The 43,724-nt window shown below is 39.6% G+C and carries 37 protein-coding genes and 1 tRNA gene; 13 read left to right on the forward strand and 25 right to left on the reverse strand.

All coding sequences use genetic code 11. From position 1 onward, the window contains the following. Positions 1-263 precede the first annotated feature (263 nt). From O9316_RS01525 to mraZ, 16 genes are all read right to left on the reverse strand, one after another. A tRNA-Arg gene (locus tag O9316_RS01525) sits at positions 264-337 on the reverse strand. A gap of 1 nt (position 338) precedes the next feature. After that, positions 339-587: a GIY-YIG nuclease family protein gene (locus O9316_RS01530; protein WP_298205198.1), complete on the reverse strand. Its 249-nt coding sequence runs from the start codon at positions 585-587 to the stop codon at positions 339-341. A 96-nt stretch (positions 588-683) separates the two neighbouring features. Continuing rightward, positions 684-1,136, reverse strand: a complete 453-nt coding sequence (locus tag O9316_RS01535; RefSeq protein WP_298205199.1) for a GatB/YqeY domain-containing protein — start codon at positions 1,134-1,136, stop codon at positions 684-686. A gap of 125 nt (positions 1,137-1,261) precedes the next feature. Next, complete coding sequence (gene ftsZ, locus O9316_RS01540; protein ID WP_298205197.1) at positions 1,262-3,229, reverse strand: cell division protein FtsZ; 1,968 nt, start codon at positions 3,227-3,229, stop codon at positions 1,262-1,264. A 34-nt stretch (positions 3,230-3,263) separates the two neighbouring features. Continuing rightward, complete coding sequence (ftsA, locus tag O9316_RS01545; RefSeq protein WP_298346910.1) at positions 3,264-4,658, reverse strand: cell division protein FtsA; 1,395 nt, start codon at positions 4,656-4,658, stop codon at positions 3,264-3,266. Between the two features lie 28 nt (positions 4,659-4,686). Beyond that, on the reverse strand, positions 4,687-5,415 hold the full coding sequence (locus O9316_RS01550) for a cell division protein FtsQ (RefSeq protein WP_298205195.1): 729 nt from the start codon (positions 5,413-5,415) through the stop codon (positions 4,687-4,689). Next, positions 5,406-6,746 (reverse strand): UDP-N-acetylmuramate--L-alanine ligase, encoded by a 1,341-nt coding sequence (murC, locus tag O9316_RS01555; protein ID WP_298205194.1) that lies wholly within the window; start codon positions 6,744-6,746, stop codon positions 5,406-5,408. Before murC ends, O9316_RS01550 begins: the two co-directional genes overlap by 10 nt. 315 nt (positions 6,747-7,061) lie before the next feature. After that, positions 7,062-8,153 carry an undecaprenyldiphospho-muramoylpentapeptide beta-N-acetylglucosaminyltransferase gene (gene murG, locus O9316_RS01560; RefSeq protein ID WP_298205193.1) on the reverse strand — a complete coding sequence of 364 codons (1,092 nt, stop codon included), beginning with the start codon at positions 8,151-8,153 and terminating at the stop codon, positions 7,062-7,064. A 2-nt stretch (positions 8,154-8,155) separates the two neighbouring features. Continuing rightward, positions 8,156-9,445 (reverse strand): FtsW/RodA/SpoVE family cell cycle protein, encoded by a 1,290-nt coding sequence (locus O9316_RS01565; protein ID WP_298205192.1) that lies wholly within the window; start codon positions 9,443-9,445, stop codon positions 8,156-8,158. A 179-nt stretch (positions 9,446-9,624) separates the two neighbouring features. Beyond that, the gene (gene murD / locus O9316_RS01570) at positions 9,625-10,959 is read right to left on the reverse strand and encodes a UDP-N-acetylmuramoyl-L-alanine--D-glutamate ligase (protein ID WP_298205191.1); all 1,335 of its coding nucleotides are present in this window, start codon (positions 10,957-10,959) and stop codon (positions 9,625-9,627) included. 1 nt (position 10,960) lies between these two features. Then, positions 10,961-12,187 (reverse strand): phospho-N-acetylmuramoyl-pentapeptide-transferase, encoded by a 1,227-nt coding sequence (mraY, locus tag O9316_RS01575; protein ID WP_298205190.1) that lies wholly within the window; start codon positions 12,185-12,187, stop codon positions 10,961-10,963. Between the two features lie 3 nt (positions 12,188-12,190). Then, entirely contained in the window at positions 12,191-13,651 is a 1,461-nt protein-coding gene (locus tag O9316_RS01580) for a UDP-N-acetylmuramoyl-L-alanyl-D-glutamate--2,6-diaminopimelate ligase (protein WP_298205189.1), read from the reverse strand. Beyond that, positions 13,651-15,663: a penicillin-binding protein gene (locus O9316_RS01585; RefSeq protein ID WP_298205188.1), complete on the reverse strand. Its 2,013-nt coding sequence runs from the start codon at positions 15,661-15,663 to the stop codon at positions 13,651-13,653. Before O9316_RS01585 ends, O9316_RS01580 begins: the two co-directional genes overlap by 1 nt. After that, on the reverse strand, positions 15,651-16,001 hold the full coding sequence (locus tag O9316_RS01590) for an FtsL-like putative cell division protein (protein ID WP_287781968.1): 351 nt from the start codon (positions 15,999-16,001) through the stop codon (positions 15,651-15,653). Before O9316_RS01590 ends, O9316_RS01585 begins: the two co-directional genes overlap by 13 nt. Further along, positions 15,998-16,897, reverse strand: coding sequence for a 16S rRNA (cytosine(1402)-N(4))-methyltransferase RsmH (gene rsmH, locus O9316_RS01595; protein ID WP_298205187.1), 900 nt, complete (start codon positions 16,895-16,897; stop codon positions 15,998-16,000). The genes O9316_RS01590 and rsmH overlap by 4 nt, the downstream gene beginning before the upstream one ends. Further along, the gene (gene mraZ, locus O9316_RS01600) at positions 16,884-17,357 is read right to left on the reverse strand and encodes a division/cell wall cluster transcriptional repressor MraZ (protein WP_298205186.1); all 474 of its coding nucleotides are present in this window, start codon (positions 17,355-17,357) and stop codon (positions 16,884-16,886) included. Before mraZ ends, rsmH begins: the two co-directional genes overlap by 14 nt. A gap of 392 nt (positions 17,358-17,749) precedes the next feature. Here mraZ and O9316_RS01605 point away from each other — a divergent pair, with 392 nt between their 5' ends. Genes O9316_RS01605 through O9316_RS01615 form a run of 3 tightly spaced genes read left to right on the forward strand, consistent with a single transcriptional unit; the run spans position 17,750 to position 19,768 of the window. Beyond that, positions 17,750-18,514 carry an alpha/beta hydrolase gene (locus O9316_RS01605; protein ID WP_298205185.1) on the forward strand — a complete coding sequence of 255 codons (765 nt, stop codon included), beginning with the start codon at positions 17,750-17,752 and terminating at the stop codon, positions 18,512-18,514. A gap of 3 nt (positions 18,515-18,517) precedes the next feature. Continuing rightward, positions 18,518-19,135: a ribosome biogenesis GTP-binding protein YihA/YsxC gene (gene yihA / locus O9316_RS01610; RefSeq protein WP_073363064.1), complete on the forward strand. Its 618-nt coding sequence runs from the start codon at positions 18,518-18,520 to the stop codon at positions 19,133-19,135. A gap of 9 nt (positions 19,136-19,144) precedes the next feature. Further along, complete coding sequence (locus tag O9316_RS01615; protein ID WP_298205184.1) at positions 19,145-19,768, forward strand: hypothetical protein; 624 nt, start codon at positions 19,145-19,147, stop codon at positions 19,766-19,768. 2 nt (positions 19,769-19,770) lie between these two features. On the opposite strand, the gene gldC is transcribed toward O9316_RS01615, so the two are convergent. Together gldC and gldB are read right to left on the reverse strand one after the other, a co-directional pair. Next, positions 19,771-20,109 (reverse strand): gliding motility protein GldC, encoded by a 339-nt coding sequence (gldC, locus tag O9316_RS01620; RefSeq protein ID WP_298205183.1) that lies wholly within the window; start codon positions 20,107-20,109, stop codon positions 19,771-19,773. Then, positions 20,102-21,070 carry a gliding motility lipoprotein GldB gene (gldB, locus tag O9316_RS01625; protein ID WP_298205182.1) on the reverse strand — a complete coding sequence of 323 codons (969 nt, stop codon included), beginning with the start codon at positions 21,068-21,070 and terminating at the stop codon, positions 20,102-20,104. Before gldB ends, gldC begins: the two co-directional genes overlap by 8 nt. Before the next feature lie 187 nt (positions 21,071-21,257). Between gldB and nadE the strand changes: the two genes are divergently transcribed. Both nadE and O9316_RS01635 read left to right on the forward strand, forming a co-directional pair. Continuing rightward, positions 21,258-22,064, forward strand: a complete 807-nt coding sequence (nadE, locus tag O9316_RS01630) for an NAD(+) synthase (RefSeq protein WP_298205181.1) — start codon at positions 21,258-21,260, stop codon at positions 22,062-22,064. A 76-nt stretch (positions 22,065-22,140) separates the two neighbouring features. Beyond that, positions 22,141-22,770 (forward strand): response regulator transcription factor, encoded by a 630-nt coding sequence (locus O9316_RS01635; protein WP_073363056.1) that lies wholly within the window; start codon positions 22,141-22,143, stop codon positions 22,768-22,770. On the opposite strand, the gene dnaG is transcribed toward O9316_RS01635, so the two are convergent. The 5 genes from dnaG to O9316_RS01660 form a co-directional block, all read right to left on the reverse strand. Beyond that, positions 22,767-24,752: a DNA primase gene (gene dnaG, locus O9316_RS01640; RefSeq protein WP_298205180.1), complete on the reverse strand. Its 1,986-nt coding sequence runs from the start codon at positions 24,750-24,752 to the stop codon at positions 22,767-22,769. The genes O9316_RS01635 and dnaG overlap by 4 nt on opposite strands. Positions 24,753-24,839: 87 nt before the next feature. Continuing rightward, positions 24,840-25,889 (reverse strand): hypothetical protein, encoded by a 1,050-nt coding sequence (locus O9316_RS01645; protein WP_298205179.1) that lies wholly within the window; start codon positions 25,887-25,889, stop codon positions 24,840-24,842. Between the two features lie 34 nt (positions 25,890-25,923). Next, the gene (locus O9316_RS01650; RefSeq protein WP_298205178.1) at positions 25,924-26,637 is read right to left on the reverse strand and encodes a hypothetical protein; all 714 of its coding nucleotides are present in this window, start codon (positions 26,635-26,637) and stop codon (positions 25,924-25,926) included. Then, the gene (locus O9316_RS01655; RefSeq protein WP_298205177.1) at positions 26,624-27,184 is read right to left on the reverse strand and encodes an RNA polymerase sigma factor; all 561 of its coding nucleotides are present in this window, start codon (positions 27,182-27,184) and stop codon (positions 26,624-26,626) included. Before O9316_RS01655 ends, O9316_RS01650 begins: the two co-directional genes overlap by 14 nt. A gap of 132 nt (positions 27,185-27,316) precedes the next feature. After that, on the reverse strand, positions 27,317-28,294 hold the full coding sequence (locus O9316_RS01660) for a polyprenyl synthetase family protein (protein WP_298205176.1): 978 nt from the start codon (positions 28,292-28,294) through the stop codon (positions 27,317-27,319). Positions 28,295-28,401: 107 nt separating this feature from the next. Here O9316_RS01660 and O9316_RS01665 point away from each other — a divergent pair, with 107 nt between their 5' ends. Next, positions 28,402-29,277, forward strand: a complete 876-nt coding sequence (locus O9316_RS01665; RefSeq protein WP_298205175.1) for a hypothetical protein — start codon at positions 28,402-28,404, stop codon at positions 29,275-29,277. Between the two features lie 48 nt (positions 29,278-29,325). On the opposite strand, the gene rlmN is transcribed toward O9316_RS01665, so the two are convergent. Continuing rightward, a complete protein-coding gene (gene rlmN / locus O9316_RS01670; protein WP_298205174.1) occupies positions 29,326-30,363 on the reverse strand; it encodes a 23S rRNA (adenine(2503)-C(2))-methyltransferase RlmN in 1,038 nt (345 codons plus the stop codon). A gap of 1,161 nt (positions 30,364-31,524) precedes the next feature. Next, complete coding sequence (locus O9316_RS01675; RefSeq protein WP_298205173.1) at positions 31,525-32,061, reverse strand: CIA30 family protein; 537 nt, start codon at positions 32,059-32,061, stop codon at positions 31,525-31,527. Positions 32,062-32,075: 14 nt separating this feature from the next. Here O9316_RS01675 and O9316_RS01680 point away from each other — a divergent pair, with 14 nt between their 5' ends. The 7 genes from O9316_RS01680 to O9316_RS01710 all read left to right on the forward strand — a co-directional run bounded on the left by O9316_RS01680 (position 32,076) and on the right by O9316_RS01710 (position 43,586). Continuing rightward, positions 32,076-32,246, forward strand: coding sequence for a hypothetical protein (locus tag O9316_RS01680; protein WP_298346914.1), 171 nt, complete (start codon positions 32,076-32,078; stop codon positions 32,244-32,246). Positions 32,247-32,977: 731 nt separating this feature from the next. After that, positions 32,978-33,193 carry a helix-turn-helix transcriptional regulator gene (locus O9316_RS01685; protein ID WP_298205172.1) on the forward strand — a complete coding sequence of 72 codons (216 nt, stop codon included), beginning with the start codon at positions 32,978-32,980 and terminating at the stop codon, positions 33,191-33,193. Positions 33,194-33,195: 2 nt separating this feature from the next. Then, the gene (locus O9316_RS01690) at positions 33,196-35,469 is read left to right on the forward strand and encodes an N-6 DNA methylase (protein WP_298205170.1); all 2,274 of its coding nucleotides are present in this window, start codon (positions 33,196-33,198) and stop codon (positions 35,467-35,469) included. Then, positions 35,469-36,827 (forward strand): restriction endonuclease subunit S, encoded by a 1,359-nt coding sequence (locus O9316_RS01695; RefSeq protein ID WP_298205169.1) that lies wholly within the window; start codon positions 35,469-35,471, stop codon positions 36,825-36,827. Before O9316_RS01690 ends, O9316_RS01695 begins: the two co-directional genes overlap by 1 nt. A gap of 3 nt (positions 36,828-36,830) precedes the next feature. Further along, positions 36,831-38,315, forward strand: coding sequence for an AAA family ATPase (locus O9316_RS01700; RefSeq protein ID WP_298205168.1), 1,485 nt, complete (start codon positions 36,831-36,833; stop codon positions 38,313-38,315). Then, on the forward strand, positions 38,312-38,914 hold the full coding sequence (locus O9316_RS01705; protein WP_298205167.1) for a hypothetical protein: 603 nt from the start codon (positions 38,312-38,314) through the stop codon (positions 38,912-38,914). The genes O9316_RS01700 and O9316_RS01705 overlap by 4 nt, the downstream gene beginning before the upstream one ends. A gap of 352 nt (positions 38,915-39,266) precedes the next feature. Beyond that, the gene (locus tag O9316_RS01710) at positions 39,267-43,586 is read left to right on the forward strand and encodes a T9SS type A sorting domain-containing protein (RefSeq protein ID WP_298346918.1); all 4,320 of its coding nucleotides are present in this window, start codon (positions 39,267-39,269) and stop codon (positions 43,584-43,586) included. Positions 43,587-43,724 lie beyond the last annotated feature (138 nt).

Here is a 43,724-nt window from a genome sequence, read left to right on the forward strand (position 1 = left end):
ACTTCATTATCAAACAAAAAGCCTTCAATAACTTTGTATAATCGGGATTTATCTTCCTGATTTAATTCCGATATTTGGGATAAAATACTGTCTTTCATAAAGCAAATATAATAAATATATTATTTAGACTAAAGCCAATAAATACAATATCACGAAAGGGATTCAACTCCGTTGATCCCTCAAAGCTCCGCTTTGAAAATAACTAGGGCGAAAAGAAATTTTAAAATAAATTTTAATTTCTTTTCGCCCTAGTTATTTATTCGTGACCGCGGAGGGATTCGAACCCCCAACCCTCAGAGCCGAAATCTGATATTCTATCCAGTTGAACTACGCAGCCATTATTTTTTGTCTAATATAGACTTTATATATTCTCTTCCAAAACCCGATTTAAAAAACTTTTCACGAGCTATGGCTTTCGCCTTCGTTTCAAATTCTTCATAATAAACCAATTCCCAAGGTATATACCCTTTTGTTGATCGAGTCTTTCCTGAGTTATGCTCTTTTAATCTTACTTCTAAATCACTTGCGTGGCCTTTGTACAACCTACCATCAACTTTACTACGTAATATGTATGCATAATAAACCATAGAAATCTGATATTCCCTGCCTGCCGGCAGGCAGGTATCCAGTTGAACTACGCAGCCATTATTTACTATTCTAAATTTTAAATTATGAATTATGAATTATGAATTTAAAAGTTTTTTTACTATGGTTGAGATTGTTTTGCCATCGGTTTTACCCGCTAAAGCTTTTGTTGCTAATCCCATCAATTGTCCCATGGAAGCCATGCCCGAAAAACCATTTTCAGCGATAATTTTTATTACCACAGCTTCAACTTCAGCTTCGCTCAATTGTGCAGGCAAAAACTTTTCAATTACAGCCACTTGTGCCAATTCAGGTTCAGCCAAATCCGTTCGCCCTTGCTCCGTGAAAATGGCAGCACTATCCTTACGTTGCTTCACCAATTTCTGCAACAACTTGATTTCATCGTCGACAGAAAGGGTATCTGAAGCCCCAGCTTCTGTTTTAGCCAATATAATCCCAGATTTAATGGCACGCAATGCTTCAAGGGCTACCGTGTCCTTGGCACGCATCGCGTTTTTCATTTCTTCCATAATTTGACTTTCCAAACTCATTGCTTTGTCTTTTAAGGGATTAGAACTAAGCGATTCTTCCATCGCCTATTTTCGGTGGCAAAGGTAAAAAAATAACCCGAAAGAAACAATTCCTCCGGGTTACCCATCTTTAATTAACTTATGATTTAATCTACATTATCGTGCAGGAATGAATTGTTGGAACGCAATTGAACATCGTCATTACTATCGGTTCCTATAGACATTCTTGACGTATTGGAGGTGGGCTGATTTGCTGACAAATCAACACCCATGCGCTTGTACGCTGGTTCATTTTCTAACTCATCCACACGTGATGGATTGTTGTGAAATTTATAATTAAACTCCTTCAACTTGCGACGACGTTCTTCGGCGCGCATTTTTAAAGTTTCCTCTATAGTCAACTCCACTGGCGACAACTCATCAGCAGCATATTTAGGCATCACAGGCTCAGCAGCCACTTTGGTGGTAAATTGAAGAGTTTCATCCACTTTCTCTTCCACTTTTGCAACTGGCTCAGTGGGTTTTGAAGTACCCAAAAGCTCATTTTCAATTTCCATATATTCTTCCAAAGAGTATCGAATGACACCTTGATCGACTTCCGTCATGGGAACAAACTCAATAGGTTCATTCACTTGAATATTTTTGGTTTCATCGGTCAAATCAAAAACTAATTTCGACGTTTCCGCTACAGGAGTTTCTGCAACTTGCAATGGCAAATCAAACGTCAACGTCGCTTGTGTTTCTTCAGCAAAAGAAATGGTTTGTGATTCATTTACTTTGATTTCTTGAACCGGCGTCACAGGTGCTGTAAAACCAAAATCCAAATCCTTAATAGGAGAAACAATTTCAAAAGTAACGTCCAAATTACGGATGAACTCATTCATCGGAATCAATGCATCAGCATCAACTGCTGGCGTGAACACGGGAGCAACCACCTCTTCTTCCAACAATTCAAAAACCACTTTTTCCGCTACTGGAGCCGAAGTTTCAAAAACAGGAGTAATTGGCGTTTCAACAGGACTTTCAAAAACGGGTACCGAAGGCTGAATTAAGTCACGCACTAAACGCTGCTCGTCTTCCAAAGAATGAATAATCTTTTTAGGCTCTGTATTCACAATCTCTGCTTGCTGATCGGTGGTAAATCCTGTTGCGATAATAGTTACCGCAATAGCTTCTCCCAAGGTTTCATCTTCACCAACCCCCATAATGATGTTGGCATTGAACCCTGCTTCTGCTTGAATATGATCATTAATTTCACCTATTTCATCGATGGTAATTTCACTAGTCCCTGAAACGATAAGCAACAATACGTTTTTGGCACCATTAATTTTGTTATCATTCAACAACGGCGAATCTAAAGCGGCAATGATGGCATCCTTCGCACGGTTATCTCCTGTCGCAGTAGCCGAACCCATAATGGCCGTTCCACTGTTGGATAATACCGTTTTGGCATCTTTCAAGTCGATATTTTGCGTATAATGGTGTGTAATTACTTCGGCGATTCCACGTGAGGCGGTAGACAAAACCTCATCCGCTTTGGAGAACCCCGCTTTGAAACCAAGATTTCCATAAACCTCGCGTAATTTATTGTTATTGATAACGATGAGCGAATCAACTTGTTTGCGTAAACGTTCAACACCAGCCATAGCTTGTTCCGAACGAACTTTTCCCTCAAACTGGAAAGGAATTGTCACAATACCGACCGTAAGAATATCACGTTCTTTGGCCAATTGAGCAATCACAGGAGCAGCACCCGTTCCTGTTCCACCTCCCATACCGGCAGTGATGAAAACCATTTTGGTGTTGCTGTCCAACATTTTTTCAATTTCGGCAATACTTTCAATCGCAGACTGCTGACCTACTTCAGGATTGGCTCCTGCGCCCAGCCCTTCGGTCAACCCAACACCCAATTGGATTTTGTTGGGAACAGGACTGTTTTGCAAAGCCTGCGCATCCGTGTTACATACCACGAAGTCTACCCCTTTGATTCCTTGTTTGAACATGTGGTTGATGGCATTGCTTCCGCCGCCGCCAACACCGATTACCTTAATAACATTTGATTGGTTTTTAGGCAAATCAAATGAGATGCTTCCAAATTCTGAGTTGCTCATCATACGATTTTGGTTTTGTTTGTATTTTGCTGTCTACTTATTCTGCGTTATCTAAAAAATCTTTAATCTTATCGACATAGCGATCAAAAAACGATCGTCGTATCGTACTTTCGGTACTGGGTGCCTGAGGCGTTGTTGCTACGGGCTCTTCTACTTCTTGAGTCGTGGGAGCCATTGGCTGTACTTCATTGACAGGGGTAATTGGTGCAACAGGTACTGCAACAGGCTGCGGCGCTTGTTGTAATTCAATACGGTAAGCACTTTGGGTATTGTTGGCGACACTGTTCATCACCAACCCCACGGCTGTAGCGTACAATGGACTTGAAATTTCCTCGCTAGAATTTCCCGCCAAATGTTCGTTGGGATACCCAATACGCGTATCCATTCCCGTGATGTATTCTACCAATTGCTTGACATGCTTCAACTGTGACCCCCCTCCGGTCAATACAATCCCCGCAATCAATTTCTTACGCGGATTTTCATGGCCATATGCCTTAATTTCGGCAAAAACTTGCTCGATAATTTCAACCACGCGGGCATGGATGATTTTGGACAAGTTTTTTAATGATATCTCTTTCGGATCACGTCCACGAACCCCGGGAATCGATACGATTTCATTGTCTTTATTTTCGCCAGGCCATGCTGATCCGAATTTTACTTTCAATAATTCGGCTTGCTTTTCGATGATGGAACAGCCTTCCTTAATATCCTCTGTAATCACATTACCACCAAAAGGGATCACCGCAGTGTGACGAATAATTCCATCTTTGAAAATGGCCAAATCGGTTGTTCCCCCTCCGATATCAATCAAAGCAACCCCTGCTTCTTTTTCCTCCTGACTCAATACGGCATCTGCTGATGCTAAGGGCTCTAAGGTAAGACCCGACAATTCAATGCCCGAACTTTGTACACATCGCCCAATATTTCGAATAGAAGACGCTTGTCCTACCACTACATGAAAGCTCGCTTCCAAACGACCCCCATACATTCCGATGGGTTCTTTGATATCGGATTGCCCGTCAATTTTGAATTCTTGCGGTAAAACATGGATGATTTCTTCACCGGGCAACATAGCCAAACGACTTACTTGATCGACCAACAATTGAATGTCCTTTTCGCTAATCACCTCTTCTGGATTACTGCGAATCAAATAATCGGTATGCTGGATGCTACGAATGTGTTGCCCAGCAATCCCAACCACAACATCATTGATTTTGTAACCGGAATTCTCCTCGGCTTCCAATACCGCTTGTTGGATCGATTGAATGGTTTGGGTAATGTTGTTCACCACCCCACGGGAAACGCCCAAACTTTTGGCTTTTCCAATGCCCAAAATTTCCAATTTCCCATACTCGTTTTTCTTTCCGATCATGGTCACAATCTTGGTTGTTCCAATATCTAATCCTACGGCAATGCTTTCTTTCGGGTTCATAGTTCAAAAATGGTCACTTACTGTTTGTTTATCGGGTGCATACAACTTGATGGATAAACCGTAAATTGATGCGTTTATATTTTTCTAATGTACTGTCTTTAACCGCTTTTTGGAAGAAGGCTTTGTAATTCAAAAACTTTCGTTCCGGGTGCACCAATTGCCCAAATTCAATGACAAATGGGTGATTGCGCGAAGCCATTTCCAGACTTTTATCGTTTAACACGCGTACACTAATGATATTTTTTTTCAAAAATGGATCCTTCTGCATCATCGCCATCACTGCGGTAAGCTTTGGCATCACTTCATTTGTGATTGAACCTGTCAATAATGGTACTCGAGCAGTGTAATGGCTGGATAAAGGCATTTGTTCTCCATTTTTATCCAAATAATACGACGTTTCGCCTACCAATACGCGCGCTACAGGCGTTCGTTGCACGACTTCAGCCCGCAATACTCCATCAACACTTACGTAAACCTCTGATTTCTCAACCATTGGATTTTTATTGACAGAAGACTCCAATTTATCCAAATTTAATTGCTCTTTAGTAATGCTTCGCAGGTCACTTTTATTTTCTATTAACAATTTATTAACCGTTTCCTGGCGCATAAAACTGTTGCTTTCTCCTACAAAAACAACCTCTGTTTTTTGCAGCGATCGACGGCCATTTCGCAGGGAGGAAAAAGCATACAAAAACCCCGCCAATCCTAGGATAAGCACCAATCGTATGGTGGACCAAGTGTTGCTATTTATTCCCATAATTTTTTAATTTCTGGCACCATTTCTCCGATATCGCCGGCTCCTATTGTTACCAACACGGGGGCGTTTATTTGTGGGATTTGTAACCTCAGTGCTTCTTTGGTTAAAAGTCTTACCTCAGAAAGCGTCATTTTGCTCATTAACCACGCCGATGTTACCCCTTCGATAGGCAATTCTCGAGCGGGATATATGTCCAATAAAATGACTTCATCAAACTGGGACAAACTGGTTGCAAAACCCTCAATAAAATCCTGTGTTCGGCTGAACAAATGAGGTTGAAAAATAGCCGTCACCTTTTTCCCGGGATACAATTCACGAACCGCTTGATGTACTGCATTAATCTCTGTCGGATGATGCGCATAATCGTCTATATATACCTTCGCTGGGGTTTTAATTTGATACGAAAAACGACGTTGCACGCCTTGAAATGAAGCCAAAGCTTTAGCAATGGCATCGGTTGGGGTGCCGTAGGTATAGGCCATTGCTAAAGCAGTTAAGGCATTCATTAAATTGTGATGTCCGGGTAACCCAAAGGCAATATTTTGAAGATTCCCAGTGGGTGTTTTAACATCAAAAACATAGGCGCTGTTTTCCACCCGAATGTTATATGCTGTAAAATCGGCTTTTTCATTAATCCCCAACGTTGTTCCCTCCAACGGCAATCCTTTGGGCACAAACAAATGCTTTGGATTGGAAACTTTAGCCGCAAATTCTCGAAAGGATTCTTCTATAGCCGAAGCATCACCATAAATATCCAAATGGTCGGCATCCATTGACGTTACACAAGCCAAATCAGGATGTAAATGCAAAAAGGAACGATCAAATTCATCGGCTTCAACCACCGAAATTGTTTTACCTTGACCAATCAAATTGGAATGGTAATTCTCTACAATTCCACCTAAAAAAGCAGTTACATCAGCTCCGCTTTCATAAAGAATATGACCCAAAATACTTGACGTAGTCGTTTTTCCGTGCGTTCCTGCTACCGCAAAACAATAGGTTCCTTGGGTGATTAAGCCTAAAACTTCTGCCCGCTTTTTGATGACATAGCCTTTTTCTAATAAATAGTTCCATTCCGTGTGGTTTTTGGGAATGGCGGGCGTGATGACCACCAAGGTAGTGTCTTTGGTGAAGGACGTTGGAATCGCTGCAATAGCATCTTCAAAATGAATAGGCATCCCCCCTTCAACCAACTCATCCGTGAGCCGCGTTGGTGTTTTGTCGTAACCCGCTACTTTTTTTCCAATGAATTGAAAATAACGCGCTAGGGCACTCATCCCGATGCCACCGATCCCGATAAAATAGACGTTATGGATTTGGTTTAGATTCATGTTACTGTTAAAATTCAATGTCAATTTCAAAAATCAATGTCAATTTCAAAGTTCAATGTCAATTTCAAAAATCAATGTCAATTTCAAAAATCAATGTCAATTTCAAAAATCAATGTCAATGATATTCATTGCTATTCAATGCTATGACCCTTTTCATTGCCATTGCTATTGTTATTTTTAATTGTCAATGCTATTGTCATTGCTATTGCTATTGCTATTCAATGCTATGACCCTTTTCATTGTCATTGCTATTGTCATTGCTATTGCCATTTCTATTGTTATTTTTAATTGCCATTGCTATTGTCATTGCTATTGCTATTGCACCAGTTTTATTATTTCTTCAACGATATCCCGTGTTGCATTTGGCTTTCCAAGTTGTTTCATGGCAGCGCTCAATTGCTGTTGTAGCGTTTCATTTTTCAACAAATCGGCAAAAGTGGCTTCAAACTTCTCTTCCAATTCCATTTCTTTCAACAATAATGCACCGCCTTTATCGACAATGGCCTTTGCGTTTTTGGTTTGATGGTCTTCTGCTACATTGGGTGACGGAATAAAAACGGTTGGTTTTCCTACCAAACATAACTCCGAAACCGATGACGCACCAGCTCTAGAAATCACAACATCAGCAGCGGCATAAATCAGGTCCATACGGTCAATAAACGCAGTGACTTGAACATTTGGTTTTTCATTCCAATGCTTGTATGCTTCAAAATAGAGTTTCCCACATTGCCAATACACTTGAACCCCTTGTGCCAAGAGAAAATCCAGTTCTTTGGCTATCAATTGGTTTATGCGACGGGCACCCAAACTTCCACCAAGCACCAGTAGTGTTTTCTTGTTTGGGTCGAGTTTAAAATACATTTGCCCTTCTTCCCGTTTATTCGATAATTCAAGTAAATCTTGACGCACGGGATTCCCTGTTAAAACAATTTTCTCTTTGGGAAAAAAACGTTCCAAATTTTCATAGGCCACACAAATCGCATTCGCTTTTTTACTTAACAACTTATTGGTAATCCCAGGATAGGAATTTTGCTCTTGAATCAAAGTAGGAATCCCTTTGCTGTTGGCCATTTGTAATAAAGGGCCGCTGGCAAATCCTCCCGTACCGATGACTACATCGGGTTGAAAGCGCTTCAAAATACGTCGGGATTTCCATAAACTGCTTACCAATTTAAGTGGAAACATCATGTTTTGCAATGTGAGTTTTCGTTGTAATCCTGCAATCCACAATCCCTCGATAGGATACCCTGCTTGTGGCACTTTTTGCATTTCCATTTTATCCTTAGCCCCTACAAAAAGAAACTCAGCATCAGGAAAGCGTTGTTTTAAAGCATTCGCAATGGCAATGGCCGGATAAATATGTCCGCCCGTTCCCCCACCGCTTAAAATGAATTTATACTTTTTCATGGCTAACGATTTAAAACAGCATTCATGGGATTATCGTCTTCATTTTGGCCTTGGGCACCTGCGCGCTCGGCCTCCGCTTCTTCCAACAATTGCTTATCAATCAAACGTTGCAAAGCTTCCTCTCGACGTTGTTTCTCGGCTTCCTCTTGCGCAATTTCCTCTTCTTTTTTGGTTACACTCAATATAATCCCCAAAGCAATACAGGTCATCCATACCGAGCTCCCTCCCGAACTGATTAAGGGAAGGGTTTGCCCAGTTACGGGGAGCAATTCAACCGCTACCGCCATATTGATTAAGGCTTGAAAAACAATAGGAAAACCAAGACCGATAACCACCAATTTGCCAAAGAGCGAATTGGCTTTGTGTGAAGCTATCACAAATCGGAAAAGCAAGAGCATATAAAAAAACAGTATGGTCAATCCGCCCATCAACCCGTATTCTTCAACGATAATAGCATAAATAAAATCGGAAGACGATTGCGGCAGAAAGTTTTTTTGGACACTTTTCCCGGGGCCCAATCCATACACATTCCCCGAAGCAATCGCTATTTTGGCCTTTTCAATTTGATAATCGTCCTCGCCGGGTTTGTCGGAGGTGAAGTTTTCAATACGACTCTTCCAGGTATCGACGCGGTTGGGGAAAGCTTTGGGAAAAGCTATGACTAGGAGTACAAAAAACGAAGCTGCTGCCACCGCTAACGCCAATATAAGTCCGATATACTGCAACGGATACTTCCCAATAAAGGCAATCATGAGTACCATAGCAAACAACAAGGCTGCCGTGGAGAAATTGGCTGGAAAAATCAATCCTAAGGTAATGAAGACCGGAAGCCAAAGATCAACCAATGAATTTTTAAACGTGAGTGGTGTTTCCCGATTTTTGGAGAGGTAACGTGCCACATACACATACAACACTATTGCTGCAAAGGTTGACGTTTGGAACGAAATGCCAAGAAACGGAATTTGAATCCAACGACTTGCATTAGCCCCATCGATTACGGTTCCTTTGACAAGTGTATATCCCAAAAGCACCCAAACAAAGGGCAATGCTATTCGAGATACCCCTCTGAAATAATGGTAAGGTACTTTATGTATTTTATAGATAATAAAAAACCCAATGATGATATGCACTGCATGCTTAATCAGGTAGGTAAGTGTGTTTCCGGTGCCATGGCGCATGTAGGCCAAATTACTACTGGCGCTAAATACGGGCATAAAGGAAAACACCGCCAAGAAAGCGACTAGCGCCCAAATGACTTTATCTCCGTGCAAGCTGTTAATTAGGTTTTTCATGGGTTATTTTAATTTCTATCTTAAATACGAACCGAGCAATTGATTATCTGCTTGCATTGAAACGACAGCAATGCAGCATGGCATGTACCCTTTTTATCTCAGTCCCTTCAGCAACCTCTTGTAAAAATTGATTTTTGAGTCAAAAACCTCAAGTTAGCTTTTACAATAAGAGTGCATTTCTATAAATTCCGAACGGCATCTTTAAACTGACGCCCGCGGTCTTCGTAGTTTTCAAATAAGTCAAAACTTGCACAGGCGGGTGATAACAAAACGGTATCCCCTTTTTCAGCAATATGCTTGGCTGTATTCACTGCATCACGCATGTTGTCTACTTCCACCATCATGTCAACGATGTTGCCAAAAGCATCGATAATTTTTTTATTGTCAACTCCAAGACAGATAATTGCTTTTACTTTCTCGTTCACCAAAGCCATCAACTCGGTGTAATCGTTGCCTTTATCCACACCCCCAACAATCCATACCGTAGGTGTTGTCATGCTTTCCAAGGCAAAATAGGTCGCATTAACGTTGGTCGCCTTACTGTCGTTGATATATTGCACATTTTGGATTTTCAACACTTTTTCCAAACGGTGTTCTACCCCTTGAAAATTGGACAAACTTTCCCGAATGGTTTGTTTGCGAATACGCATCAGTTGAGCCACGGAAGTCGCTGCCATGGCGTTTTTTAGATTGTGTTTTCCTTCCAATGAAATTTGAGCAGTTTCCATCATGAACTCCTCTTGGTTGATGTTGATTTCCATAATTTTGTCGTTTAAATAAGCTCCGTTTTTTAGCACTCGCGTTACCGAAAACGGAATGGGTTTTGCATTGATTTTATTATTTTGAAGCCACTGGCTAATGGCTTCGTCATCGTTGTCATAAATGAGGTAATCGTCCTCCGTTTGATTCATTGTAATCCGAAATTTGGAAGCGATGTAGTTTTCATACTTGTACTCATAGCGGTCCAAATGATCGGGGCTGATGTTGGTAATGATTGCAATATGGGGTTTGTAATGCACGATGCCATCCAATTGAAAACTACTTAACTCCAACACGTAGCAATCGTAATTTTCCTCGGCCACTTGCCATGCAAAACTTTTCCCGATATTTCCGCCCAAGCCCACATTCAATCCGCCTTCTTTTAGCAAATGATAGGTAAGCATTGTGGTGGTCGTTTTGCCATTGCTTCCTGTGATTCCAATGGTAATCGCATCGGTATAGGGATACGCAAACTCGATTTCTGAAATGACAGGAATGCCTTTTTCTACTAACTTCCTCACGATGGGCGCTTTATCAGGAATCCCCGGACTTTTCATGACCACATCGGCGTTAAGAATCAAATCTTCCGTGTGTTGGTTGTCTTCCCACGAAATTTGGTATTGGGTAAGAACGTCTTTATAATTTTGCTTGATGGCTCCAAAATCGGATACAAACACATCGTATCCTTTTTTCTGACCCAATATGGCAGTTCCAACGCCACTTTCGCCCCCACCAAGCACAACCAATCGTTTCATTCTAGCGTAATTTTAAGGTGACAATAGCAACAATAGCGAGCATAATCGTAACAATCCAAAAGCGGGTTACGATTTTACTTTCATGGTAGCCTTTTTTCTGATAATGATGGTGCAAAGGCGACATCAGAAAAACGCGTCGTCCCTCGCCAAATCGTTTCTTGGTGTACTTGAAATAGGAAACCTGAATGATCACCGAGGCGCTTTCAGCAAAGAAAATGGCACACAAAACGGGCAATAGCATTTCTTTTCGTACAGAAATTGCAAGTACAGCAATGATTCCGCCGATGGTAAGACTGCCCGTATCGCCCATAAACACAGATGCGGGATACGAATTGTACCAAAGGAAACCGACCAAGGCACCCACAAAAGCTGCAATAAATACTGTCATTTCTCCCGAATTAGGGATGTACATTACATTCAAATAGCTTGACAAAATGATATTCCCAGAAATGAAGGCAAATATCCCGAGTGCGAGTACCGATATCGCCGAAGTTCCTGCCGCGAGACCGTCAATCCCGTCGGTAAGATTGGCGCCATTGGAAACCGCCGTGATGATAAAAATCACAATCGGAATAAACACCAACCAAGCCCATTGGTGGTAATCGTCGGTGAATGGCTTTAAAATTTGTGCGTATTCCAATTCATTATTTTTCATGAACGGAATGGTCGTTGTGGTTGATTTGATTTCTTTGGCTGCGGGTGCAATCGAGTTTTGCGTTTGATTGAATGTGACAGGGGCGGTCGATTTTTCACGTACCGTTACACCCGGATGAAAATACAGGACTGAGCCAACTATCAATCCCAAACCGACTTGACCGATTACTTTAAAAATTCCTTTTAAGCCTTGTTTGTCCTTTTTGAAAATCTTAATATAATCGTCTATAAAGCCAATGGTTCCCATCCAAAGGGTGGTTACCACCAAAAGAATAACATAGATGTTATTTAATTTGGTCAACAACAAAACGGGGATAAGTGTTGCGATAATGATAATTAACCCTCCCATTGTTGGCGTTCCTGCCTTTTGTGTTTGCCCTTCCAAACCCAGCTCTCGAATGGTTTCACCCACTTGTTGGTTACGTAAAAAAGTGATGATTTTCTTGCCGTAAATGGTAGAAATCATTAACGAAAGAATGAGCGCTAAAGCCGAGCGAAAGGTGATGTATTGAAACACCCCTGCGCCAGGCACATCCAATTGTTTATCGAGGTAATCAAATAAATAGTAAAGCATGGGTTAGGAATTTAAGCGTTGGAGGAATTCGGTAACAATCTTTAAATCATCAAAATCGTGGCGCACCCCGTTTATTTCCTGATAGGTTTCGTGACCTTTACCAGCAATCAAAATAATATCCTGGGGTTGAGCCATTTGACATGCGGTTTTTATGGCTTGTTTTCGATCTAAAATCGAAAGGGTTTTTTTGAAATATTGGGGTTCCACACCCACTTCCATCTCGTTTACGATTTGTTGTGGGTCTTCCGTGCGTGGATTATCGGAGGTGAAAATGACTTTGTCGCTATATTCTGCAGCAATATTGGCCATTATCGGACGTTTGGTTTTGTCGCGATCGCCCCCGCAACCGACTACGGTAATCAATTGCTCATTGCGGGCACGAATGTCGCCAATCGTTTTAAGCACATTGGCTAAAGCATCGGGTGTATGAGCATAATCAACGATCGCCGTGATATGATTGGGTGAAACCACAAACTGAAAGCGTCCTGAAACACTTTCTAATTCGGATAAAAGTCGTAAAGCTTCTGATTTTTCAAGTCCCAACTCGATAGCAACCCCATAAATGGCCAACACGTTGTAGGCATTAAAAGAACCGATTAATTTGACCCAAACTTCTTGCTCATTAATTTTTAGAAGCAAACCCGACAACTGATTTTCCAACACTTGCGCTTTGTAATCGGCCATTGATTTTAAGGCATACGTAAGGGTTCGAGCCCCCGTATTTTGTACCATTACAGCCCCATTTTTATCATCAATATTGACAAGCGCAAAAGCCGATTTGGGCAAGTGATCAAAAAATGATTTTTTCACATCACGGTATGCTGCGAAAGTGTTGTGGTAATCTAAATGATCATGGGTTAGGTTGGTAAAAACGCCTCCTTTGAACACCAATCCTTCGGTACGCTTTTGGTGTACACCATGGGAACTCACTTCCATAAAACAATATTCACAACCCACTTCGGCCATTTCAGCCAAATACCGGTTAATCGTCAGGGAATCGGGCGTGGTATGTGTGGCGGGATACTCGTGGGTATCGACCATAACTTTTACGGTGGAAAGTAAACCAACTTTAAATCCTGCCTTTTTAAACAACTGATACAACAATGTTGCGATGGTAGTCTTGCCGTTAGTCCCCGTTACGCCTACCAGTTGTAATTTGGCAGAAGGATTATCATAAAAGTTGTTGGCCATCCATGCCAAAGCCGTATTGGTGTCGGCTACTTGGATGTAAGTGATTTGTGGTAGAAGGGTTTCGGGCAGTGTATCACACACTACGGCTAGAGTACCCAAAGTGATCGCTTTTTCAATAAAATCATGTCCATTGGCCAGCGTCCCGCGTAGAGCTACGAACACATCCCCATGAGTAACTTTTCGGGAATCAAATTCAATTTTAGCCACAGGAATATCGGTCGGTCCTTTAACCGATTCTAAAGCTACGCGGTAGAGTAAATCTTTGAGTTGCATTATGATAATTCTAGAGTGATGGGTGTATTTTTTCGAAGGATTTCTCCAGGTCGCAACGATTGGGACTTCACTTTTCCTATCCCTTTAACTTTAACTTTCATGCCCATATTTTCTAGCAAAGCAATCGCATCCATCCCTGGCATGCCTTTTAGATTGGGCATGGTGTTATTCGCTTTTTGCAATTTTTGATAGTAGGCATTGTATTGCTGTTCTTGACGGGCAATCTTGGCATCCACATTGTGCACTTTATTCATAGCGGGGGCATCGGTAAAAATCTTTTGTGCAATGCGTTTAAACACCGGACCCGCCACATCGGCACCATAGTAATTGTTGTTGGACGTATTGGGCTTGTGCACCACAACGATACACGAATACTTTGGCTTATCAGCAGGGAAAAAGCCCACAAATGAGGAAATGTAATGCTTTTCATTGCCTCCATTTTTACCGTAATTGGCTTGCGCGGTTCCCGTTTTTCCGGCCATAGAAAAATCTTTGGAATACAACTTTGAGCCTGTACCGCGTTTGACTACATTTTCCATAATCGCTTTCAACTTTTGGATGGTTTCTGGCGAACAAATGCGTCGGTTAAGCACTTCTTTGTTGTATTTTTTAATGGTATTATTCCATTCTTTAATCTCTGATACGAATAAGGGTTTCACCATTTCTCCGTTATTGGCGATCGCATTATACAAGGTTAATGTTTGCAGTGGCGTCACCGAAACCCCGTAGCCAAAAGCCATCCAGGGCAATGCAATCGCACTCCACCCTTTTTCCCCAGGCTGAGGAATATAGGGTTTCCCCTCACCTTTAAAGGGAAGTTCCAAGGGCTTGTTCAATCCCATGCGGTCGATGCGGTCAACGAACTGTTTGGGATTGTTTTTGTAATTTTCATACACCGCTTGTACCAAAACCGTATTGGAAGAAACCTCAAATCCACGAGCCAAAGAGATGCTTCCATAGCCCCCTTCATGAGAGTCGCGTACTTTTTTACCGCGGTACGTTATCACCCCACCGTTGGTATTATACACCCTACTGGTATCTACTTTTTTATCCTCCAACAAGGCGATCATATCTACCAATTTGAAGGTAGAACCCGGTTCGTGCGACTCTGCCACCGCATAGTTGATGGTTTCGTAGTAGTTGCCTGTTTTTTCATCGCGACCCAAATTGGAAATCGCACGTACATAGCCCGTTTTGGTTTCCATAACCACCACACAGCCGTGCTCCGCACCGTATTCTTCCAATTGCTTTAACAAGGCGTGGTGGGCGATATCTTGAATAAAAACATCAATGGTTGAAATTACATCGTAGCCATCGCGGGGTTCCTTTTCATTTTCATCACGAATGGGTTTCCATTGTCCTTTGGCAATTTTTTGTTTCAAAATTTTACCGTCTTCTCCCCGTAAATACTTGCTAAACGCCCCTTCAATCCCGATGCGTTTTACTGTACCATCGTCCAAAACACGTTCGTAACCAATAGTCCGTTCGGCCACTTTCCCAATAGGATGCTCCCGAACCGTGTGTTGTTCGACAATCATACCGCCTTTGTAAGCGCCTTTGTTGAACAAGGGCATTGCTTTGAAATCCATGTACTGGGTGTAGGTCAAATCATCGGCGATAAACAAGTACCGATTTTTATTGGCGCGTGCTTTGCGCAACATATCTTGGTAGTGCGAAGCAGGTTTACCCAACCTCTTGGACAGGGCTTGTGCTAGATCGGGAACATTTGCTTCAAAATCCTCCAATTTGGGTGCCATAGCATCAAAGCGAATGGTGTAATTGGGAATAGAAGTCGCCAACAAACTTCCGTCGGCGGAATAAATATTGCCTTTATTAGCGGGAATAACGAAGGTTTTTACCGACCGTTCTTTGGCTAATTTTCGGTAATAGGGCCCTTCTACCCATTGGATATTGGTCAATTTTACCACGATAGCAATCGCCATGAGGAAAAAGACCAACGCGGTGAGGTAGGTGCGGTAAGAAAGTGCTTTATCGTTGTTTACTCCTGCCATAGGGAACTCCAAAATCCTTTCGATTCTTTTTTGGTTACGGTTATCTTCTGCGGAGGCACGGGAGAGGGTTTGATTCCACGCGCTTCCATTTTTTGTGAAATGGTCGACTCCATTCGGAGTTTCATCAATTGTGAACGGCGATCGACAAATCGAGAGCGCAATTCTTTCACTTCATTGTTCAATTCGGCGATACGAAACACCTTTTGTTCATACCGATGGGTATTGGCAATCATGATAATGGCCAATAAAATCAGAAAAAGGATAAACCGCCAGTTCTGTGATGCGGATTCATCCACTAGAAATCGGGCTTTTAACAAGCTGTAAATTCCTCGTTTCATCCTAATTTTTCTGCTATTCTTAGTTTCGCACTTCGCGCACGATTGTTTGTACTTATTTCTGCGGCACTGGGCACAATGAGTTTTCCTATAGTTTTGAAAGGCACCGAATAATTCCCAAAGAAATCGCGTTCGGGTTCGCCTTCAAACATTCCATTTTTGACATAGCGTTTGACCAAACGATCTTCCAAAGAATGGTAGGAAATTACACTCAATCGCCCGCCAGGACGCAACACTTCTAGGGATTGTGTCAAAAAATCTTTGAGCACTTCCATCTCTTGATTCACTTCAATACGAATAGCTTGATAGATTTGTGCCAAAATTTTATTACTCAAATGAGCTGGTAAATATTTGGCCAAAACCAGTTTCAAATCGGCAGTGGTTTCAATTGGTTTTTGACTGCGTGCTTCGATAATCGTTCGTGCAAAAGCGGGAGCCTGCTTGAGTTCGCCATACAGCAAAAACATACTGCGCAATGCACTCTCGTCATAGGTGTTGATGACTTGATAGGCGTCTAATTCATTTTGCTGACTCATCCGCATGTCCAATTTGGCCTCAAAACGAGTGGAAAATCCTCGCTCAGGCACATCAAACTGATGCGAAGAAACTCCTAAATCAGCCAATATCCCATCGACAGCACGAACGCCATGAAATCGAAGAAATCGCTTAAGGTATCGGAAGTTTTCGGGAATTAAGGTAAAACGAGCATCATCCAACGCATTGGCCCATGCATCTTCGTCTTGATCAAAAGCAAAAAGCTTTCCCTCCGGACCCAAGCGTCGTAAAATTTCACGCGAATGCCCCCCGCCCCCAAAGGTCACGTCAACATAGACGCCATCGGGACGAATTGCCAAACCCTCAACGGTTTCCTGCAACAATACGGGGTTATGATAGTCCATGATCATCGTCGTTTACATTTCCCATTACATCTTCGGCCAAATCTGCAAAGTCAACGACAGAATCATCAATTGCTTTTTCATACAAGTCTTTATCCCAGATCTCGACGATATGAACCGCCGATGATAAGACTACATCTTTGGAGATTTGGGCAAAAGCGGTTAAGTCTTTGGAGACTAATAATCGACCCAAGTTGTCAATTTCCACCACTTTAACCCCTGCCGTAAAGCGTCGGATAAAGTCGTTGTTCTTCTTGACAAACTTGTTGAGCTTGTTGATTTTTTGCATCATCAGATTCCATTCCGCCATAGGATACAATTCCAAACAAGGTTGAAATACCGAGCGCTTCAGCACAAAACCGTCCTGAAGTACAGCCGTAAGTTGCTTCTTCAAAGGCGCAGGCACTAAAAGCCTTCCTTTGGCATCAACTTTACACTCGTATGTCCCTATTAATGCGTTCATTATGCGAAATCGGATGTATGGGAACAAAAATAGGAAAGATTTTACCACATTTTACCACTTTACTCCACTTTGTTGATAAGTTTTACCACTTTGTATCAAAATCCTAGAGGAACACGGAAAAGGGTGTTTTACAAAAAGTTTAACAATTGTGGATAAGGAGTAAAAAAATCGCATATTGCAAAGTCATTGGCCGATACTGAGCAAAAAAACTAAGGCTGATTTAACAAGTTTGAAGTGCTTAGAAAAAATGGAGTTCTGATTGCAAGCCCGTTAGCCATTTGACACTACAAATCAAAACACAACAGTAAGATAACCGCAAATAATGGGTATCACACTGGGATATTAGGTTAAAAAAACTATATTTGTAACCAAGCAAAATCGTAGGATTCAATATGGATGTAAGCGCAAAAAAAGAGGGTAAATACCAATATTATGAAGCTGGAGAAGGCACGCCAATTGTGGTGTTGCATGGATTAATGGGCGGTTTGAGTAATTTTAAAGCTGTTGCTGATCACTTTTCGACCCGCGGCTATAAAGTGGTGATTCCTGAATTGCCGCTATACACTCAAAACATCCTCAAAACCAACGTGAAAGCCTTTGCGAAATACGTCAAGGATTTTATTACCTACAAAGGGTTTCCGCGGGTAATCCTTTTGGGTAATTCGTTGGGAGGACACATCTCTTTATACCACACCAAAATGTATCCCGAAAAAGTAGCGGGTTTGGTGATTACCGGAAGCTCCGGTTTGTATGAGAGTGCTATGGGGGACAGTTACCCCAAACGCGGCGATTATGAGTACATCAAAAAGAAAACCGAAGACGTGTTTTACGACCCCAAAATGGCTACTCCAGAATTGGTGGACGAAGTATTTTCGATTGTCAATGACCGTATTAAAGTTTTAAAAACACTCACGATTGCCAAAAGTGCGATTCGTCATAATATGGGGAAAGATTTGCCTAAAATGCATGTAAAAACCTGTATAATTTGGGGAAAAAATGACCGCGTTACTCCCCCTGAAGTCGCTGAAGAATTTCACAAGCTGATGCCTAATTCAGACCTGTACTGGATTGATCAATGTGGCCATGCTGCGATGATGGAACAACCAGAAGCATTCAATCAGCATTTGGAAACGTGGCTGAAAAAAGAAGGTTTATAAGGCATGAAAATCAATAGCGCCGAATTTATCATCAGCAATTCTGTGGTGAGTAAATGCCCACAGGAACCCCTACCCGAGTATGCTTTTATTGGGCGCTCCAATGTGGGGAAATCCTCGTTGATTAATATGTTGACCAACCATAAAAATTTGGCTAAAACCTCGGGGCGCCCCGGGAAAACGCAGCTAATCAATCATTTTAAAATCAATCAAAATTGGTTTTTGGTCGATTTGCCCGGATACGGCTATGCACGAGTATCCAAATCTACAAAAGCGACATTTCAAAAATTCATCACCGATTATTTCGAAAAAAGAACCCAATTAGTGTGTGCGTTTGTCTTAATTGACGTGCGTTTGGAAGCCCAGAAAATCGATTTGGAATTTATCAATTACTTGGGGGAAAATGGCATCCCTTTTTGCTTGGTTTTTACCAAAATGGATAAAATTACCCGAGTGAAAGCCGAATCCAATGTGGCAGCTTACCGAAAAAAACTGTTGGCCGAGAATTGGGAAGAAATGCCCCCTTACTTTATTACTTCTTCCGAAACCAAAGTGGGGCGTGAAGAGTTATTGACCTACATCGAATCGATCAATGAAACCATTCGCAAATCGCCATTCCCTTAAACTATTGCCATGAAAAAATCTATTTTACAAGCCATTCCATACACTATTTGCACCCTTTTCCTTATCCTTTTATCGGGTTGTAATCTCCCCAAATACTCCGTGCTTTCGCAGGGACCTGCGGGCGGGGTGGACTTCCGTACGGGCAATTGGTTGTTGCTAGAAATTGATTGTCCGCCTGAAGTATATGGTGCACTCAATACGGCAATACAAACCGACTTCAAAGCCATTTTGGGCGATCGCATTTATTTTCCCCATCAAATACAAAGCGCGATCATTCCGAAAGACGCCAAAATACAAATGAAATTACCCACATTGAAGCAATTGGCCTTGGGGGTTCCTTCTTGTGATTATGTGATTCTATGCAAAGCCGTCATTGCCAAAGATGAAATGGGACTCGTCAATTATAATTCCCGTTTTCAGCAAACGCAGAAACAGAATATGGCGCATGTTACCTTGGAATGTTACGACCTCAAAAAACAAACCCTGTTGTACTCCAAACGATTTACAGGAAGTACTACTAGCACTGTAATTCATGGCGGTGAACGATGGGAGCTAAGTGTCGATGCGCGCAAATTATTACTGAAAGCCTATGCGAAAGGGATGAAGGATTTACAGCGCACATCAGTACGCTAATGTTACCCCTTCAAATTTAATTTTTCGGCAAAGAAATCCGAGAAGTCCCGCATCGAATCGGCCATTTTATCGTCTTGGGTAGCCCGTTGATAGGTATCGGCCATGGCGACAAGGGTTTGATGAAAAAAGATTTTCATCTCATCCACCGGCATGTCTTTCGTCCACAAATCAATACGTAGCGTTTCTTTTTGCTGACTGTCCCACAACGACAACAGCACCGCTTTGGCTCCGGCATTTTCCACGCCACCATCAATGGCGGTCCAACTCAAGGCCTCGGGAATTCGATTTTCATCGAGGGTAACATTGACTTTTATTTCCGAGGTAAAGGTTTGCTTACTCATTCTTTTTGGGTTTGTATTTGGATTGTTCAAAGATACGATGTGCCTCCATAGCGAGCAAATCTTTGGGGGTTACCTCTTCATTATTTTCAACAAACGACCGTATAATTTGCCATCCTACCCATTGGCCAATGCGCCCTGGCGTTTCGTTGTCAATTTCTAGATAAAATTTGGAAAAAGGAGCCATGTTGATAAACCGGTTGGGCAACTTACTATCGGTACTGTAGAGGTATTTGTTTTGTACAAAATTCTCCCAAATGTATGCTTCATTTTCTTGGCAAAATTGAAGTTGCTTAGGCGTATACCCGATTTTCTCCGCATCGGTGTAATCAGGAATCAAAAGATCTTTGAGATACAATTCTTTTCCGGCATCAATCATCAAACTCAAAAAATCGGCCTTACGCGACTTGGGAATCACCCGAAAACCTATGGCCGCAACCACATCGGGAATCATTTGACGCGGCTCAAAGTTGTCGCGAATGTACTGCGGAATGCCTGCATAAAAGGGGTGGTTTTTCCCGAGATACATTTCTAATGAAACAATCAATTTATCTTGCGTATAAATGGCTTTGTTTAGATAATCCATTTCCCCAATAGCGGTATAAATACGGGGTTCTTTGACTTTAGGGAAATAATATTTGACATGCTTAAATACATCGTCAATTTCCGTTTGCTCGGCACTAAAGTCTTTATAGCGTTTGGACACCTCTCGGTAAAGTGCCTGCCAATCTTTATTTTGAAGGCGATTAACCCATACGGAATCGGGTACGCCGTCAGGGAAGAACTCAGGATACTGTTGCTTCACCTTTGCCAAATCAGCAGGACTTGATTCATAAAAAGCCTGCTCAAATCGATGGAGTTGGGTTACTACAGGTATGGCTTCCACCTCTTTTTCCACCTTTGCTTTCGGATCACAGGCCACCACGACAAGTCCTACACAAAACAATCCTATCAATTTTTTCATTCCTACAAAAATTTATTTTTCATTCGTAAATAAAACCTTACCTTCGCCTTTTACGTAAATAAAAAAATACGTTCTAAAATGGTTAATTTCTTTGTCAATTAATTCAAAACGAACAAGTATTGTAATTCGTATAAATTAATATTTTTGCAAATATACGTGAGTTATCCTACTTTTCATTTGAATGAACATGACAAATACCAACTCGTTTAATCCCGCCCGTGTCAACGATTATATCGTGCAATGGTTGTTGGATTACGCCACCCAAGCCAAAGTAAATGGATTTGTGGTTGGCATTTCTGGTGGTGTAGACTCGGCCGTAACATCGACCTTGTGTGCACAAACAGGCTTACCCACTTTGTGTGTGGAAATGCCAATCCATCAGGCAGCGAGTCAGGTGAATCGCGCGCAAGAACATATCGCTCAATTGCAAGAGCGGTTTCCATGGGTCACAGGAATGCGTGTTGATTTAACCCCGGTTTTTGAAAGTTTTAAAAATGAAGTTCCCACGAGTCCCGATGAGAAAGCCTACTTCTTATCGTTGGCCAATAGTAGAGCGCGATTGCGAATGACTACTTTATATTATTTGGCAGGTATACACGGCCGTTTGGTCGCTGGAACCGGCAATAAAGTAGAAGATTTTGGCGTCGGATTCTACACCAAATACGGGGATGGCGGTGTCGACTTAAGTCCGATTGCCGATTTGATGAAAAGTGAGGTTTACGCACTTGGAAAGTTTTTACACATTCCTGAATCAATTCAGCACGCCGCTCCAACGGATGGATTATTTGGGGACAACCGAACCGATGAAGATCAGTTGGGCGCCAGTTATGACGAACTGGAATGGGCGATGCGCGAACAGGAAAAAGGCAAACAAGCCGATGCTTTTACAGGCCGTGAGCTAGAAGTCTTTACCATTTATCAGCGACTCAACCGCGCCAACCGACATAAAATGGAACCGATTCCAGTTTGTGTCCTTCCGGAAGCTTTGCGCTAATCCTGAAGATCTTCAACGTTTTGGAACAACATCAAGAAAAATTAAGTTACCCTAACACACTCTAAAACGTTAAATTATGATTACAGTTTGTCTAGCCGACAATTTACCCGTGGTTCATTACGGGGTCAAATCGTATTTCAGGGATCACCCCGAAATTGCGGTGGTATCCAATGTAGGTAGCTTCTACATGGTGCCCGATGCCCTTCGGAACCGTGAGATCAACGTACTGGTTATCGACTTAGAATTGGATGGCCTCAAAAGTATTTACGAACTTAAAGCGATTATTAAAAACTTTCCTAACACGAAAGTCCTAGTTTTCTCCAGCCTTAACGAACAAATTTATGCTCCTAATGCCATTAAAGCAGGCGCTGCGGGTTATGTGCACAAAAGCTCTAAATTGGAAACGCTTGGTACCACCATCATCCGTGTTCACCAAGGATTGGTGATGATGAGTGAAAACATCAAAAAGAACTTGGCCCTTATCGCCAAACAAAACAAAACTGAACGGGTATACCGCAAATTATCCAACCGCGAAATTGAGGTGTTGCGTTACTTATCCGACGGTAAGAAAAACAATGAAATTTCTAAGATTTTAAATCTTAACGAAAAAACGATCAGTACCTACAAATTGCGTTTGTTGCAAAAACTAAACGTAACGAACTTGGTCGACTTGGTCAACAAAGCGAAAACGCTAGATATCGTTTAATGAAGACTGTGACGCGAAATAACGCGGCCGAGCTTCTTTGAAAAGACACTGGTCAAACCCAAGTAGTCAACGATCATCTCCAATGTACTTGAATTATCTGAATCAGCCTCCGGGCTGATTTCTTTTTTAAGCTCATCGATGATTTTATTCACCCAATACCATCGCAACGTGAGAATAGTTTCGGTGACATATTGCGCAATTCCCTGCATTTTATCTTTCACCAAAATATTCTTGGACTCCCAATTGTGCAAAAACTCACGCTCTTCTTGCATTAATATGCCCGTAACCGTCGCGGAAAGCTCGGGAGGCAATTGCGCCACATACTGATCCAAATCAAACTGTTCATTCTGATGCAAATACGTAATTACATCGTCGTAAATTTGTTTGAACCCCGGATGCGCCAATTCTATTTCGTCTTCTTGTAAACTCAAATAAATTCGATGAAAAACCTTGTATCGGTTCCATTCCCGCACCTCAACCATTTCCCCTCGCTCGTCAGCTTTCAACAAAACATCTTCAAAATCAACTTCTTGGGTTCCATACAACAAAAGGATTTCAATAATACGCTGTTCCAATAAATGCTGAATATCGACGCCTGTAGCGGGTTGTTCGGGGGTTTCATTGCGGTGCACTTCAAATGCTTTCTGAGCCTCCTTTTGTTGCTTCCCAATAGCCTCAAACTCTTTTTTTAGCAACTGCGCCAAGGTATTAAACAAGACGTCTTCTGAAATATCCATGATGCGGGAACACTCTTGGATGTAAATCTCCCGCTTAATACGATCGGGAATTTTGGAAATACTCACCACCATATCCCGAATCAGTTCCGCCTTTTTAATGGGGTCATTTTGGGCCTCACGCATCAACAGCGAGGCTTTAAACTGTATAAAGTCCTTGGCTTCAGTATCGAGATACGCCAACAAATCATGCAGCGGTGTTTTCTTGGCAAAACTATCGGGGTCTTCCCCATCGGGAAACGAACATACCTTGACGTTCATCCCTTCTTCCAGGATCAAATCAATCCCACGTAACGAAGCGCGTAATCCTGCGGCATCTCCGTCAAACAAAACGGTAATATTTTTGGTCAAGCGACTGATCAATCGAATTTGATCGGGCGTCAACGCGGTTCCCGAGGAGGCCACCACGTTTTCGATTCCCGCTTGATGCATTTGAATGACATCCGTATATCCCTCAACCAAATAACAACGGTCGTTTTTAGCAATGGCTTGTTTGGCATGAGAAATTCCGTACAACACCTTACTTTTATGGTACAAATCGCTCTCGGGCGAGTTCAAGTACTTGGCTGCTTTTTTATCGTTGGTGAGAATACGCCCCCCAAATCCCAAAACACGTCCCGACAAACTCTGTATGGGAAACATGACGCGGCCTTTGAAGCGATCAAAAGTTTTATCTTCTCCCACTATGGTCAATCCGGTTTTTTCAAGAAATTCCAACTGATAGCCCTTGGCCTGCGCCTCCTTGGTCAAAGCATCCCAAGTATTGGGAGAATAGCCCAGTCCAAACTTTTTAATGGTATCGTTGGTAAAACCGCGTTCCTTAAAATAGGTCCATGCAATGGCTTTGCCCTCTTCGGTGTCCCACAATTGTTGTTGAAAATACTGGGCGGCAAATTCGGTCACCAAAAACATACTCTCCCGTTCATTCATCGCCTCACGCTCCTCATCAGTGCGCTGCGTTTCTTCAATTTCGATATTATATTTTTTGGCCAAATAACGAATGGCTTCCGGATACGAAAAATGCTCGTGCTCCATGATGAAAGCTATCGCATTCCCTCCTTTTCCCGTACTAAAATCCTTCCAAATTTGCTTCACTGGCGATACCATAAACGAAGGCGTACGTTCGTCGGAAAACGGACTTAAGCCTTTGAAATTACTACCCGCGCGTTTGAGTTGTACGAAGTCACCAATAACTTCCTCCACCCGAACGGCGTCGTAAACTTTATCTATCGTTTCTTTGGTTATCACCCTTACTTATTTTAGGAACGGGTAAAAATACAAAAAAGACGCCTTACATAAAGCGTCTTTTCTCCCCACATCCTATCGTTATGTGCGTTAATTGAGATCGAAGCGAACGCCCAAGGAGATGTTGTTTTGTTTGACGGCATTGTTTTGGAACAATGGATTCAAATCGTATTTTAAATACAAACTTGTTTCCCGATAGCCGATATAGGTACTCAAACCGTAAATAAAGTTGGAGGCATTAAAATCACCTTTCACCTTTTGATCGTAATCCATATCGTCGATTTCAAATTCTGTTTTTTGTTTTGACTTGATGCGAATTCCAGCATAGCCTCCAACACCTAAGCGCAAACTTTTGTGCGTGCGGAATAGTGTTTTGTCGTCTTTCACTTCTTTTTTGGAAAAATCAAACTCCAAATGCAACGGAGCAACCAAATACACGTTCCGGAAACGGGCACTTTCTAAATTCACGGGACTAGTCACTAACACCGTTTGATCGCCTTGTTTTTCAAAAACACGGTTATCGGTAGGACGCAAATCGTTGTACATCAATGACATTCCATATTTTACATGCAACAAGTTATCATTTTTAAACAATCGCGTGTTGTAGGTAAAACCCCATTCGTAAAAGCGAGATCCTGCAAAACGGAAATCGGAATTTTCAACCGAACCGTCGGTGACTACATTATTTAAACCGATGGCAAAAACAAACTGCGAGGTAGTGCGTTTTTCTCCACGGAAAGTATACTTTTTCTTGTTCTTGTCTTGGTTTCCAAAGTGAATGGAAAAAAACTTACCATCGATATGCACGGTATCGCGGGTAGCCAACTTCCCGTCGACTTTGTTTTGCACTAAAAGGCGAAGCTCATCGTTTAACGAATTGACGCGTGATTCAATTTTGGCTGCTGATTCGGTGGCCAAAACTTGCTTTTCGACTGCGGCTTGCGCTGCTGTGATTTCGCCTTTTTCCAAACGAACATTTACAGCTTCAACAGCGGTTTTTAGGGCTAATTTTTCCTCTAAGGTGACTTGTTCGATCTTATCGGCGATGGCGCGTGCTTTGGATTCAAACGTTTCTTGCGCCGTTAATTTTGAGGTTAAAGCACAAAGGATTAAGGCCAAATAAAAAATAAAATTTCTCATGACGTAGTGATTTTTGTTTTTTGATGAATGATTGTTACTCCTGGTTTCGGGTGGCTAAAGCGGATTTAGCCGATTGATAATTGCGGTTGAGACGGTCAAACATGCGCTCGCGAAACGACTGATTGAGTTCGCCATCAACCTGATTTAATAAACTAGCGGCATCTACCTTGATCGTGGTTTTTGCCAACTGTGGTGGGGCCACGGCTACCGCGGTTTTAGTTACACCCGCTATCGTTTGAGAATTCACGGGCGGGGTTTCTACAACCGCTTGTGGCGCAGGTACTGCAGTTGCTGCATAACTTTCGGAAGTGGATCGTGTGTGTTGATTGATGATTTTTTTGTTGTGTTGTGGAACAGTCGACTTGTTATTCACCCCTTTGGATTGGGTTTTGGTAGGTTGCACGGCTACAGCCTCGGTGGGTGGGCGCGTACCAACGGGAAGGTCGGTTGTAACGGTATCGGTTGGGAGGGTTACAGCGTTACTGCCTTGCTTTTGAGTGACTCCGGCAGGGGAATTCGCATCCGGAGTCGGAAGGTCGGAGGTAAAATAAAACCCGAGCGAAAGCAAAACCAAAACGGAGGCCGCTACCGCCATAAAGCGAAAGTAAACGCCAAATGGACGCTTGGTTTTTTTTTCTTCGGCTACGGTCAACATGGCATCCAAGCGGTCCCAGGCTTGCGCTGAAGGCTGGATTTCACGCCCTTGAAGGCCTTGTTTGATTTGTTCTTCCCAATTATTCGGTACCATTGGTATATTTTTTTTGAAGGTTAAGTTGCTGTTGCAACATTTTTCTTGCGTGTGATAATTGTGATTTGGAGGTGCCTTCGCTGATGTTGAGCAGCTGAGCAATCTCTTGGTGTTTATACCCTTCGACACAATACAAGTTGAACACCATTTTATATCCGTCGGGCAGTTGATCGATAAGAAACTGAATCTCGTCCAGTGTGAGCTGACTTTCAATTTGGTTATGGGTTTCCTCAAAATAGGTTTCATCATCCATAAACCGCACTTTCTTTTGCACCCTCAAAAACGAAATGCATTCATTAACCATAATGCGACGTATCCATCCTTCAAAACTGCCTTTGTGCTGGAAGTGCTTTAAATTGGCAAACACCTTCATAAACGCAGTGATCATGATATCCTCGGCTTGATGTAGGTCTTTGCAATACTGACGACAAACGCCAAGCATCTTCGGAGCAAACTTCGTATAGAGTTGGTGTTGCGCATGACGATTGTTTTCAAGCGCCAGGGCAATCCATTCGTTTTCGTCGTTATGGAGGTTGATCACCTTCATGTCCGTTTGTTCCTTAGGGTTTCTATTGGTAAGACGTGTTGGCCTAAAAAAGGGTTGCATCACGCTGTAAAAAAATGTGATTTTTTTTAAAAAAAATTTACAAAATACTGATTATGAGCAGTATAAAAATAATTATTTTTTACGCTCGGTAACGTAATTCACCATCAACTCCAGGCTTTCTTTGTAGGGTGAGACTGGAAAATGCTGCAAAAGCAATAAGGCTTCCGATTTAAACGCGGTCATTTTTTGTTCGGCAAAGGTAAGTCCGCCTTTATCTTTTACAAATTGAATGACCTCTTTTACCCGCTTTTTATCTTTATTGTAGTTTTTAATGGAATTAATACACCAGCTTTTTTCTGAAGAAGAACAATGGTTGAGAGCATAAATCAAGGGCAAGGTCATTTTTTGCTCTTTAATATCAATCCCTGTGGGTTTCCCAATCGCATCGTCGGTATAATCAAACAGGTCGTCTTTGATTTGAAAAGCCATCCCGATCAACTCGCCGAATTTTCGCATGCGTTCGACTACCACATCATCTTCCGATACCGAACGGGCGCCCAAGGCACAACATGCGGCAATCAAAGTAGCGGTTTTTTGGCGAATGATTTCGTAATAAATAGCTTCGGTAATATCGAGGCGACGCGCTTTTTCAATTTGCAACAATTCCCCCTCACTCATTTCGCGAACGGCTACCGAAATAATGCGTAGCAAATCAAAATCGCCATGATCGATGGAGAGCAACAATCCCTTGGACAACAAGTAATCGCCTACCAAAACGGCAATTTTATTTTTCCATAAGGCATTGATGGAGAAAAATCCACGGCGTCGGTTACTATCGTCTACTACATCATCGTGAACAAGGGTCGCGGTATGAATCAACTCGATAACACTTGCCCCGCGGTAGGTCCGCTCATTAACCTTCCCTTCATTGAGCATTTTGGCGGTTAAAAACACAAACATGGGACGCATTTGCTTCCCTTTGCGGTTCACAATATAGTGGGTTATTCGGTTTAGTAACGCCACTTTGGACGACATGGAATCTCGAAATTTTGATTCGAATAATTCCATTTCCTCTTGGATGGGTTGCTTGATTTGTGCCGTAATATTCATGCGTTACAAAGATACAACAATCCTATGGGCCACAACATTTTTTGATTTGGCATTAAACTTTTTTTAACGTTCGCCATCTAAGTACTATAACTGTAAAAATTAGCTTTATGAAAACAATGCTGAAAACCCTTGTCATTGGATTAGCTTTCGCTCTTGCCAGTTGCACCAAAGACGATGCCACACCTGTTATCACCGCTGAAGAAGCCAGTGTGAATGCCAAAATTGACTTAGCCAACAATGATGTTACCGACATTGTGATGAATGAGGAACAAAGTACTTATTTGGATCCTGCCAACAAAAACAGTGCTTTGAGTACTTTGGCCTTACCGCCATGTGCCACTATTAGCCGTGTTCCTGCGTTTGGGACGCCATTAACACCAGGAACTCAAGTGACCAAAACCATTGATTTCGGAACCGCGGGATGTACTCTTGCCAGTGGAAATGTAGTTAAAGGGCGCATTATTATGAGCTTTACGTTCAATCCTGGGGCGACTTCGCACACCATCAACTACCAGTTTGATAATTTCTACCACAACAACCTCAAATTTGATGGAAATAAAACCTTTACCCGAGTCATGACACCCGCAACAGCAACAACGCCCAGTCTTCCTGTGGTTACGATGAATATGGATATGAGTGTGACCCTTCCCAACGGCAATGTGTACCAACGGGTAGGACAACGGGTACGTCAAATCACCGCAGGCTATGACACACCCAATGTATTGACGGATAATGTATACAGCGTAACCGGCAGCTGGACGACTACGTTCCCCAGCAGCACCCTACAAACAAGTACGATTACCACTCCTTTGATGGTAAAAATGAGTTGCATTACCACCAACAAACCCTTGTTGGTAAGTGGCGTGATTACTATCGAGCGCAATGGCAACACGGCGACCTTAGACTACGGAGACGGGACCTGTGACAATACTGCCTTGTTTACCTTCAACGGAACCTCGGTGACTATTGTGATTGGAAATTAAAAAAAAGCTTCCAAAAAAAACGTCTCAACTTAGCTGAGACGTTTTTTTTTACGATTTATTGGCCAATTGCCCACAAGCGGCATCGATATCTTTGCCTCGACTGCGGCGCACTTTTACCACAATATCATGGCGCTCCAAAGCGTCGATATACGCCTGAATCGCTTCTTCGGAGGCTTGCTGAAATGCACCATCGTCGATAGGATTGTACTCAATTAAATTGACCTTACAGGGAACGTATTTACAAAACTTCACCAAAGCCTCTACAGCTTCGCGATTGTCGTTGATACCGCGCCACACTACGTATTCGTAAGTGACTTTACTTTTGGTCTTTTGGTACCAATACTCCAAACTCTCCCGCAAGTCCGTGAGTGGAAAATTGGTAGTAAACGGCATAATCTTGTTGCGGGTGCTTTCGATGGCGGAATGCAAGGAGACGGCCAATTTGAACTTTACGCCGTCGTCGGCCATTTTTTTAATCATCTTCGGAATCCCCGAGGTCGACACGGTAATGCGTTTGGGAGACATCCCCAAGCCTTCATCGGAGGTGATTTTCTCGATGGCTTTCATCACGTTGGGGTAATTCATAAGGGGTTCACCCATGCCCATAAACACGATATTGGACAACGGGTGGTTATAGTACAACCGACTCTCGCGATCGATAGCAACGACCTGGTCATAGATTTCATCGGGTTGCAAATTGCGCATGCGTTTCAAGCGCGCGGTAGCACAGAAATTGCAATCGAGGCTACACCCTACCTGACTCGATACACATGCCGTGGTGCGGGTAGCAGTGGGAATCAAAACACTTTCGACGACCAAACCGTCATGGAGACGCACTGCATTTTTAACCGTACCGTCAGCACTCCGTTGCATTTGATCAACCTGAATGTGGTTGATGACAAAATGGGTTTCCAACAAAGTTCGGGTTGCTTTGGACACATTGGTCATGTCGTCAAACTTATGAGCGCCTTTGGTCCACAACCATTCATAGACTTGGTTTCCCCGAAAAGCTTGATCGCCTTGTGCTACAAAAAAATCACGCAATTGGTCTTTGGTGAGCGCTCGAATGTCTTTTTTGTCTTCCATGGGGCAAAGGTAGATAGGAATTATGAATTATAAATTATGAATTATGAATTATGCGTTTCGGGTTTGTAGTTTCAAGTTTCAGGTTTATTCCGCTTCGTTCCATCAGTCGGCTAAAGCCTCGTGTCAAGTTTCAGGTTGGATTACTTTTTTAAACATTAAGGAATTAAGAATTGTTTTAAGTGGCTTAAACTCTTAATTTTCTTCATGGTTAAAGTTTAACCGCAAAGACGCAAAGTAAGCGCAATGTTCGCGAAGTTTTTGAGGACGCTAAGTCGCTGCGCTTGGCAAAGAATTGACGTTGATTAAGCAGAAAAGTTTTGTTTAGTTTAAATATTTATTAGGTGTAATAGTGTAACGGAATATTGATTGATACGTTCATTTTCAAATTGGCACATTGACGCATTGACACATTGACACATTGATTATTTGTATCACAAGTTTTTTTACCGCAAAGACGCAAAGTAAGCGCAATGTTCGCGAAGTTTTTGAGGACGCTAAGTCGCTGCGCTTGGCAAAGAATTGTCGTTGATTAAGTAGAAAAGTTTTGTTTAGTTTAAATGTTTATTAGGTGTAATAGTGTAACGGAATATTGATTGATACGTTCATTTTCAAATTGACAAATTTTCAAATTGGCTCATTAACGCATTGACGCATTGACACATTGACACATTGATTATATGTATCACAAGGTTTTTTACCGCAAAGACGCAAAGTAAGCGCAATGCTCGCGAAGTTTTTAAGAACACTAAGTCGCTACGCTTGGCAAAGGATTGAGGTTGAATTTGTTTTAAAGTGGGGGTTAGTTTAAATGTTTATTAGGTGTAATAGTGTAACGGAATATAGATTGATACGTTCATTTTCAAATTGGCACATTTTCAAATTGGCACATTAACGCATTGACACATTGGCAAATTAATTATTTGTGTTACAAGTTTTTTTTACCGCAAAGACGCAAAGTAAGCGCAATGTTCGCGAAGTTTTTAAGAACACTAAGTCGCTACGCTTGGCAAAGAATTGACGTTGATTAAGCAGAAAAGTTTTGTTTAGTTTAAATGTTTATTAGGTGTAATAGTGTAACGGAATATAGATTGATACGTTCATTTTCAAATTGGCAAATTTTCAAATTGGCACATTGACGCATAGACACATTAACGCATTGACTCATTCCACAGCAATCCAATCGATAAGCAGGGTGAAATCTTCTTCCTGTTTGTTGGCAATGAGGAAACTGATTTGGGCGATACGGTCAAAATTAAAGTTAGGCATGGCCAACATACGCCCTCGGAATTGAGGGTAGAAGTCGTTGAGGGGCAAGCGAATTTCCTGCCATTGGCCGTTGGTGCGAAAAGGCTGCACATACGATTCGGGTTGGTTTCGGGTTCCTTTAAGACGAAACTCATACCGCTTGCCATCGCCCTTGAGACGAAGAACGATATGGGTTTGGTTGGGGGTAAGGGATTGAGCGGTGTCCCATTGTACTGAAGCAAAACCGCCGTTGTAGGCAAGGGAAACCTGTCCCGAAAATTCACCATGCCCTTCGGGAGTGAGACGAATAGTACTGCTAGAAATTCCGCCCATAACACCATCGTTAACAATGCGCCATTCCCGCAGGTTAGTTTCGGAGGAAAAAGTAAAAATCTTCTTTTGAGGACCTTCGTGGGTAAGGCAAAAAACGAGCAGTAGGCTAATGTATTTCATGGGGTGTTATTTTTATGAAAAAGAAAGAGTACAAACAACCCTTTGAGGCTACTCCTTGGTTTTTTGAACTTCTTTCCGTTCGAAGGTACGAAGATTTTTTGTTGTTTTTGTATACTGGGATTGGTAGATGGTTGTTGGTTGTCGGTTGTCGGTTGTCGGATAGCCGACTCAACAAAGGCGGATAGGCAGGCTAGTGACTTACGACTTTTGACTTTTTGATTGATATTGGCTTTGGCCATCCCGAAAGCTTCTCAAGAAACGACTCAGTAGCTCAGCTTCTTAGTAGCTATCCCAACAGTGCTATATTAGTGCTATATTAGTGCTATATCTGTGCTATATCTGTGCTATATCTAAGGAGGCGCGTTGTAACATTACAGGAAAAAACGGATAGTTGATGTAGATGTAGTGCCGTTTGAGGGCGATGAAGACTTAGATACTAGGTGTTGATAATCTTTTTGTTTGAAATATTTAGCCGATTTAGGGTCATTCGAGTATCAAGACTACAACAATTTACACGCATATTAGTGTAAGTGCTGTGAATAAAATTATCAGTCCCTTGGATCAGATTGCCGAACAAGAATAGGAGAAAAAAAGCGAAGACAAATTGAAACCTAAGAAATAGTTACATATATTTGAAGATATTTACTAGTTACAAGCAAGCCTAAAAGACCGACAACTCGACAAAAAACCGACAGAAACGCAGGACGAAAATGCCAACGCTTCGCAAAATTAAAAGAGGTGTTTTGCCAACGCACCTGCCGACACAAAAACACCACATTTAATTTTGCCCAACCGCACCCAAGCCCACCCACCACCCTACAAATAGACAGAGATAATTTTCACATATTCAGACAATTCATAGAAAGAGTTACTTACTAACGAAAAGTTGATATATTTGCATCAAATGCCGATTAATATGAGCAAGAAAGCAATTAACAGATTAAAAGCAGTTTTAGCTGAACAGGGCAAGACTAATAAATGGCTTGCAGAGCAATTAGAAAAAAACGAGACAACAATTTCTCGTTGGTGTACAAATGAAGTTCAGCCTTCTATGGACAATCTTGTTGCAATTGCTTCACTCTTAAAAGTTGATGTAAGAGAATTAATTAACTCAACTAAAACGACAAAGTAGTTATGCAAGTAGAAATCAAGAACAATAAAATAAGAGTGCCTTTAAAAGGCAAAGATGAATGGTTAGTTCTTAAACCCGAAGAACAAGTTCGTCAAGAATACATTTGCAGACTTGTAAATAATTATGGCTTTGACCTAGAGCAAATGGCTCAAGAAATCCAAGTGAGCAATTCTCAACGTGGACAAGGCAGAGCAATGGCTGACATTGTAATTTGGAAAAACGTAAAAGACAAAAGAGAAAACAACAGTCCGATAATAGTTGTAGAATGTAAAGCTGAACACATTACAGTTCGTGAAGAAGATTATTTTCAAGGTTACAATTACGCATCTTGGGCAGGTGCTGACTTTTTCGTTACGACCAATCTAAAAGAAACAAGAATTTTTAAGGTTGTTAAAGGTAAAATCCCAAAGAAACTTGAAGAAGTTGTAAATATTCCTGATGCTAAAACTGTTAATGACGAGAAGAAAATAAACGAGTTATTAAAGCAGACAAAAGCATTTACAAGGGACGAATTTTCAAAACTACTTTTCAAGTGCCACAACATTATTCGTAACAACGACAAACTATCACCAGAAGCGGCATTTGACGAAATTAGCAAAATCCTTTTCATTAAAATTCGTTACGAAAGAAGTAATTCCGAAAATCAAATTTTCTCAAAGGAAGCTTTCAAGAATGACAAAGCAAGTTATGAGAAATATAAACCAAAAGACGGCAAAGACTTCTATCAATTTTTGTTTGAGCAAACAAAAGAAGATTTCAAAGATGATGACCTTTTTGAGCAGACAGAAATCATAAGAGTAAGAGAAAATAGTTTTGAAGCAATCGTTGAAGAATTGCAGATTTACAATCTTTCCACAACATCTGATGATGTAAAAGGTATTGCCTTTGAGCAATTCCTTGGTAAAACATTTAGAGGTGAATTAGGACAATTTTTTACACCTCGAACAATCGTAGACTTTATTGTGGATGTCTTAGACCCACAAGAAAGCGAAATAATTTGCGACCCTTGTTGCGGTAGCGGTGGATTTTTAATTAAGGCTTTTGAATATGTAAGAGCAAAAATTGAAAATGAAATCCATTTGGCAAAAGAAAAAATCAAGTTGGAATATTATGATGCAGCATATGAAAAATTAAGCGATAAAAAGAAAGCCGAAATCGATGAAACGGTGAATGATTTGTTTTCTAAACTTAATGCTGAACTGGACATCAACAATCCAAAGAGCAGAATAAGGGAATTAAGTTATGACTGCATTTTTGGGACAGATGCTAATCCAAGAATGAGCCGAACTGCAAAAATGAATATGATTATGCACGGTGACGGACACGGTGGCGTACATCACAATGACGGTCTTTTGAATGTAAATGGAATTTTTGAAAATCGTTTTGATATAATCCTGACCAATCCACCTTTTGGAAGCAGGGTTGAGAAATCATTGAAAATAACAGAAGCCGACAAATACACAGACATTGAAAGAATTAAAAAATATCGTAAAAGATACGGAAGTGATTACGATGAAGCATTAAAACAAGTAAACGACAATATTGATAAACCATTATTGGATTTATACGAAACTGGCAGTATGAGTTCACTTACAGAAGTGTTGTTTATTGAACGCTGTTTGAACTTGTTGAAGCCAGGCGGTAGAATGGGTATTGTATTACCCGAAGGTGTTTTGAATAATACCAACTTACAAAAAATTAGAGAATATGTAGAGAGTAGAGCCAAAATTTTGCTTATCACATCAATTCCTCAAGATGTTTTTATCGCAAGTGGTGCAACAGTAAAGCCAAGCTTGCTATTCTTCAAAAAATTCACAGAAGAAGAAGCGAAAAAATGGAAATCGGTTTCTGCTAAAGCAGAAAAAGATATTGCGAAAAAATACGAACCTAAAACAAAACCAATCCTTATTAAACTTGAATTGAAAGGTAAAGAAGCACCAAGCAATGAGGAGAAAAAGAAATTAAGGGCAGAATTAAAGCAAATTGAAGATACAATTCTATTTGAAATTAAAGCCCAAATCAAAAAAGAGTTCAACTATCAAATTCCTATAGCAGAAGTTGAAAAGGCTGGAATAAGCAGTACAGGTTCACAAATAGAAAACGAGTTAGAGCCCTTAGCTAAAGAGTTTAGAATATATCGTGAAAAGAACAAACTTTGGACTACCTATATAAAAGAAATCAACTACCAAATTGCAGACGAAGAAATTGGAAGAGTAAGAATAGTTGATGGTGTAGTTTCTGAACCCGAAGTATTCTACAATAAATCTAAGTATTAATGGAAGGTTCAGTGCACTCATATTTAAAATTTATTGCGTTTCCAGAATTTAATCTTTGGGACGTTAAGGCATATACATCAAAAAAAATCACGTCCAAGTTCCCATTAGTCAAATTAAATAATTTATTATCTACTGACAAAATGGAATGGGTCGAAATTGAGGATGATAAGGAGTACCCTATTTTAGGAGTTAGGGCTAATGGTAAAGGTGTATATCTTAACCGCATTGCTAAGGGAAGTGAACTTACAATGAAAAAATATCAAAAGTCCAAGGTAAATTATCTATTTTATTGCAAAGTAAGAACTGTTAATGGTCAATGGGGTGTTGTATATCCTGAATTTGAGAACACATACGGTTCAAGTAATATGCAATATCTGAAGATTGATGAAACAAAAATTAATTTTAAGTATTTTGAATTATTACTGTCAATCAAGAAATTAACTGACGAATTTGATAAAAATGCAGTTGGTGCTGATGGTAGACATTTTACATTGAAAACCCTACTCTCTCTTGAAATTCCTTTGCCATCTCTAAGGGAGCAAAACATAATTGTAAACAATTATTCCAACCAGATTAATAACGCTGAAAAACTCTTACTTGAGGCTAGTGATTTGGAAAACGAAATCGAAAGATATTTATTAAATGAGTTGGGGGTTAAAGTTAATTCAACTATTGAAAAAAGCAGCCTTTTGCAATTTATTAATTTTGAAGAAACAAATCGCTGGGATACATTATTTCTATTAGGTAAAATCCCAACATTAAAATCCAAATATCCTCTTGTCAATTTTTCAAAGGTGATTAAGTTCTTTAACAAAGACCATAGCAATAAAAGTATTCGGGTTGATAGTTCTAAATTTCCAAATGAAGAATTTAGATATATTGGAATGGAGCATATTGAAAAAGAAACTGGTAGATTATTGGATATGCCAATAGTTAAAGGGAAAGAAATCAAAAGTCAAACCATTAAAGTTCCTAAAGACTTTATTGTTTATGGCAAATTAAGACCCTATCTGAACAAATATTGGATTAACCAAACGGAGTATGATAACATCATTTGCTCATCGGAATTCTTCGTATTCGATATTGATAATGGAATAAATAAGTTATTCTTTAAAAATGTTTTATCATCAAAAATTATTCAAGACCAAATTTCTGATAAAACAAGTGGTGCAAGAATGCCTAGAATCAACGAGGAAATCTTTTTCAATTTGCAATTTCCACTACCGCCAATTGAAACTCAAAATATAATTGCATTGAATATATCCAACCTTATATCCAATATTGAAAAATCTAAGGTTGATGCTGGCAATTTAAGATTAGAAGCTGAACAAGTATTTGAAAATGCAATTTTTAGCTAGATTATGAGAATACTTTCAGTTAACATCGAAGGATATAAAATATTTAATCCAAGCCCAAAGATTACACTAGGAAAGGACATTCAATTGCTTATTGGGGTTAACGGCTCAGGCAAATCAACCGTTCTAGAAGCTGTTGCAATAATATTTTCTCAAGTAAAAGAATATTGTGAAAATCCTAAGACTAGAGAACGTAAATTCAATTTCAGTATAGAATATTCTTTTAACCTTTCTGAAATAGAAGAAGAAACCACTAATACACAAAAAACTAACCTATCTATTAACCACATATTTCTTTCTTCCTCAAAAGAAACAGGGTTAGAGTTTTCAATGTATGTAAACAAAAAGGAGGTTACAACACCTCAGGAAATGTATAAATATTTACCTGACAATCTGATTTTCTATTATGCGGGTGCTTGCAATACTTTAGAAGAAATAATTGATAAAACAGAAGACGAACAAGCAAAAGATCTGTATGGTAAAACAAACGAAAAAAATATTTCTAAAGTAATAGAAAGCATAACAAAAAACATTATCTACATACGCAAAGATTATTATCCATTACTTTTTGCGTTAAATTTCATTGATAGAGATTTGTCGTTACCATTGAACGGAAAGAAATTTACAATTAAAAATATTCGTTTCGATATAAAACAATTTAGATACACTAAGAACACTGATTATAAAAACTTATTTAAACTAACGGGATTTTTAAGAACTTATGCAGACAATCTTTTGAAGCATTCGTTCGGAGTAGAATTTGACGAGGATAATAGTATTGCTTTTTTTAATGTTGATTATCACAGAGGTTTACTCGAAGCTATTGAAGAATTGCCAAACTTAACGGAAGACCAGAGGTTTAATCAGACAAGATTTTTGGCCTTTCATTTTATAAGTTTGCTTTTTAGAATCGGTTTCATTAAAAAAATAAACATATCAATTTCGGATGAAGATGGAAATGTTTATCTCATTGATGATTTCAGCGAAGGTGAGCAACAATTAATAATTTTAGATTCCATTAAAAAGGTGCTTTGCCAAAATAATACTGTCTTATTTCTTGATGAACCAGACTCATATCTTCATCCTCAAAGACAAAGAGAACTTATACCATATTTAAAGGATATTTTCACAGAAAGCTTTACTCAAGTAATTGCTACAACACATAGTCCATTTGTTGCACAGTCTGTAGACATTGAGAATATTCTTGTTTTTAGTAAAAAAGGTAAACCTTCAACTCATAAAGAGGATATTCTAAGCTATATCTCAATAAATAATGAGTTGTTTGGTATTCATAGCGAATATAGTATAGAGATTGAAACTAAGTTAAAAGAGTTTCAAAAAATGGTTGCTAAAATAATTTCAAAAGACAATGAATTGAATGATAGTTTTTATTCACTCAGAGACGAACTAAATACATTTGGGGAGGCTGTTAGATTTATCACAAGCTTTGAAACCCGTAAATTAATTTCAAATGGTATTGAAGTTTTATGAGGAAATTTAGAAAAATAAAATCACCTGAGTATTTAAAATCAAATTGGAAAATTTGGGGTATTGAATGGAAATTACAATATAGAGACCCTAATAGAAATAATACTTTTAATTGGAGAGGTCATTGGGAAGATTTAATTTTAAATTATTTAGGTCTATCCACACAGTTTCATTGTTCTTTTTGTGATATTGATAATATAACTGTTGGTGCTGCTGCAACAATTGAGCATTTTAAACCAAAACATAAATTTTTCAGTGTTGCATACCATTATAATAATCTATACAGTTGTTGTGGTGAATGTCAAAAGAAAGGTAAGCGATATAGTACTTTATTGATAAAACCAGATTTGCCAATTTATTCTTTTGAAGAGTATTTTGAAATAGATATTAGTAATGGCGAGATTAATCCAAACCCAGCAAAACCATTACTAAATAGACAAATGGCTGAAAAAACTATAGAATTGTATAAACTAAATAATGGAGACAAGCCAAGATTACGACTTAAATCTCTCAACTTATATATTTCTAGTAATCCCACAATGCATATTGACAATTATTCTTACCGTTTTTTTATTGAAGAATTTATCAGAATTACTACTTAAATCAGCAAACGCTTTTGGTGGCACATTTGTATTTTTTTTTCAACGCACAGACCAACGCTAAAAAAATCCAAAAGAGCCACTAAGCCAACGCACCAAGACACTGCAAAATATGGACAGATCAACAACGACAGACAGAAGGCCAGCTTGTAACAGGCGTTTGGCAAAAAAGCGGGTTCAGTGGTTAATTGAACATTCTACCTCGTATCAACTTTTGTGCTGGGTTGACAATTTAGTGCTTCGAAATCCGCTTCTTCGCCAAGCGCCAAAACGTTACAAGAAACCTTCGAGCTACACTAAACGCAAAGAAACTGTATAAAAAATTATGACAATTTAAAAACTAAAATCAAAAAAAATGAAAAAACAACACAAACTATTACTGCTCTTTATTATTTTGACAAGCTTTTTCAAAGGCTATTCACAAGAATATGAAGTAAATCTTTCACCCGAAGGAAAGTTAGAAACAATTTATGATAATCAAGGAAATCAATTTAAACTTAAAGATATTTTAATTAATGCTCCAAAAAATTCTGGAATTTTAACCACCACTAGTTTAACTTGTTCAACAACTTCTTACTTCAACTTATATTTTGAACCAGGTTGCGGAATGGAAGACACAACAAATCCAACACACAATGCTCGACGTGCGGTAATGTGTAAAGTATTTGAAGACATATCTAACTTTATTACTTCACCTTTATCAACTACTGGTAACAAAGTAAATATTTGGGTTAGAAATATCGCAAATTTAAGTGTGCCATCAGGCACATTAGGATTAGCCTCTTCATATTATCTTCCCACACCAAATGGTGGAGGAATTTTAGATGGTGAAATATGGAAAACTATTCATTTAGGGGTTGACTCGTACACAAATGTTTTAAATGGAACAAACCTTTTCTATCACGGTAGAGTTGCTTTTAATTTTAACGACCCAAGTATAAATTGGAATACCAATCTATCTATAAATTCACCAAGTAATTTATACGATTTATATACTGTTATTTTACACGAAGTTGTTCACTCATTAGGATTTAATAGTTTCATTAATCAAAATGGAGGGTCAATTGACCCTTCACCATATTATAGTAGATATGATACTTTTTTACGAACTAATAATAATATCCCACTACTCACAATTGGTAGTTGTAATATGTATGATGTTAGTTTCAATTCAGCTGTTTCTCCAACTGTATTAAGACCCGGATGTACTTTACCAAACAATATAAGCTCTGGTGTACTCAACAGCACTATTTGTAATAATGCCATAAAATATGTAGGATCTTCAACAGTTCCTGTTTACACTCCAACATGTTTTGAACAAGGGAGTAGTCTAAGCCATTTTGAAGATATGCTTTATCCTACTTGTGCTTCTCCTTATGGTAACGATAGTTACTTTGTTTTAAGTAATGTAAATCTTTTAGGAACAACTAAGCGTTATTTAAAACCCGAAGAACGGAATGTACTTTGCGATATTGGTTATAATGTAAAGACCACTTTTGGAACAAGTTCAACAATTGGTGGTTTTTTTAATTATGGGGGTACTACCTGTGCTGGTATTTCTGTTGCTGGTATAAATGATGGATTAAATAGTAATGGTTCATACAATTTTATTGGTAATATTGCAACTATTGGAGGAATAAGCAACAATGTGTCTATTACAAACCTATTAGCAAATGATATTAATGCAACTAGCTTTGAGTGTTTACAAGATATTTCATCACCATTAACAACATCAATATTAAATACATCAGGCACAAATACAACGATATCAACATTCACAACTACTACATCTGGTTTACACATATTGAGATATATTCCAGTAAATGGCTCTAAACGTGGTAACATTACATATGTGTATGTTTATGTTATAGCTCCATTTACTCCTGGACAATGTTCAGCAGTTCCTAATACTTGTGATTTAATATTAAATGGTAATTTTGAACAATTTTCAAACTTACCAACCGCAACTTCTCAAATCCCAAGAGCATGTGGTTGGACTACACCTTTTCCAACCTCATCATTACAATATACTTCATCATATTTTAACACAAATGTTGTTGCTGGGACAACTCCACAATCATTTCATGTAGATATACCATGCAACTTTTTTGGTTTTCAAAACTCCAATAATAATATTGGTAATGGATATGCGAATATTTATACTTCAAGGTTTGCAGGTAAACAACATTTACTCACAAGACTAAAATCACCTTTATTACCTAATACCAATTACCAATTAAGTTTTGATGTTTCACTATCAGAAGGTAGAAGTAATTTTGCAAGCAATTTACAAGTTTATCTTTCAAATACAACTGCTATTTCATTTAATACAGGAACTAATTTTGAGATGAATACAGTTCCAAATCCAGCTATGCTTTTTACTTCCCCAACAATTACAAGAAATATTAATGGATGGGATACTATTACATTTAATTTTACAAGTACAACTGGCGGTGAAGAATTTTTATATTTAGGTTTGTTAAAAAATGTCATTTTAAGTTCAAATGTTCCGTCAACTAATACCACATGTAATTTGAGTGACTCTACAACAAATACATTTGCAGAACAATTAAGTTATTATATTGACAACGTATCATTAATTCCTACCAACGGTGCAGTTTTAAATTTACCTGCATCAATTTGCAGTACTCAAAATTTAAATGATTTATCTATATATTTAAGTGGTACAACTGCCAATGGTGTTTTCTCGGGTACTGGTGTTACTTTGGCAAACGGCGTTTATTCCTTCAATGCTTCAGTTGCTGGAGTAGGCACTACCACAATTGGATATACTTTTACAAATAGTAGTGGATGTACAACAACTTTATACGATACTATATCAATCACTACTACTTCTTCCAACACGATTGTTGTTGATGCTATTAACGATAACTTCTCTAGCATGCCAATAATTGGTGTATCAGGTGGTGTTACAACAAGCGTATATGCTAATGATTTATATAATGGCACAGCTTCAAGTTCAGCTTCATTACCAAATGTCAATTTTTCTTTGGTTACTCCTTTATCCATAGTTGGTGCTACAATTAACAGTTCTGGTCTTATTTCAATACCAGCTGGTACACCAGCTGGCACCTACACACTAACATATAGATTGAGCTCAATAGGTAATTGCAGTTTCTCTGATACAGCAAATGTTACTATAGTAGTTACAAACAATAACACTACTCCAAACCTTGTTGCAGGTATTAGAGCCAATAATGCTGTAAATCACATTGAACTTCAAAGCACAAATAAATCTATAATATCTGGCTCTTTTACCACTTATAATAATCTTGCAACTCCAAGAATAGCAAGATTAAATACTGATTTAACTTTAGACCAAACATTTGTAACTGCTGGTCCAAATCCTTCAAGTAATCCTCCAATGGATATGGTCATACAGTCTGATGACAAAATAGTTTTAACAGGTTGGTTTACTGGATTTAGTGGTGGTTCAAATGGTTTTGGAATCGCAAGACTTCTTTCAAACGGTGCTTTAGATACAAGTTATAATATTGGAGGTTCAGGCACATCCGCAAATACTGGATATACTAATAATATGCCTTACTCACTTGCTATACAAGCCGATGGTAAAGTACTATTAGGTGGAGATTTTTACTACTATAATGGTGTGCAAAGGTTAGGTATAGTTAGAATTAATACTAACGGTTCAATTGATACGTCATTTAACCCAACTACATTAAACACTTATTATAGAAGTGTTGTAACAGGAATTACAATACAACCAGACGGTAAGCTAATATTATTAGGTTTCTTTAGTCCACCTACAGCTGGCGCTACTCAAAAAAATATAATACGATTAAATGCTGATGGTTCTTTAGACTCTACATTTACTGCTGGAGAAACCGCAGGCTCACAATCATATAATGGTACTTTAGGTGTTTCTTTATATTCTCCAATAGCAAAAGCAGTTGTTCAACCTGATGGCAAGATTATCATTGCAGGTGCTTTTAATAAATACAATAGTAACAATGTAAATAGTATTGTCCGATTAACCTCAACAGGAGATATAGATAATAGTTTTAACACTGCTACTGGTGTAAATAGGGCAATTAATGAACTTATTCTCGAACCAACTACAAACAGACCAATTATTGGCGGCGAATTTACTTTATTTGGTTCAACAGCAGTAAAAAAATTAATTCGATTAAATACTAATGGTTCTTTAGATACTTCTTTTAGCATCGGAACAGGTACAACAGATACTCCAGTTTCAGGGTGTACTTATTGCTCAAATTATGTCAAGGCATTAAAACAACAACCTGATGGAAAAATAATAGTAGGTGGAAAATTCACAACTTTTAATGGTTTATCAGCAACAAACATTACTAGAATTTTTGGTTCAGCAGGTGTACAAGCTAAAGGAAGTGCAATCGAGTATCAAAGTGAACCAGAAATTGATACCAACCCAAATTATTATCCAATTACAATTTATCCTAATCCAAGTAAAGGCATTTATAATATAGATTTATCTCAAGTAAAAGAACCTAGTACAATTACTATATACAATATTTTAGGAGAACTTGTATATAGCCAATTACTAGCACCACAAACAGAAAATCAAATAGACATTTCAAATTTAGCAAATGGCTACTACATTGCAAGGATTAAAAATGAGTCATTAGACACAAACAGAAAACTAATAAAATATTAAGGCTATGGTCTAATTAATATACGGTAAATTTATTATGTTTTTAAATTCATACCATGCGGAGAATGATGTAGCTATTAACAACACGGTTTTCTTTAGCGGACTTTGACTTTCATTTATGATTGATTTTAGCGCATACCA

The sequence above is a fragment of the Flavobacterium sp. genome (assembly GCF_027533505.1).
Classification (GTDB): Bacteria; Bacteroidota; Bacteroidia; order Flavobacteriales; family Flavobacteriaceae; genus Flavobacterium.

Excerpts from the sequence above, each read along its gene's own strand:
- murD (WP_298205191.1), bottom strand. The coding sequence starts at position 10,959 with ATGAAACGATTGGTTGTGCTTGGTGGGGGCGAAAGTGGCGTTGGAACT.
- O9316_RS01705 (WP_298205167.1), top strand. The coding sequence starts at position 38,312 with ATGAGGAAATTTAGAAAAATAAAATCACCTGAGTATTTAAAATCAAAT.
- O9316_RS01695 (WP_298205169.1), top strand. The coding sequence starts at position 35,469 with ATGGAAGGTTCAGTGCACTCATATTTAAAATTTATTGCGTTTCCAGAA.
- O9316_RS01645 (WP_298205179.1), bottom strand. The coding sequence starts at position 25,889 with ATGAGAAATTTTATTTTTTATTTGGCCTTAATCCTTTGTGCTTTAACC.
- O9316_RS01605 (WP_298205185.1), top strand. The coding sequence starts at position 17,750 with ATGGATGTAAGCGCAAAAAAAGAGGGTAAATACCAATATTATGAAGCT.
- O9316_RS01550 (WP_298205195.1), bottom strand. The coding sequence starts at position 5,415 with ATGGGAATAAATAGCAACACTTGGTCCACCATACGATTGGTGCTTATC.
- O9316_RS01660 (WP_298205176.1), bottom strand. The coding sequence starts at position 28,294 with ATGAATATTACGGCACAAATCAAGCAACCCATCCAAGAGGAAATGGAA.
- ftsA (WP_298346910.1), bottom strand. The coding sequence starts at position 4,658 with ATGAACCCGAAAGAAAGCATTGCCGTAGGATTAGATATTGGAACAACC.
- O9316_RS01650 (WP_298205178.1), bottom strand. The coding sequence starts at position 26,637 with ATGGTACCGAATAATTGGGAAGAACAAATCAAACAAGGCCTTCAAGGG.
- O9316_RS01585 (WP_298205188.1), bottom strand. The coding sequence starts at position 15,663 with ATGGCAGGAGTAAACAACGATAAAGCACTTTCTTACCGCACCTACCTC.
- nadE (WP_298205181.1), top strand. The coding sequence starts at position 21,258 with ATGACAAATACCAACTCGTTTAATCCCGCCCGTGTCAACGATTATATC.
- mraZ (WP_298205186.1), bottom strand. The coding sequence starts at position 17,357 with ATGAACGCATTAATAGGGACATACGAGTGTAAAGTTGATGCCAAAGGA.
- O9316_RS01590 (WP_287781968.1), bottom strand. The coding sequence starts at position 16,001 with ATGAAACGAGGAATTTACAGCTTGTTAAAAGCCCGATTTCTAGTGGAT.
- O9316_RS01690 (WP_298205170.1), top strand. The coding sequence starts at position 33,196 with ATGCAAGTAGAAATCAAGAACAATAAAATAAGAGTGCCTTTAAAAGGC.
- O9316_RS01665 (WP_298205175.1), top strand. The coding sequence starts at position 28,402 with ATGAAAACAATGCTGAAAACCCTTGTCATTGGATTAGCTTTCGCTCTT.
- O9316_RS01530 (WP_298205198.1), bottom strand. The coding sequence starts at position 587 with ATGGTTTATTATGCATACATATTACGTAGTAAAGTTGATGGTAGGTTG.
- O9316_RS01685 (WP_298205172.1), top strand. The coding sequence starts at position 32,978 with ATGAGCAAGAAAGCAATTAACAGATTAAAAGCAGTTTTAGCTGAACAG.
- ftsZ (WP_298205197.1), bottom strand. The coding sequence starts at position 3,229 with ATGATGAGCAACTCAGAATTTGGAAGCATCTCATTTGATTTGCCTAAA.
- rlmN (WP_298205174.1), bottom strand. The coding sequence starts at position 30,363 with ATGGAAGACAAAAAAGACATTCGAGCGCTCACCAAAGACCAATTGCGT.
- O9316_RS01680 (WP_298346914.1), top strand. The coding sequence starts at position 32,076 with ATGAAAAAGAAAGAGTACAAACAACCCTTTGAGGCTACTCCTTGGTTT.
- murG (WP_298205193.1), bottom strand. The coding sequence starts at position 8,153 with ATGAAAAAGTATAAATTCATTTTAAGCGGTGGGGGAACGGGCGGACAT.
- O9316_RS01635 (WP_073363056.1), top strand. The coding sequence starts at position 22,141 with ATGATTACAGTTTGTCTAGCCGACAATTTACCCGTGGTTCATTACGGG.
- O9316_RS01565 (WP_298205192.1), bottom strand. The coding sequence starts at position 9,445 with ATGAAAAACCTAATTAACAGCTTGCACGGAGATAAAGTCATTTGGGCG.
- O9316_RS01535 (WP_298205199.1), bottom strand. The coding sequence starts at position 1,136 with ATGAGTTTGGAAAGTCAAATTATGGAAGAAATGAAAAACGCGATGCGT.
- yihA (WP_073363064.1), top strand. The coding sequence starts at position 18,518 with ATGAAAATCAATAGCGCCGAATTTATCATCAGCAATTCTGTGGTGAGT.
- O9316_RS01710 (WP_298346918.1), top strand. The coding sequence starts at position 39,267 with ATGAAAAAACAACACAAACTATTACTGCTCTTTATTATTTTGACAAGC.
- O9316_RS01615 (WP_298205184.1), top strand. The coding sequence starts at position 19,145 with ATGAAAAAATCTATTTTACAAGCCATTCCATACACTATTTGCACCCTT.
- gldB (WP_298205182.1), bottom strand. The coding sequence starts at position 21,070 with ATGAAAAAATTGATAGGATTGTTTTGTGTAGGACTTGTCGTGGTGGCC.
- mraY (WP_298205190.1), bottom strand. The coding sequence starts at position 12,187 with ATGCTTTACTATTTATTTGATTACCTCGATAAACAATTGGATGTGCCT.
- gldC (WP_298205183.1), bottom strand. The coding sequence starts at position 20,109 with ATGAGTAAGCAAACCTTTACCTCGGAAATAAAAGTCAATGTTACCCTC.
- rsmH (WP_298205187.1), bottom strand. The coding sequence starts at position 16,897 with ATGGACTATCATAACCCCGTATTGTTGCAGGAAACCGTTGAGGGTTTG.
- O9316_RS01655 (WP_298205177.1), bottom strand. The coding sequence starts at position 27,184 with ATGAAGGTGATCAACCTCCATAACGACGAAAACGAATGGATTGCCCTG.
- O9316_RS01580 (WP_298205189.1), bottom strand. The coding sequence starts at position 13,651 with ATGCAACTCAAAGATTTACTCTACCGCGTAGCTTTAGAATCGGTTAAA.
- murC (WP_298205194.1), bottom strand. The coding sequence starts at position 6,746 with ATGAATCTAAACCAAATCCATAACGTCTATTTTATCGGGATCGGTGGC.
- O9316_RS01675 (WP_298205173.1), bottom strand. The coding sequence starts at position 32,061 with ATGAAATACATTAGCCTACTGCTCGTTTTTTGCCTTACCCACGAAGGT.
- O9316_RS01700 (WP_298205168.1), top strand. The coding sequence starts at position 36,831 with ATGAGAATACTTTCAGTTAACATCGAAGGATATAAAATATTTAATCCA.